The sequence below is a fragment of the Congregibacter sp. genome, assembly GCF_965660375.1.
Classification (GTDB): Bacteria; Pseudomonadota; Gammaproteobacteria; order Pseudomonadales; family Halieaceae; genus Congregibacter.
Window position 1 is genome coordinate 1 of record NZ_CBFHZO010000113.1, and the last position, 43222, is coordinate 43222.

36 protein-coding genes and 1 pseudogene are annotated in these 43222 nt (G+C 59.4%); 17 read left to right on the forward strand and 20 right to left on the reverse strand.

What is annotated here, in order from left to right; all coding sequences use genetic code 11:
* A pseudogene (locus ACTG3T_RS10795) lies at positions 1 to 388 on the forward strand (ammonium transporter); the annotation flags it as partial.
* 93 nt (positions 389 to 481) lie between these two features.
* Here the strand turns inward: ACTG3T_RS10795 and ACTG3T_RS10800 are convergent.
* Positions 482 to 2662, reverse strand: coding sequence for a TonB-dependent receptor family protein (locus ACTG3T_RS10800; RefSeq protein WP_439102282.1), 2181 nt, complete (start codon positions 2660 to 2662; stop codon positions 482 to 484).
* Between the two features lie 253 nt (positions 2663 to 2915).
* Between ACTG3T_RS10800 and ACTG3T_RS10805 the strand changes: the two genes are divergently transcribed.
* Entirely contained in the window at positions 2916 to 3254 is a 339-nt protein-coding gene (locus ACTG3T_RS10805) for a P-II family nitrogen regulator (RefSeq protein ID WP_439102283.1), read from the forward strand.
* A 27-nt stretch (positions 3255 to 3281) separates the two neighbouring features.
* Positions 3282 to 3932: a hypothetical protein gene (locus ACTG3T_RS10810; RefSeq protein ID WP_439102284.1), complete on the forward strand. Its 651-nt coding sequence runs from the start codon at positions 3282 to 3284 to the stop codon at positions 3930 to 3932.
* A gap of 40 nt (positions 3933 to 3972) precedes the next feature.
* Here ACTG3T_RS10810 and ACTG3T_RS10815 read toward each other — a convergent pair whose 3' ends face one another.
* The 7 genes from ACTG3T_RS10815 to argH form a co-directional block, all read right to left on the reverse strand.
* On the reverse strand, positions 3973 to 4713 hold the full coding sequence (locus ACTG3T_RS10815) for an HAD family hydrolase (protein ID WP_439102285.1): 741 nt from the start codon (positions 4711 to 4713) through the stop codon (positions 3973 to 3975).
* Positions 4710 to 5645 carry a tyrosine recombinase XerC gene (gene xerC, locus ACTG3T_RS10820; RefSeq protein ID WP_439102286.1) on the reverse strand — a complete coding sequence of 312 codons (936 nt, stop codon included), beginning with the start codon at positions 5643 to 5645 and terminating at the stop codon, positions 4710 to 4712. Before xerC ends, ACTG3T_RS10815 begins: the two co-directional genes overlap by 4 nt.
* Positions 5646 to 5648: 3 nt before the next feature.
* Entirely contained in the window at positions 5649 to 6305 is a 657-nt protein-coding gene (locus ACTG3T_RS10825; protein WP_439102287.1) for a DUF484 family protein, read from the reverse strand.
* Positions 6306 to 6380: 75 nt separating this feature from the next.
* On the reverse strand, positions 6381 to 7211 hold the full coding sequence (gene dapF / locus ACTG3T_RS10830) for a diaminopimelate epimerase (protein WP_439102288.1): 831 nt from the start codon (positions 7209 to 7211) through the stop codon (positions 6381 to 6383).
* Positions 7212 to 7273: 62 nt separating this feature from the next.
* On the reverse strand, positions 7274 to 8518 hold the full coding sequence (lysA, locus tag ACTG3T_RS10835) for a diaminopimelate decarboxylase (RefSeq protein WP_439102289.1): 1245 nt from the start codon (positions 8516 to 8518) through the stop codon (positions 7274 to 7276).
* Positions 8519 to 8524: 6 nt separating this feature from the next.
* Positions 8525 to 8839 carry an LPS translocon maturation chaperone LptM gene (lptM, locus tag ACTG3T_RS10840; protein WP_439102290.1) on the reverse strand — a complete coding sequence of 105 codons (315 nt, stop codon included), beginning with the start codon at positions 8837 to 8839 and terminating at the stop codon, positions 8525 to 8527.
* A 56-nt stretch (positions 8840 to 8895) separates the two neighbouring features.
* Positions 8896 to 10293 carry an argininosuccinate lyase gene (gene argH, locus ACTG3T_RS10845; RefSeq protein WP_439102291.1) on the reverse strand — a complete coding sequence of 466 codons (1398 nt, stop codon included), beginning with the start codon at positions 10291 to 10293 and terminating at the stop codon, positions 8896 to 8898.
* A 157-nt stretch (positions 10294 to 10450) separates the two neighbouring features.
* Between argH and ACTG3T_RS10850 the strand changes: the two genes are divergently transcribed.
* The 6 genes from ACTG3T_RS10850 to ACTG3T_RS10875 are packed head-to-tail and all read left to right on the forward strand — an operon-like array spanning position 10451 to position 16601.
* Positions 10451 to 11521, forward strand: a complete 1071-nt coding sequence (locus ACTG3T_RS10850; RefSeq protein ID WP_439102292.1) for a sensor histidine kinase — start codon at positions 10451 to 10453, stop codon at positions 11519 to 11521.
* The gene (locus tag ACTG3T_RS10855) at positions 11518 to 12237 is read left to right on the forward strand and encodes a LytR/AlgR family response regulator transcription factor (protein ID WP_439102293.1); all 720 of its coding nucleotides are present in this window, start codon (positions 11518 to 11520) and stop codon (positions 12235 to 12237) included. The genes ACTG3T_RS10850 and ACTG3T_RS10855 overlap by 4 nt, the downstream gene beginning before the upstream one ends.
* A gap of 52 nt (positions 12238 to 12289) precedes the next feature.
* Positions 12290 to 13216, forward strand: coding sequence for a hydroxymethylbilane synthase (hemC, locus tag ACTG3T_RS10860; protein WP_439102294.1), 927 nt, complete (start codon positions 12290 to 12292; stop codon positions 13214 to 13216).
* Complete coding sequence (locus ACTG3T_RS10865) at positions 13206 to 13991, forward strand: uroporphyrinogen-III synthase (protein WP_439102295.1); 786 nt, start codon at positions 13206 to 13208, stop codon at positions 13989 to 13991. The genes hemC and ACTG3T_RS10865 overlap by 11 nt, the downstream gene beginning before the upstream one ends.
* Positions 13988 to 15337, forward strand: coding sequence for a uroporphyrinogen-III C-methyltransferase (locus ACTG3T_RS10870; protein WP_439102296.1), 1350 nt, complete (start codon positions 13988 to 13990; stop codon positions 15335 to 15337). The genes ACTG3T_RS10865 and ACTG3T_RS10870 overlap by 4 nt, the downstream gene beginning before the upstream one ends.
* A 4-nt stretch (positions 15338 to 15341) precedes the next feature.
* A complete protein-coding gene (locus tag ACTG3T_RS10875) occupies positions 15342 to 16601 on the forward strand; it encodes a heme biosynthesis HemY N-terminal domain-containing protein (RefSeq protein WP_439102297.1) in 1260 nt (419 codons plus the stop codon).
* Positions 16602 to 16665: 64 nt separating this feature from the next.
* On the opposite strand, the gene ubiD is transcribed toward ACTG3T_RS10875, so the two are convergent.
* The 3 genes from ubiD to trxA form a co-directional block, all read right to left on the reverse strand.
* Positions 16666 to 18177, reverse strand: a complete 1512-nt coding sequence (gene ubiD, locus ACTG3T_RS10880) for a 4-hydroxy-3-polyprenylbenzoate decarboxylase (protein ID WP_439102298.1) — start codon at positions 18175 to 18177, stop codon at positions 16666 to 16668.
* Between the two features lie 15 nt (positions 18178 to 18192).
* Positions 18193 to 19461: a transcription termination factor Rho gene (rho, locus tag ACTG3T_RS10885; protein ID WP_008293847.1), complete on the reverse strand. Its 1269-nt coding sequence runs from the start codon at positions 19459 to 19461 to the stop codon at positions 18193 to 18195.
* A gap of 574 nt (positions 19462 to 20035) precedes the next feature.
* Complete coding sequence (gene trxA / locus ACTG3T_RS10890) at positions 20036 to 20365, reverse strand: thioredoxin TrxA (RefSeq protein ID WP_008293848.1); 330 nt, start codon at positions 20363 to 20365, stop codon at positions 20036 to 20038.
* Positions 20366 to 20532: 167 nt separating this feature from the next.
* Here trxA and ACTG3T_RS10895 point away from each other — a divergent pair, with 167 nt between their 5' ends.
* Positions 20533 to 22677 (forward strand): FAD-dependent oxidoreductase, encoded by a 2145-nt coding sequence (locus tag ACTG3T_RS10895; RefSeq protein WP_439102299.1) that lies wholly within the window; start codon positions 20533 to 20535, stop codon positions 22675 to 22677.
* 8 nt (positions 22678 to 22685) lie between these two features.
* The gene (locus tag ACTG3T_RS10900) at positions 22686 to 22997 is read left to right on the forward strand and encodes a GIY-YIG nuclease family protein (RefSeq protein ID WP_439102300.1); all 312 of its coding nucleotides are present in this window, start codon (positions 22686 to 22688) and stop codon (positions 22995 to 22997) included.
* On the opposite strand, the gene ACTG3T_RS10905 is transcribed toward ACTG3T_RS10900, so the two are convergent.
* A complete protein-coding gene (locus ACTG3T_RS10905; RefSeq protein WP_439102301.1) occupies positions 22954 to 24867 on the reverse strand; it encodes an ABC-F family ATP-binding cassette domain-containing protein in 1914 nt (637 codons plus the stop codon). The two genes, ACTG3T_RS10900 and ACTG3T_RS10905, sit on opposite strands and share 44 nt — an antisense overlap.
* Positions 24868 to 24887: 20 nt before the next feature.
* Between ACTG3T_RS10905 and ACTG3T_RS10910 the strand changes: the two genes are divergently transcribed.
* The gene (locus tag ACTG3T_RS10910) at positions 24888 to 25412 is read left to right on the forward strand and encodes a TIGR02444 family protein (protein WP_439102302.1); all 525 of its coding nucleotides are present in this window, start codon (positions 24888 to 24890) and stop codon (positions 25410 to 25412) included.
* 6 nt (positions 25413 to 25418) lie between these two features.
* On the opposite strand, the gene ACTG3T_RS10915 is transcribed toward ACTG3T_RS10910, so the two are convergent.
* Positions 25419 to 27251: an ABC transporter ATP-binding protein gene (locus ACTG3T_RS10915; protein ID WP_439102303.1), complete on the reverse strand. Its 1833-nt coding sequence runs from the start codon at positions 27249 to 27251 to the stop codon at positions 25419 to 25421.
* 238 nt (positions 27252 to 27489) lie between these two features.
* On the opposite strand from ACTG3T_RS10915, the gene ACTG3T_RS10920 reads away from it, so the two are divergent.
* A complete protein-coding gene (locus ACTG3T_RS10920; RefSeq protein WP_439102304.1) occupies positions 27490 to 28233 on the forward strand; it encodes an FKBP-type peptidyl-prolyl cis-trans isomerase in 744 nt (247 codons plus the stop codon).
* A 453-nt stretch (positions 28234 to 28686) separates the two neighbouring features.
* Here ACTG3T_RS10920 and ACTG3T_RS10925 read toward each other — a convergent pair whose 3' ends face one another.
* Positions 28687 to 29184 carry a disulfide bond formation protein B gene (locus tag ACTG3T_RS10925; RefSeq protein WP_439102305.1) on the reverse strand — a complete coding sequence of 166 codons (498 nt, stop codon included), beginning with the start codon at positions 29182 to 29184 and terminating at the stop codon, positions 28687 to 28689.
* Entirely contained in the window at positions 29185 to 30780 is a 1596-nt protein-coding gene (gshA, locus tag ACTG3T_RS10930; RefSeq protein WP_439102306.1) for a glutamate--cysteine ligase, read from the reverse strand.
* Positions 30781 to 31035: 255 nt separating this feature from the next.
* On the opposite strand from gshA, the gene ACTG3T_RS10935 reads away from it, so the two are divergent.
* Together ACTG3T_RS10935 and ACTG3T_RS10940 are read left to right on the forward strand one after the other, a co-directional pair.
* Complete coding sequence (locus ACTG3T_RS10935) at positions 31036 to 32073, forward strand: efflux RND transporter periplasmic adaptor subunit (protein ID WP_439102307.1); 1038 nt, start codon at positions 31036 to 31038, stop codon at positions 32071 to 32073.
* Positions 32073 to 35228, forward strand: a complete 3156-nt coding sequence (locus ACTG3T_RS10940; RefSeq protein ID WP_439102308.1) for an efflux RND transporter permease subunit — start codon at positions 32073 to 32075, stop codon at positions 35226 to 35228. The genes ACTG3T_RS10935 and ACTG3T_RS10940 overlap by 1 nt, the downstream gene beginning before the upstream one ends.
* A gap of 35 nt (positions 35229 to 35263) precedes the next feature.
* Here the strand turns inward: ACTG3T_RS10940 and ACTG3T_RS10945 are convergent, their stop codons facing one another.
* Genes ACTG3T_RS10945 through moaA form a run of 5 tightly spaced genes read right to left on the reverse strand, consistent with a single transcriptional unit; the run spans position 35264 to position 41390 of the window.
* Positions 35264 to 35641: a PilZ domain-containing protein gene (locus tag ACTG3T_RS10945; RefSeq protein WP_439102309.1), complete on the reverse strand. Its 378-nt coding sequence runs from the start codon at positions 35639 to 35641 to the stop codon at positions 35264 to 35266.
* Positions 35638 to 37899 carry a DUF1631 family protein gene (locus ACTG3T_RS10950; RefSeq protein WP_439102310.1) on the reverse strand — a complete coding sequence of 754 codons (2262 nt, stop codon included), beginning with the start codon at positions 37897 to 37899 and terminating at the stop codon, positions 35638 to 35640. Before ACTG3T_RS10950 ends, ACTG3T_RS10945 begins: the two co-directional genes overlap by 4 nt.
* A 26-nt stretch (positions 37900 to 37925) precedes the next feature.
* Positions 37926 to 39392, reverse strand: a complete 1467-nt coding sequence (locus ACTG3T_RS10955) for a VWA domain-containing protein (RefSeq protein WP_439102311.1) — start codon at positions 39390 to 39392, stop codon at positions 37926 to 37928.
* Entirely contained in the window at positions 39392 to 40339 is a 948-nt protein-coding gene (locus tag ACTG3T_RS10960; RefSeq protein ID WP_439102312.1) for an AAA family ATPase, read from the reverse strand. Before ACTG3T_RS10960 ends, ACTG3T_RS10955 begins: the two co-directional genes overlap by 1 nt.
* Before the next feature lie 40 nt (positions 40340 to 40379).
* On the reverse strand, positions 40380 to 41390 hold the full coding sequence (gene moaA / locus ACTG3T_RS10965) for a GTP 3',8-cyclase MoaA (RefSeq protein ID WP_439102315.1): 1011 nt from the start codon (positions 41388 to 41390) through the stop codon (positions 40380 to 40382).
* A gap of 169 nt (positions 41391 to 41559) precedes the next feature.
* On the opposite strand from moaA, the gene ACTG3T_RS10970 reads away from it, so the two are divergent.
* A complete protein-coding gene (locus ACTG3T_RS10970; RefSeq protein ID WP_439102313.1) occupies positions 41560 to 42933 on the forward strand; it encodes an SLC13 family permease in 1374 nt (457 codons plus the stop codon).
* Positions 42930 to 43222, forward strand: a 293-nt coding sequence (locus tag ACTG3T_RS10975) for a hypothetical protein (protein ID WP_439102314.1), incomplete at its 3' end; no start/stop codon positions are given. The genes ACTG3T_RS10970 and ACTG3T_RS10975, both read left to right, overlap by 4 nt.

A 43222-nucleotide genomic window follows, 5' to 3' on the forward strand; every position in this document is an offset into this window, starting at 1 on the left:
GCTCGTGGCAATCACCGCTGAGCCATCTACGCCTACGCCATTGATGGCTACGCTTTTTGGCGCCGTCGGCGGCATTCTGGTGGTGTTCTCTATCATCACCCTGGACAAGCTGAAGATTGACGATCCCGTAGGTGCGATCTCTGTACACGGTGTGGTCGGTCTGTTGGGTCTGCTCCTGGTTCCCGTCACCAACGACGGATCCAGCTTCAGCGGCCAGCTCATTGGTGCGGCCACTATCTTTGGCTGGGTGTTTGTCACCAGCTTCATTGCTTTCTTCGCGATCAAGACCGTCATGGGTATCCGGGTCACGGAAGAAGAGGAATACGAGGGCGTGGATCTCTCCGAGTGTGGTCTTGAAGCCTACCCGGAATTCGTTTCAGCCAAGTAAGCAACAATCTTGCGGGCGCATTATTTCAATGCGTTTTTTGGGGGCCCTCTGGGCCCCCTTTTTTTTGCTCGAGCCGATCCCCGCCAGCTATGATCAGAACTGGTACTGCAGTCCTACCGACGCGGTACGCGGCTTGTTGGGTCGTGCTCCTTCCGGTTGCCGCGACACGATGGATCGCTCGTCAAAGACGTTCTCGAACTTCACGAATACCACCGCATCATCAGTGACTGCGTAGCGGCTGATGAGGTCCGTAACGAGCAGGTCCTCTGTGCGGTTAAAGGGATTGCTGTCCGTGTTGCAACCGATGGTCACGCAGGTTTCATCGATGTACTTGATCACGGCGTAGCTGTCCCAGTTCATCGCTGTCTCAAGGCCCAGGCGCAGGCTGAGGGTGTTTTCCGGGACCGCTGCCAGGGTGTCACCGTCGCTGAACCCTTCTTCTACGTTATCGCTGCTGATGGCGGCGTCGGTGTAGGTGTAGGCGAGATCGATGGGGGCGTTCATGTCGCCAAAGTTCAGCACGGTGCTTGCTTGAAGTTCCACGCCCTGAATGACCGCCTGCCCCGTAGTGAAGGCGCCCGCCGTCGCGCCATTACTGCAGGGGTTGGCGTTGGAGCAGTTTTCGGTTTTGTTATCGAAGTCGCTATAAAAAGCGATAGCCTCCAGGAACCAGCTGCCGCGATAGCGGATTCCCGCCTCCCAGTTCACACTGGTTTCCGGTTCTTCGAACTCCTGCGCGCCGCCGCCCAGGGGCGAGAATCCGCGATGGACGCCCGCCAGTGCCTGCCATTGATCAGACAGGTCGTAGGTAAAGGATGCGCCGGGCAACCACTCCTGAGAGTTGTTGGATCTTCGACTGGGGTCCGTCTCGCGATCCGGGTCAGAGAACTGACGACGGCTGCTGTCCACGTCCTCGTAGCGCAGTGCCAGATTCAGATTGAGCGCGCCGCTCAACTGCCAGCTGTCCATAAGCCATGCGGACATGGCCTGCGCATCCTCCAGGCGGTTATCGCCACCCACCGGCTCAACGCGTCCCGAGAGAACCAGCTCGCCGTTGATCTGGTCGTAAACCTCGATGGGTTGGTAGCGGTCCATCTCGTCTTCATGAAGACGCAATCCATAGCTTAAGTTGTGGTCGCCCAGACTGTGATCAAGATTCAACTCAACCCCGCGGGACTCGTAGTCGCGATTGTTGTGCTTGTAGCCAAGTCCGAACACATCCGCCTCGCCATCGAGTATGGCCTGAGCGCCGGCGTCACCGGCGTTCGCTGCACGCACAAAGGAATTACCGCCGGAAAGTTTGAACCAGTCCCGGGAAAAGTTGTTTTGGTAGGCCGTTACCGAGAGTGCCAGGTCATCGCTGAGCTGCAGACCGTAGCGGAGGTTAAAGCCGGCGTGATAATTGTTCATTTCGTCGATGGATGACAGGCCGTAGCGGCGGTCTTCATTGGTGGCGAAGTCAGCATCCGTGAGACCGAGATAGGTTTCGTCTGAGGTTTCATTGGAGTACTGCGCCTTGAACAACAGAGACTGACGCTCGCCGGTCCAGGACAGCTTTACGAGATAGTCCTCGATGTCGTAACCGCTATCGTTGCCCCGGTCGATTTCCTTGAAACCGTCGCTGCGTCGCTGAGCCGTCTCTACGAGGTAACCGAAATCGCCATATTGCCCGCCAAAGTTTGCCAACAGGTCCTGCTCGCCGTTCTGGCCAACGCGAAGATCGAGGTTGCCCGTGACCATGTCTGGAATAGGCGTGGACACCATATTGATGACACCCCCCGTAGTCTGGGGGCCATAGCGAAGCAGCGGCGCACCCTTGAGTACCTCAGCGCTGTGCATACGCATGGCCGTGGGAAAGTAATAGGCCGCGGGGTTGGAGTAGGGGGCCGGCGCGATCATCACGCCATCTTCCATGAGCGTAATTTTGGATGAACGCTCGGAGGTGGCCCCGCGGATGCCGATATTTGGACGAAGCCCGTAGCCGTCTTCCTCACGGATGTAGGTGCCAGGTACGGTTTTCAGCAGCTGATTGATGTCGTTGGCAAATTCAATGCGAAACTGCTCCTCGCTGACCAGGGCCGCAGATCCGGGCAGCGCGCGAACTTCATCGGCGTCAGCAAAGATGAAGACTTCTTCCACTACCGATGACTGCGCATCGATGATGGCGGCGGGGTTCGCAGTCTGAGCGGCCCCAAGAGGGCCGCTGGAAAGCAGCGTTGCCGATAGCGCCAGGGCCAGAGGGGCAACGCGAAAGCGGGTGTTGCTGTGGTTCATCAAACGCTCCAAACATTACGCAGAAAATATAGTAGTAAAGAGTCTTGGATGATAATGATCGAATGCTAACTATACAAGCAATAAGAATCATTCTCGTTACGATTTGTGGTTTTGCCCCCATATCCCTGTAGCCAGGGAGAAAAATGGCCTCGAACATCAGAAGACAGAAAAAGCCCGACTTCAGCGCTGCTTGCAGCAGGATGCCTTGAGTCCCTATCATCGACCATTACGTCGCCAATAGAGCATTGCTGCTATGAAACTTATTACCGCGATCATCAAGCCGTTCAAACTCGATGATGTCCGATCGGCACTCGCCGAGGTCGGAGTGCAGGGCATTACCGTGACCGAAGTGAAAGGCTTTGGCCGCCAAAAGGGCCATACGGAACTGTATCGTGGCGCTGAATACGTGGTGGATTTCCTGCCCAAGGTAAAGGTGGAAGTCGCGGTGGGAGATGAGCAGCTCGATAGCTCCGTGGAGGCCATCGTCTCCGCTGCGGATACGGGAAAGATCGGCGATGGCAAAATTTTTGTTTCCAGCCTCGAGGAAGTGATCCGCATTCGTACTCGGGAAACCGGTGAGGAGGCTATTTAAGTCCCGGCACCGTCCAACTCCTCGCCCGTGAGCGACAGTCCCCATGAGAATCCCCCGGAGCCTGGCAACGCATCCACGCCGCCCGGTGGTTTTGCCAGCATCGAACGTGCTTTTCTCCGGCTTACTTTTTGGCAGACACTGCTGTCTCTCGCAGGCGTATTCACGGGCGGTGTCGCCCTCTATGCCGCCCTGGGTGAGTCCGAGGCGGTGCGTCAGCAAACCGCAGCGACGGTGTGGCCCTATGTGCAGTTGACGATTCGGGATTTTGTCCAGGATGATAAGGCCGCATTTTCTCTGGAGCTGAGCAATTCCGGTGTCGGCCCCGCAAAAATGCGTGAAATGCAGCTGCTCATTGATGGCGAGGTCTATCGCGACTGGCGCGCGGTGCTCACATCATTCCTCGATGAGGAGTTTGCGCAGGGCGTGCGCTATGGTCGCAGCGACGTCACCGGTCGCGTGCTGTCACCGGGAGAAACACTGACCTCCTTTCATACGACTGATCGGGTGGTTGTGGAGGGCATGCAGGCCGGGATTTACTCCGGACGAGTGAGCCTCAGTTACTGCTACTGTTCCATTTTTGATGACTGCTGGAATGCCCAAATCAGCGCCGTGGGAGGACCGGAGCCGTCTCCGGTGGAAGAGTGCCCGGTGTATGGCGAGGATCGCTTCAGCAACTAACGGGTCAGTCCTCAGCTCCAATCTTTAGCCTGTAGTTTTTTTAGCCCTTGGCGTGGGTCCCTAAGCGACTCTCCAATGCGTCCACCGCCGCCGGGAGCTCACCGATGCTGCCAATAATGCCATGGGGCGCATAGTCTTCTTTATTCTGGGTGTGGGGCCAGCGCGCGGCGTCGGCATTCAACCAGATAGCATGCATTCCGACCCGCAGGGCCCCCAGGATGTCGTGCTCGGGGTTATCGCCCACATGGAGAATTTCCTCGGCCTTGACGCCCGTTCTTTCTATCGCCGCATGAAACATGTCCGGCGCGGGTTTGCTGGCACCGATTTCCTCCGCAAGAAAGGCAAAGTCAAAATATTCGCCGGCATCGGTTTTGTAGACATCCGCATTACCGTTGGTGAGGGCGCCCAGGCAAAAGCGTCCCGTCAGGCTTTCCAGGACCTCCAGAGCTTCTGCGTAAAGCTCCACCCGCTGTCGCTCCATTAGGAAAGCCGCAAATGCCTGCTGTGCGCCAATCTTTGCGGACTCGTCGTCAAAGCCAGCGGCGCGTTGGAGCTCTTCCAGAAAACGCTGACGAATCGCGGTGACATTGTGGGTTAGTTCCGGGTGCGCTTTCCAGACCCGCTTTTTGAGTTCCCATAGCTCCTCGTGTCCGATGGTATCGATGGCGCCAGGGCGGTGTTCGAGGAGCCATTGTCGTTGGGCCTTCTCTGCACGCAGCAGCGCAGGTTCCACATCCCATAGGGTGTTATCCAGATCAAAGGTCACCACCTTGATAGTCACTGCTTGTCATCATCCTTTTGTTTCCGCGCCCGGGGGTGGGCGCCGTCGTACACCTTGGCAAGGTGCTGAAAATCCAGGTGCGTATAGATTTGTGTGGTAGAGATATCACTGTGTCCCAGCAGTTCCTGCACGGCGCGCAGATCGCCACTGGACTCCAGCAGATGGCTCGCAAAAGAATGCCTCAGCATATGGGGATGGACGTCGCGACCCAGGCCGTTGCGCTCCGCCAGGAGTTGAACGCGGGACTGAATGGAGCGCTCGCTGATACGCTGGCCGCGACTGCTGAGAAACAGGGCCTGTTCAGCATCGCTGACCGGCGTGGGCCGGTGGTGCAGGTAGGCTTCGATGGCCGCGGTAGCGGCACTGCCCACGGGCACGGTCCGCGTTTTGCTTCCCTTACCCGTAACGGATATCAGACTCTGACTGCGATCAATGTCGTGAAGATTCACAGCGCGCAGTTCCGCAAGGCGTAAGCCGGAGGAGTAGAAAAGCTCCGCCATGGCCAGATCCCGAAGCTGCAGCGGGTCATCGCCATCGGCGCGCAGGTAGATCCCCACCTGATCGGCCTCGAGAGTGCCCGGGAGTTTGCGTCGTTTACGGGGCGCCTGCACCGCCAGAGCCGGGTTGCGTCGCCGCCCGGTATCATTGCTTTCCCACTGGAAATAGGCCCGCAGCGCTGAAAGTTGCCGTTGCAGGCTGTTGGATGCAAGCCCCCGGCGGTGCCCCTGGGCCAGCCACTGCCGCACGTGGCTTTCCTGAACATCACTACAGGTTTTGAGGGCCTGCGCCTCGCAAAAGGACTGAAAGCTGCTGAGGTCCCGCTGGTACGCCGCCACCGTGTGGGGAGAGAGTCGGCGTACACCGCGCAGATAATCGAGAAAGGCAGTTATCCGCTCATCCAGGCTCGCCGATGCAGAGGCGTCGCCTACCATGGTCTAGGAGGGATCGATCCGTTTGAGGAGTCCTGCGATGACTTCCGCGGCAAACTCCAGAAACAGGGTTCCCATCTCGCCGTCGTAGTGACTCGCATCGGAGCTTCCCACCGAAAGAGCGCCCAGCGCTTTACCCTCATTCTCGATGAGCGCAATGGCCGCAGAGCCTACCAGCGTGGCGCCGGGAAATAAAAACTCAAAGTCATCGGCGCGCAGGGCACCGCACCCGGCGTTGCCCCGAACCAGCAGTGCCCCAAGCTTGCCCTTGAGCTGTGACTCCGGAACTCGTCGCACGGAGCCCTTGTGCTCTCCAGCGTCTTCGAACAGTGTCAGGCTTGCATATTCGATATCAAAAATATCGCGAAGCACGCGAATAAGTGCAGCTTCGAGTTCATCGACGGTTGTGGCGGGAAGTAAACCGAGTACCAGCTGTCGCGTATCCGCAAACATCTGGTCGTTGTCCTTAGCCGTGCTTCCAAGGTCCCGGAGGCGATGACGAAGATCCACGTTGCGATCGCGAAGCACGCTGACCTGCCTCTCCACCAGAGACACCGCCGCACCCGTAGCATGGGGAACTTCAATAAGTCCCAAAAGCTCCGGGTTCTTTTGAAAATAGTCCGGGTTCTGAACCAGAAAATCTCGAATATCGTCTTCGTCCACGCGTCTGTCTGCCTCTTGTGGTCAGGTGGCTGGATGGCTTGCCGGCCGCAAGCCCGGTGTAAAAAAGGCCCGGTGCTACAGTCTTATGGTGCCTTCGAAGCTGATCGCGGTGGGGCCGGTCATAAGCACCGATTTGCCGTCGCCCTGCCACTGAACGGTCAGCTTACCCCCGGTCAATTCCACTGTCACTCTGTCATCGAGCCAGTCCATGCGTTGGCCGTACACGACGGCAGCGCAGGCGCCGGAACCGCAGGCTTCCGTTTCGCCAACGCCACGCTCGAACACGCGAAGCCGCACGTTTTGCCGATCCACGATCTCCAGAAAACCGGCGTTGGCGCCTTCCGGAAAGTCCTCATGGCTGCGCATGGCTTCGCCGAGTCGCTCGAGGCTTCCATCGTTGACATCACTGACCCGCAAAACAGCATGAGGATTACCCATGGAAAGCGCGCCCACGCGGAGCTGTTCGCCCGCGGCAGTGAGATCATACTCGGGTGCGGGCTGGTCACGTAAAAAAGGTATCTCTGCGGGGGTAAAAACCGGTGGCCCCATATTCACCTCAACCGCGTGATTATCCATCAGGCTCAAGGTCATCAGGCTACTGCCGGTCTCTACGACCATTTTATTGAGATGCGTCAGTCGCCGGTGACGAACGAAGCGTGCGAAGCATCGCGCCCCGTTACCGCACTGGCCCGCCTCGCTGCCGTCCGCATTAAAAATGCGATAGCGAAAATCCGCCGCAGGTTGTTCCGGCGGCTCTACCAGCAGCACCTGATCACAGCCGACCCCGCGACGGCGATCAGCAATACGCCGGATATCCCGGGGTCTGAGCTTGATCCGCTGACTGATGGTGTCGATCATGACGAAATCGTTGCCTGCGCCATGCATTTTTGTAAACTTAACCGGCATCTTATTGTTGTGACTCCGCTGGTGAATCTCCCGCTTTTGGTCTCTTTTTGGTTTGTGTGGATCTATTGTGGCAGGCGGTGTTCGCCGCGGAGCAGATCCTCGATGCTCTCCCGCTCCCGTACGAGGTGCGAATTCTTGCCGTCTATCATAACTTCTGCGGCGCGGGGACGGGTGTTGTAGTTAGAGCTCATCACAAACCCGTAGGCACCCGCGCCGTGGATGGCGAGGAGGGAGCCCGCCGCCAATGGCAGTTCACGATCTTTGCCTAGAAAGTCGCCGGTCTCACAGACCGGGCCCACAATATTCCAGGTCCGGGTTGGCTCATTGCTGGGGCCCGTTGTTTGAATATCTACCCAGGCCTCATAGAGGGCAGGCCGGATGAAGTCGTTCATGGCGGCATCCACCAGGGCAAAGCTGTGGGCGTCTGTCTCTTTGGTGTAATGCACCCGGGTAAGAAGAACGCCGGCGTTGGCCACTATGGAGCGCCCGGGTTCGAACACCAGGCAGAGCTCCCGGTCACCCAGGGCCTCGCGTACCGCGGCAATGTAGTCGGCGATGGCAGGGGGCTCTTCATCTTTGTAACGCACACCGATGCCGCCGCCGAGATCCAGGTGATGTATGCGGATGCCTTCGGCTTCGAGCGTGTCGACCATCAGTAACAGTTGTCGCAATGATTCCAGCAACGGTGCCATGTCCACCAGTTGGGAGCCGATGTGGCAGTCCAGCCCTATGGCGTCGATGTTGGGCAGTGTTTTGGCACGGCGCAGCATGGCCATGGCGATATCGGTGGCCACGCCAAACTTGTTTTCCCGAAGACCGGTAGAGATGTAGGGGTGAGTGCCGGCATCTACATCGGGATTGACCCGTACGGACACGGGAGCGCGCTTGCCCAGTTCCGCGGCAACGCTTTGTAACACCTCAAGCTCCGCTTCAGACTCGACATTGAAGCACCGAATACCCAGCTCCAGGGCGCGGCGCATTTCGTCCCGCCGCTTTACTACCCCGGAGAACACCACCTTGCCGGGATCGCCCCCCGCAGCCAGTACGCGCTCCAGCTCGCCCATGGACACGATGTCAAAGCCGGCGCCCTGCCGGGCCAGGGTGTCGAGGACCGCAAGATTGGAATTCGCCTTGACGGCGTAGCACACCAAATGCTCGCAGCCTGATAGGGCGTCGTGGTATGCCCCTAATGCGGCTTCCATGGCTGCGCGGGAATAGACGTAGCAAGGTGTGCCGTACTCCTCAGCCAGTGCCTCGCAGTCCAGTTCTTCGGCAAACAACCGTTTCTCGCGGTAGGAAAACCCCATAGCTGCCTAGTCCTCCGATCCGGTGGATGAACGGGCGCTGCCGGGGAGCGTCGGTATCGCCAACTGCGCGCTTTGTGGCTCTTCTGGCTGCGGCTGATAGAGCGGGCCCATCTGCCCGCATCCCCCAAGGAAGGGCAATAGAGCGGTTAGTAGCAGGCCTGATGGCAATAGCGCTGTTTCAGGGGCATGTCTCTTGCGGCAAGGAAATATCAAGGGAGCGTTCCTGTTTCTATTCGGGTTGTCTATAGGGATTTGGCGTATGGCCTGACCAGGTAACGTTGTTCGCCGAGTCGCAGGCGGAAGTCGCGCGGTAAACCGCAAGCACCGCCAAAATGCAAAGGAGCAAAGACCTCAAGTATAAACGCCCGCTGCCTCTGCTAGCGACTCACCAGGCGGGTCGCGGCTTCAGTGGCGGCGACTGTGACCTGCGCGGGTGCGGTACCACCCAGATGATCCCGCGCTGCCACCGAGCCCTCGACTGTAAGCACATCGAACACGTCTTCGCGGATGAGTTCGCTAAAGCTCTGCAGTTTGTCGAGAGACATGTCCGCAAGATCTACTTTCCGGCTGATGCCTTCGGCCACGGCCCTTCCCACCACCTCGTGTGCATCGCGAAAAGGCAGTCCCCTGCGCACGAGATAATCGGCGAGATCCGTGGCGGTTGCGAAGCCTGCCCGGGCCGCCTCCCGGAGACGTTCCTCCCGGGGCTTGATGTGCGGAACCATGTCCGCAAAGGCGCGCAGGCAATCCAGAACGGTATCAATACAGTCAAAAAGAGGCTCTTTGTCCTCCTGATTGTCCTTGTTATACGCCAGTGGCTGAGATTTCATCAGGGTCAGCAGTGCCACCAGATGGCCGTTCACCCGGCCCGTCTTTCCCCGCACCAACTCGGGTACGTCGGGATTTTTCTTCTGGGGCATGATGGAGGAGCCGGTGCAGAAACGGTCCGGTAGCTCCACAAATTGAAATTGCGCCGAGGTCCAGAGCACCAGCTCCTCACTCATGCGGGACAAATGGGTAAGGATCAGCGCCGAAGCGGCGGTGAATTCGATGGCGAAGTCTCTGTCGGAAACCGAGTCGAGGGAGTTTCGTGTGGGCTGATCAAAACCGAGGGCATCGGATGTTCGCGCGCGATCAATGGGGAACGTTGTGCCCGCCAGCGCCGCGGCCCCCAGGGGACACTGGTTCATGCGCGCGCGACAGTCTGCGAGGCGACTGTAGTCTCGCTCCAGCATCTCATTCCAGGCCAGCATATGGTGTCCAAAGGTAACCGGCTGTGCGCCCTGGAGATGGGTAAAGCCGGGCATCACCGTTGCTGCATGACTGTGAGCCAATCCCACCAGCCCCTTTTGCAGTCGTGTGAGTTCTTCGCTGATGGCGTCAATGGCGTCTCGCAGGTACAAACGTATGTCGGTGGCCACCTGATCGTTGCGCGAGCGGCCCGTGTGCAGCTTTTTACCCGCGTCACCAATGAGGGCAGTAAGCCGTGCCTCGATGTTCATGTGCACGTCTTCGCGCTCCACCGACCAGGGGAATTCGCCGCTGTCGATTTCCTTCTGCACGGCGGCAAGGCCTCCTTGTATGGCCTCATGTTCCTCTGCACTCAGAATGCCAGCCCCCGTTAACATTTGTGCGTGCGCCAGGGAGCCGCGGATATCCTGGGCCGCCATGCGCTGGTCGAAGCTCACGGAGGCCGTAAACCGTTGCACGAAGCTGTCCGTCGCCTCGCTGAAACGGCCGCCCCAAAGGCTGGGGTTGTCGCTGTGATCCGACATACTATGGGTGTTCCTTTTGCTGTGGTATTCCGCCGGGCTGCTGCTTGTCCCGGTTGAAAAGGCGTGCAAGTATATCAGCGCACAACGGGATTTTTTCGGCGTTACCAGAGCGTTTGTTCCTGCACGGCACGCGGTCGTCAATGTTTGGAGGTCTAGCATGCAGCACCCGGGGCCCCCGGCGTCCGATGAGGCCGCCCCGCACGAGAACGGGTTTTTTATCCCCGATCTTTGTGCGCCCCCGGCGGTGTTTCTGGCCGTGCTTCTTGCACAGCTGGTGGTGTTGCTCCATGTGCTGGCCCTGGGGCCCCTGGCAGCCTTTGACTGGCGAGCCCTGGGTACAGGATCGTTTTTTGTGCAGTGGAATACTCTCCTTTGTATCGCCTTGATTTGCCGCATGCGCGGGCGCTTGCTGCCCATGACGCCGGCAACGGCAACCGCCGTGTGCCTGGTACTGGTGCTGGTGGTGAGTACGCTGTCCAGCGTGCTGGTATACCGTTTTTATCCTCTGCTTGGGCCCCAAAGCGGCGGGCTTCTTGATTGGGTGCTACGCAACGCACTGTTGGCGTTGATTCTGGCGGCAACGGTGCTGCGCTACGCTTACCTCCAGCAACGGGTGGCTTTTCAACAGCGGAGTGAATTGCAGTTGCGTCTGGATGCGCTCCGGGCGCGCATTCGCCCTCACTTTTTATTCAATACCCTCAACAGCATTGCCAGCCTTATTGCTGTGCAGCCGGATCTCGCTGAACAGGCGATCGAGGACGTTGCGGAGCTTTTTCGCGCGGCTCTGTCATCTGGAGACCGGGACAGCAGCCTGGGCGAGGAGTGCCATCTGTGCGAACTTTATCTGAAGATTGAGCAGTTGCGACTGAGGGATCGCCTCGCCGTGGCGTGGGAGATAGACCCTTCACTCAAGGCGGTGGCGCTCCCTGCCCTGTTACTGCAGCCGCTGGTGGAAAACGCGGTATATCACGGGATTTCCCAGCTCCCCAAGGGGGGGGAAGTGAGTATTCGCGCCTGGCGAGAATCCTCGATGTTGCATGTCGAAGTACAGAATCCCTTACCCCAGCGCGCGGTGAATCGCTCCGGGGGGAACCGCATGGCGCTGGATAACATCCGTCAGCGTCTGGATGCGCAGTACCGTGCGTCGGCGTCGCTCAGGGTTGGAGCCAGAGAGAATGTGTACAGCGCGCGCATCAGTATTCCCCTTGAGCGGGGACTGACATCGTGAAAATTGTGGTTGTTGACGACGAGCCCCTGGCGCGGCAGCGGTTGCTGCGGCTGTTGCAGAGACTGCGACCGGAGGCCCAATGCTTTGAGGCGGATAACGGCTTAGAGGCTCTTGCGCTGGTGCGTGCCGAGCAGCCACAGATAGTGCTGCTGGATATCCGCATGCCGGAGATGGATGGTGTCGAGGTGGCGGGGCATTTACTGGATGAGCCCGCAGCGCCCGCGGTGATCTTTTGTACCGCCTATGATGAATACGCTCTGGCCGCTCTTCAGCATCATGCCATTGCCTATTTACTCAAGCCCGTGCGCGAAAAGGAGCTTGAAGGCGCTCTCAAGGCAGCAGTCCGGGTGAATCGTGCCCAGTTGGATTCCCTGGGTGTTGCTGGTGCCGGTCGGGAGGAGGTGGTCAGCGCGGGACATCGCGGGATCGAAACCCTGCCGGTGGCGGATGTCCGGTGTTTTCTGGCGGAGGACAAATATGTGCGCGCCTGCGCACCGTCCGGGGATATCCTGTTGAGTGAATCTCTCAAGGAGCTGGAGCTTGAGTTCGAGGCGCGGTTTTTGCGGGTCCATCGCAACGCGCTTGTGGCGAGGGCGCATATCGCACGCCTGATGCGCTCTGATGATGGCTGGGTAGTCGAGCTCGACGATGTGAGCCCGCGGCCCCAGGTAAGCCGTCGGCATCTCAGTGAGATTAAGGCTGCATTGACGGGGTGAGTCTCGCTGTCCGAATGCTATGATTGGGTTTTTTTTACCCTGTTGAGTTTTCATGCCTGCTGACGTCGTAATTGCTACCCGAGAAAGCCCGCTTGCCCTCTGGCAGGCCTATTTTGTCCGTGACACGCTGCTGGAGACCCACCCCGGCATCACCGTGGAGCTGCTGGGTATGACCAGCCGCGGTGATCAGATTCTGGATGTTCCCCTCGCCAAGGTGGGGGGCAAGGGCCTCTTTGTAAAAGAGCTGGAAACCGCGCTTCTTGATGGTCGGGCGCACATCGCCGTGCACTCCATGAAAGATGTTCCCATGGAGTTTCCCGAAGGTTTGGAGCTTGCGGTGATCTGCGAGCGCGAAGAGCCTGCGGACGCTTTTGTGAGCAACCGCTATGAAAATCTGGATGCCCTGCCCGCCGGTGCCATCGTTGGTACCTCCAGCCTTCGACGGGAATGTCAGCTGCGCGCCAACCGCCCGGATCTCGAAGTGCGTTTTTTGCGAGGCAATGTAAATACCCGTCTCCGCAAGCTCGACGATGGTGAATACGACGCGATTATTCTGGCCTGCGCCGGACTCATCCGTCTGGAAATGGGGGAGCGTATCCGAGCGCGCATCCCCGTGACGGATTCTCTCCCTGCGGGGGGGCAGGGTGCCGTCGGCATCGAGATTCGCAGTGATGACACCGCGACCCGGAAACTTCTCGAGCCTCTCCACCATGGCCCCACGGCGGAACGGGTGCTGGCGGAGCGGGCTTTGAATCGTCGGCTGCAGGGGGGCTGCGAAGTGCCCATCGCCTCCTATGCCGTCCATGAAGGGGATCAGCTGTGGTTGCGGGGACTCGTGGGACGACCCGACGGTACCCATACACTTCGGGCTGAAGCCCGGGGTGGCAGGGAGAACCCCGAGGCTCTGGGTATCTCCGTTGCCGACTCACTCCTGGAGGCCGGTGCGGCAGAGATTCTCGCTGAGGTTTATGACCGCTGAGCAGCGGGTACTGGTTACCCGCCCCGCGGGACAGGCTGATAGCTTGATAGCCGCTCTCTCTGACGCGGGCTTTATGCCGATACACCTGCCCATGCTGCAGATAGAACCCCTGGATCCCCTGCCCGGCGCCCAGCGTCAACGTTTGATGGATCTTGATCGTTATGCCCACGTGATTTTTGTCAGTGCCAATGCGGCGCGTATGGGCGTGGAGCGCATCCGGGATTACTGGCCACAACTCCCCCAGGGCCAGGTTTACTGGGCGGTGGGTCAGAGCACCGCGCTGTGTCTGGAGGCGGAGGGGCTGGATGTGCGACGACCGGAGCGGGATATGAGCAGTGAAGGCTTGTTGGCAATGCCGGGGCTCGCTGAGCTGCATTCCCAGCGTGTGCTCATCGTCAAAGGTGAAGGGGGGCGCAAGTTTCTTGAGCAGGAGCTGCGGGAGCGTGGCGCCGAGGTAGACTCTCTGGTCTGTTACCGACGGGACTACGCTGCCCACGACCGGCAGGAGTGCCGGGCACTTTTGGGGGGACGCGATCTGGCGTTGATTCTTGTGAGCAGTGGTGAGGGACTGGAGCGTCTTACAGGTTTGCTTCAACCTGAGGAACACACTAACTTAGCGATGACTACCTTATTGGTACCGTCGCAGCGCGTCGCGGATCAGGCACGTGGCCTGGGTTGGACGCAGGTCGAGTGCGCGGAGAATGCGTCCGACGCTGCCATGCTGGCGGCCGCGACAGCATGGCGCACAGCGCATCTGGGGGAGACACAGCATTGAGCGATGAGAAAAATCAGGGCGAGAGCCAGAGCGAAAATTCGGGTCAAAAGCCGGCCGAAAAGCACAGCGAAACCGAGTCTGATGCGACGGAACTGAAAGGCACAGAACAGGCAGACACGGCGTCTAGGTCGCCCGCTGGAACTTCCGTTCCTTCCCCCGATCCCACGGTCATTGCGGCAGCAGCGGTTCCTCCCGAAGGGGGCGCGCAGCGCTCGGGCTCCACGCCCATTGCCTGGCTGGCCCTGCTGTTGGTGCTGTTCATGGCGGTAGGGGTCTTTTACATGTTTACCGACCTGCAGCGTCGTGAAGCGGTTTTGCTTCAGCGCGTGCAGGGGCTGGAGTCGGTCTCCGGTCAGGATGTCACCACCTTTGATCAGATGCGCGATAACCTGCAGCGCAAAATTGAGCTTGAAATGGAGGGGGTGCAGGCCAGCCAGAAGCGCGCGGAGGAGGACCTTCGGCGGGCGTTGGAGGCCCAGCAACGGACCCTGGAGACGCAGGAGCGTCAGGTAAGCCGTCTCGAGTCAACGGCGAACGAGGCTGCGGGCAGCGTTAAACGCGTGGTGGAGGAGCAGCTGGGCAACCTTCAGCGCTCTTTGCGCGAGCAGCAGCAGCTTATCAGTGATCTCACCGTTGAGGACCGGGAGAGCTGGCAGATTGCTGAAGTGCAGTATCTCCTTCGCCTCGCCAATCAGCGTTTGATTATGACCGGCGATACCGCGTCGGCGGAAGCTCTGCTCCGCAGCGCGGACAATATTTTGCGAGGCCTCGATGACCCTGGCCTGGTCAAGTTGCGCTCGGCGGTGGCCGGTGACATCGCGGCGCTCCAGGCGGTGCCCAAGCTGGATATTCAGGGCTTGTACCTGCGTCTTGACGCCCTCATACGCCAGACCGACGCCCTGGTGCTCTTTGAGCTACCCGATCAGCGGGTCGAGATTGAACCGGTCACCGCGGAGGACTGGCAGACGCGGTTGTCCCAGGGCTATGAGATGGCCATCGAAAAGCTGTCCGAGTACATCGTGGTAAGTCGCCGCGATGTGCCCGTGGAAGCGCTTATGGACCCCCAATATGAGGGTCTGGTGCGACAGAATATGCGCATGCTCCTGGAGCAGGCGCAGGTGGCCATGCTGTCGGGGAACGAACTCCTGTTTCGTCAGAGCCTCGAGCGGGCCGAGGGCTGGGTCACGCAGTTCTTCAAAGCGGACGAGCAGGCTGCGGTAGCGATGGCTGAAGACCTGCGGCGTATTCGCGATGAGCGAGTCTCCGTTGAGCTTCCCAACCTTAACGAGTCCCTCACGGCGCTGGATACCGTGGTGCGGGCGCGTCTCGCTCGCAACGGAAACTAGCACCATGGGCGGCCTGTTTTTAATCGCATTGCTGGCCCTGGTTGCCGGTGTCGGCATTGTCGCGCTCATCGAGACCGAGCCCGGCTATCTTCTTATCGCTTACGGTGGTTACACCGTAGAGACCAGCTTCTGGGTGGGGATTCTTCTCATCGCGACGCTGGTCCTGCTGCTCTACGCGTCCCTGCGTTTTCTTCATCGCCTCATAACCAGTCCCGCCAACGTGTTGAACTGGGCCGGAGAGAGACGCTTACGCCAGTCCGCACGTCTCACCGGTCGCGGTACCATCAACTTTATCGAAGGCAACTGGGCGAAGTCCCGAAAGCAGCTGCTCCGCGGCGCGAAATACAGTGAGTCTCCCCTCCTCAACTACCTGATGGCGGCCCGGGCGAGTTATCGTCTCCAGGAGCCGGAAGCTATGAGCCGCCAGCTCATGCAGGCCGCCGAGAGCGACCTGGAGGCGGTGATAGCCGTGGATCTCACCCAGGCCGAACTGCAACTCAATGATCGGCAGTACGAGAAAGCCCTGAGAACCCTCGAGACGGCCAAGAAAAATCCCGGCAAGCATCCGCAGGTGCTTCATCTGCTGTGCCGCGCCTACGATGGACTCGGCGACATCGAAGCGATGCTCACCCTGCTGCCCTTGTTGCGTAAACATCGCATCGGCGGCGCCCTGGAACTCGATGATCTGGAGGCAAGGATTCATTACGATCTGCTGGAGCAAGCGGCGGTGACCGGTGATACTGAGCTGCTGAAATCGCGGTGGAAAAAATACCCGGGACGCCTGGTGGACGAAGAATCAGTGCAGCTGCACTATCTGTCAGCCTTGCTGAGATGCGACGAGGTCGCCACTGTGGAGCGGGAAATCGAGCGGCGCTTGAAGAAAAACTGGAGGCCGGCGCTTGTCAGCCTCTACGGCCGCATTAATCGTGAGACCGCCCAGAAGCAGCTGGCGACCGCGGAGGCCTGGTTGCGCAAGCACGACAAAGACCCCGATCTGCTGCTCTGTCTCGGCCGCCTCGCCATGGTGGAGCGTCAGTGGGCCAAAGCGCGCGACTATCTGGAGCGCAGTTACGCGACCAGGGCCAGTGAAGAGGCCTGCCTTGAGCTGGGTCGCCTCCTGACGGCAGTGGGCGACCATGCAAGCGCGGCAGAGGTCTTCCGTGTGGGAACAGGACTACGCAATAATCCTCTGCCTGAGTTGCCTCAGCCCGATGATGTCGTCTCGGACAGCCTGCCTGAGAGTCGCCGTCTGGGCAGTGAATGAAGCGAGGCGTGAATAACCCGGGGTAGTGAGACCCCAGTGCGGTGCTTAAGCAGCGCTCTGGGTACTAGCGTCGCCGGGGAGCGGGATCGATTCCGATACCCAGATCTTCCCACATAGCTTCAACGCGCTCGCTCACCGGGTCATCCATGCGGATGGGCTCTCCCCACTCCCGGTCCGTTTCGCCTTCCCACTTGTTGGTGGCGTCAAAACCGACCTTGGATCCGAGGCCCGCCACCGGCGAGGCAAAGTCCAGGTAATCGATGGGCGTGTTATCCACAAAAACGCTGTCGCGCCGCGGATCCATGCGCGTGGTCATGGCCCAGATCACATCCTGCCAGTTGCGCACATCGACATCATCATCGGTCACGATAATGAACTTGGTGTACATAAACTGGCGCAGAAAACTCCAGATGCCCAGCATCACCCGTTTGGCATGACCTGGGTATTCCTTGCGCATGCTGACCACCGCCATGCGGTAGGAGCAGCCCTCGGGGGGCAGATAAAAATCAACAATCTCGGGAAACTGCTTGATCAGCAGCGGTACGAACACCTCATTGAGCGCCACGCCCAGGATGGCTGGCTCATCCGGTGGTCGCCCGGTGTAGGTGCTGTGGTAGATCGGCGCTTCGCGACTGGTGATCGCCGTCACGGTAAATACCGGGAAGCTCTCGACCTCGTTGTAATAGCCAGTGTGATCTCCGAAGGGGCCTTCATCAGCTTCTTCTGTGGGCTCCAGATAGCCCTCGAGAATAAACTCCGCCGTCGCCGGCACCTGTAGGTCATTGGCCTTGCAGAGGGGCGTGATGCACTCGGAAAGTTCGGTTTTTGCTCCGCGAAGAAGGCCCGCAAAGGCATATTCTGACAACGCGTCGGGCACCGGTGTCACGGCGCCGAGCGTCGTGGCCGGATCTGCACCCAGCGCCAGGGCAACGGGGTAGCGCTCCCCGGGGCGCTTGATTTGCCAGTCGCGGTAATCCAGTGCGCCGCCACGATGAGAAAGCCAGCGCATGATCAGCTTGTTGCGACCGATGAGTTGCATGCGATAAATGCCCAGATTCTGGCGGGCCTTGTTGGGGCCCCGGGTAATCACCAGCGGCCAGGTGACCAACGGCCCCGCATCACCCGGCCAGCAGGTTTGAATGGGCAGGTCGTAGAGATTAACGTCGTCACCCTCGCGTACATGGGTGCGGCAGGGCGCGTTGCGAATCACCTTGGGCCCCATGTCCAGAACCTTGCGTAACAGCGGCGCCTTTTCCCAAAGCTCTTTCATACCCTTGGGAGGATCCGGTTGCTTCAGATAGGCCAGGAGCTCGCCAATTTCCCGCAGTGCCGCAACGTTGTCTGCGCCCATCCCCAGAGCCACACGCTCCTCGGTACCAAACAGGTTCGCAAGGACAGGAACGCTATGGCCTTTGGGATTTTCGAAGAGGAGGGCGGGACCGCGGGCGCGCAGGGTGCGATCCGCAATCTCGGTCATTTCCAGGTTTGGGTCGACTTCCCGCGTGATGCGTACGAGTTCGCCCCGGGACTCAAGCTCCGCGATAAAATCGCGAAGATCACTGTAGCGTGCGGCCATGAGGTTGTTTCAGCGCTACTTGCGCTTCATGGACATAAAGAACTCTTCGTTGGTCTTGGTATCTTTGAGTCGATCGAGGAGGAATTCCACCGCAGGCAGATCTTCCATGCCGTGAAGCAGCTTGCGCAGAATCCACATGCGCTGCAATTCTTCTTCACCGGTGAGCTTTTCTTCGCGACGGGTGCCGGACCTGCGGATATTAATCGCGGGATAGATGCGCTTTTCGGCGATCTTCCGGTCAAGGTGCAGTTCCATGTTGCCCGTGCCCTTGAACTCCTCGTAGATCACCTCGTCCATCTTGGAGCCGGTATCTACCAACGCGGTGGCGATAATGGACAGGCTGCCCCCTTCCTCGATGTTTCGCGCCGCACCGAAGAAACGCTTGGGACGCTCCAGCGCGTGGGCATCAACACCACCGGTGAGCACCTTGCCGGAGCTGGGGATCACGGTGTTGTAGGCCCGGGCGAGGCGCGTGATGGAGTCCAGAAGAATCACCACGTCCCGCTTGTGCTCTACCAGGCGTTTGGCCTTCTCGATGACCATATCCGCGACCTGCACGTGCCGTGAGGGGGGTTCATCAAAGGTAGAGGCCACGACCTCCGCGCCGCGGATACCCACGGAGCGCTGCATTTCTGTCACTTCTTCCGGGCGCTCGTCGATGAGCAGCACGATCATGTAGGTCTCGGGGTTGTTGCTCAGAATCGCCTGGGCGATGTTCTGCATCATGATGGTCTTACCCGCTTTTGGCGGTGCGACCAGCAGTCCCCGTTGGCCCTTTCCGATGGGCGCGACCAGATCGATGATTCGGCCGGTGAGATCCTCGGTGCTGCCATTGCCCTTTTCAAGGGTCAGGCGTTCTTCGGGAAACAGCGGTGTCAGGTTTTCAAAGAGAATCTTGCTCTTGGAGTTTTCCGGTCGGCTGAAGTTGACTTCGCCGATTTTGAGCAAAGCAAAATAGCGCTCGCTGTCCTTTGGTGGTCGAATCTTGCCGGTGATGGTGTCACCGGTGCGCAGGTTAAAACGGCGAATCTGGCTGGGCGACACATAGATATCGTCGGGGCCTGCCAGGTAGGAGCTGTCAGCGGAGCGCAAAAAGCCAAAACCATCCTGAAGAATTTCCAGAACGCCATCGCCGTAAATATCTTCGCCGCCCTTGGCATGGCGCTTGAGGATCGAGAAGATAATGTCCTGCTTGCGCGATCGCGCGAGGTTGTCCAAGCCAATGCTGGACGCAATATCAATGAGCTCCTGGGTAGACTTGGTTTTCAAGTCCGTCAGGTTCATGGGCTCTGCGGAACGGTACCCCTCTGGCAGGGGCTGCTGCTTGTTGTTATTGCGCTTCCCGCGACCCTGGGAGCGATTGCGAGACGGCTTACTCTGCCCATCTCCCTGGCCAGACTCGCGCCCCTGAGAGTTCCTGGCTGGCGCGTCGCCGGCGGACTCCCGGGCATCGTCCGCATCAGCTTTTGCTGCTGCTGCGGGTGTTTCCGCCTGCGCTTCGTTATTGGCATTGCTGTTGGCATTGCCCTGCCCGTCACCTTGCGTATCACCGGGTGCGGGGGCGTCAGTCGAGTTTTGAGATTCGGTTTCTATTTGGGATGTGCTAGACAAGGTAGATGAGCCAGAGAGATAAGGTTAGTGGGTTCGCCCGTACCTGGACTCTTGGGGTTAATAACGCTTCTTTGGGTTGCCTGAAGCGCTGTTAAGCGGAAGAGACAGAGGGGTGGCGGAGTTATTATGGTCGCGCGGGGCCGCGCAGACAGAAAGAAAGTAGCACGCTCCAGAATGGAGGTCTAGCGCTTTTTCTCTTGAAGCTGAGGAAAAATAAGGCCCCGCCTGACGCAATGGGGCCTGGCCGTCAGGCGATGCTTTCGTTTACGAATTCAACGAGTTGCGATTTTGACAGGGCACCGACCTTGGTGGCTTCGGCGTTGCCGTCCTTGAACAGAATCAAGGTCGGAATGCCGCGGATCCCGAATTTACCGGGAACTTCCGGGTTGGCATCGACGTCTACTTTGCAGACTTTCAGCTTGCCTGCGAATTCGCCGGCGAGTTCATCCAGCACCGGAGCGATCATTTTGCAGGGGCCGCACCACTCTGCCCAAAAATCGACCAGGACAGGTACGTCGCTGCTAAGCACATCTTGCTCGAAGCTTGCGTCGCTGACGTGCACAATGGCGTCACTCATATTGTTTCTCCATACAGTTGTTTGAGCATATACGTGTGATTCTATCGTGGAGATTGGGGTGATAGGCAAATATTCAAGCTTTGCCAGGTGACTCTTTATGTCGGCTTGTGTCGGCATCGTGAATTCGGGTCGTGTCCCGACAGCTAATTTGAAAGGAAGTAATCGCGATGGCGGCCAATAAATCAGTCAAGATAGTGATCATAGCTTTAGTGCTTGGGGGCTTTTTTGCCTTCTGGTATTTCGATCTGCAAGCACTGCTGAGTTTCGAGGAGCTGCGTCGGCGCAGCGAAGATCTCGTGGCGTTACGCGATGCCAATCCTCTGGCCATCGCCATGATCTTTTTCGCTCTCTATGTGGCAGTCACCGGGCTGTCTCTCCCTGGTGCAGCCATTATGACCCTCGCCGGTGGGGCGATTTTCGGGTTCTGGACTGCCTTGCTACTGGTGTCCTTTGCCAGCTCCCTCGGCGCTACCCTGGCGTTCCTGGTGTCGCGTCTGCTTCTGCGCGACTGGGTGCAGACGAGGTTCCGCCGGCAGTTGAAGGCCCTCAACAAGGGCTTTGCCCGAGATGGCGCCTTTTATCTGTTTTCTCTTCGTCTCGTGCCTGTGTTTCCGTTTTTCGTGATCAACCTGATATCGGGTTTGCTGCCCATCAGCACGCCCAGGTTTTACTGGGTTTCCCAGCTGGGCATGCTCCCGGCGACCGCGGTCTACATCAACGCCGGTACCCAGCTTGGTCAGCTTGAGAGTCTTTCGGGCATCTTGTCGCCCGGGCTCCTGGGATCCTTTGTACTGCTTGCAGTTTTCCCCTTTATTGCCCGGGCGCTGTTGAACCGGATCAAGGCACGACGACAGCTGGCCCGATTCACCAAACCAAAGAAGTTCGATACCAATTTGGTGGTGATTGGCGCGGGGTCAGCAGGCCTGGTGTCGTCGCTCATTGCTGCCACGCTCAAAGCAAAGGTCACGCTCATCGAACGCCACAAAATGGGGGGCGACTGCCTCAACACCGGCTGCGTGCCCAGCAAGGCGATTCTGCGCAGCGCTCACGTTGCCGAAGAAATGCGCCGGGCGCCGGAATTTGGTCTTGCGCCGGTGGAAGTTTCGGTAAATTTTCCCGCAGTGATGGAGCGGGTGCAGGCCAAAATTGCCGCCATTGAGCCTCATGATTCCGTGGAGCGTTTTACTTCCCTGGGCGTGGATTGCGTGGCGGGCGACGCCAAGATTGTCTCCCCCTGGGAGGTCGAGGTGAACGGAAAGCGCATCTCCTCCCGGCACATCGTGATTGCCAGCGGCGCCCGGGCCCGGGTACCGGATATCGCCGGCCTTGATGATCTTGACTACCTCACCTCGGATACCTTGTGGGAGATTCGCGAACTTCCCAGACGGTTGATGGTGCTTGGCGCCGGTCCTATCGGTTGTGAGTTGGCGCAGGCCATGGCCAGTCTCGGATCAGAGGTTACGTTGGTCACTCATGCGTCGCGGATCATGCCCCGGGAAGATGACGATGCCTCAAGCCTGGTGCATGCGCGTCTGGAGAAGAAAGGAGTGCGGATTCTCAGGAACTGCGAGCCCCAATCCTTTGCCTGCACAGAGACGGGGCAGAGGGCCCACTGTCAGCATAATGATGAGCCGTTGACCCTGGAGTTTGATCGATTGCTCCTGGCCGTGGGTCGTACGCCAAACATCGAGGGTATGGGGCTGGAGGAGCTGGGTATACGTACAACGGATCGGGGCACCATCGAGGTCGATGATTATCTGCAAACCGTGATACCCACAATATACGCCTGCGGTGACATCGTAGGTCCCTATCAGTTTACCCATACCGCCAGTCATCAGGCCTGGTTTGCCACGGTGAATGCGCTCCTCGGTCACCTGAAGCGCTTCCGCGTCGATTACTCGGTAATTCCCTGGGCTACCTTCACCAGTCCCGAAGTGGCTCGCGTGGGTCTGAGCGAAGACGAGGCGAAAGCCCAGGACATCGACTACGAGGTGACGCGCTACGGTATCGATGACCTGGATCGGGCCATCGCGGACAGTGAGGACGAGGGCTTTGTCAAAGTACTTACTGAACCCGGGCGCGACCGAATTCTGGGTGCGACAATCGTGAGCGCTCATGCGGGGGATTTGATCCCCGAGTTTGTACTGGCCATGAAGCATGGCCTCGGTCTCAACAAAATCCTCAGCACCATTCACATCTACCCGACCATGGGTGAGGCGAATCGGTTTCTGGCCGGGGAATGGAAGAAAGCCCGCAAGCCCGAGAAGGTGCTGGCCTGGCTCGAGCGGTATCAGACCTGGCTGCGGGGATAGACTCGGCATTGGACAGAGAGGAGTCCTCGGACAGCACCACATCGGAATCCAGTTGGTGGGTGTATATGCTGCGCTGTGCGGATGGTTCACTCTACACCGGTGTCACCCGGGACCTTGCCCGCCGCATCCGCCAGCACAACGGTGAACTGGTGGGAGGCGCAAACTATACGCGGGCGCGAAGGCCGGTGACCGCCGTCTGGAAGGAGGAATGGGAGAATCGTTCCGCCGCGCAGGTGCGAGAAGCCGAGGTAAAGCGCCTGTCACGCCGCAAGAAACTCAGCCTTGTGCGGTCATCGCCTCTAAAGATTCCTGGTTCGTGAGCCATTCGCCCTCTAGGTCTTCAAGTTCGGCGCGGTGGCTGCCCTGTTCCCGAAGAAGCTCCGTGAGCTTTTCCTTGTTTTCCTGCTCATAGATCGAGGGCTCGGCGAGAGCGGCTTCAACGGCTGACAGCTTGTCCTGCAGGGATTCCATACGCTTTTCCAGCTTTTTGATGGCCTGCTCCAGCGGACGTCTCCGGGCACGGATTTCCGCCGCGGCCCGTCGCTGATCGCGGCGGTCCACTGTGTTCTTTTGCTTGTCGGCTCCCTCCGCTTTGGACGGGCCGCTGTCTTGGGATTCATCACTACCGCGAAGGATCAGTGCCTCATAGGCATCCAGGTCACCATTAAACAGACCGAGACGGCCCTCGGCGATACGATAAAGACTGTCCGCTGTGCTGCGCAGCAGATGACGGTCGTGGCTCACCACAATGACCGCCCCGGAGAATTCCAGCAGTGCGATTTCCAGCGCCCGACGCATATCAAGATCCAGGTGGTTGGTGGGCTCGTCCAACACCAGCACATTAGGTCGCTGCCAGGCGAGGATTGCCAGCGCGAGGCGAGCTTTTTCTCCCCCGGAGAAGGGGCGCAGCTCTGCATCCGCGCGCTTGCCCTTGAAATCGAAGCCCCCAAGAAAATCCCGGAGTGTCTGCTCCCGGGCATCGGGTGTCAGACGCTGGAGGTGCAGTAACGCTGAGCTATCCAGATCCAGCGTGTCTACCTGCTGCTGATCAAAGTAGGCGATGCGACAACCTTCACTGCTGTGGCGCTCCCCGGCGAGGAGCGGGAGCTCCCCGCAGAGGCTTCTTAAAAAGGTCGTTTTACCTGAGCCATTGCGTCCAAGGAGCGCCATGCGGTCACCGTTACGCAAACTGAAGTCCGCGCCGGTAATGAGGGGCGTGTCGCCGTAGCCCACTTTGGCGCCGCGAAGTTCGATGAGGGGATCCCGGCCCCGGGGCGGTTCGGGAAAGCGGAACTCGAAGGGGCTGTCTTCATGGGCCAGCGCCATCTCACCCATGCGCGCCAGTTCCTTGAGCCGGCTTTGGGCCTGCTTGGCTTTCGTGGCCTTGGCGCGAAAACGGCGCACAAAATCTTCAATCTCGGCGCGGCGTCGCGCGTGCTTTTCCGCGCTCGCCCGCTGTTCCGCCAGGCGCAGAGCCCGCTGTCTCTCAAAGTCGCTGTAGCCGCCTTTATAGCTGTTCAGCCGCTGCTGCTCGATGTGCAATACCGCCGAGCAGCTGGCGTCGATAAAATCACGGTCGTGGGAGATCAACAGGAGCGTTCCGCGGTAGGCCTTGAGAAAGCTCTGGAGCCACAGGGTAGTATCGAGATCGAGGTGGTTGGTGGGTTCATCCAGCAACAGCAAATCCGAAGGCATCATCAAAGCTCTGGCCAGCGCCAGGCGCACCCGCCAGCCTCCGGAAAACTCCCCAACGCTGCGCCCCGCATCGGTGTCTTCAAAACCCAGGCCCAACATAAGTTGTAAAGCGCGACGCTCGGCGGCGTATCCGTCACAGGCCTCAAGCTGGGTGTGGAGGGATGCGGCGGTGCTGTAGTCGCCGCGCGCCTCGGCATCGTGAAGCTTTTTAAGAAGACCGGCGACCGTTGCGTCCCCTTCAAGGACAAAGTCCCCCGCCGTCAGCTCGCTGGCAGCGATATCCTGTGCCATATGGGCGATTCGCTGACCCTGGAGGCCTTCGATGTCACCTTTGTCGGCCTGCAGCTCACCCAGCAACATGGCAAAGAGACTGGATTTACCACAACCATTGGCGCCCGTCAGAGCAATCTTCTGCCCCGGGAGCAGGCTGGCGTTGGCATCCTCAAAAAGAAGACGGTCTGCACGGCGTAGGCTAAGGTCGCGTAAGATAATCACGGGCGGGGAGTTTACTGGGCGTGGACGCAGGGGAACAGACAAAGAGTCAGGAAGAAGCAACCGCAAGGGCAGGCTTGTGGCGTTTCGCGGTGACTGTTTATGGGCTGCCGGGGGTTGCGGACGCCTGCTTGCGCGCGCAGCGCCAATGGGACGTTGACGTCAATCTGATGCTTTTTGTTAGCTGGTGCGCCGGTCAGGGGGTGTGTTTGACCCCGGATGATTTGCAGCGGGCCGAAGCGCGTTGCCTGGCCTGGCGCGAGAGAGTTGTGCTTCCCGTCCGCGAGCAGCGGGAGCAGTGGCGCAACGCCCCGGGGCTCGGCGCGGAGTATGCTGCAATCAAAGATCTGGAGTTACAGGCGGAGCGTCGGCAGCTGGAGCTTTTGGCGGACTTCTTCGAGCAAGACCACGCCAGTGCGGTAGCTACGGAGTCCAAAGCATCGGTGGAGTCAGAAATCCTGAAGCAGCAGTTGAGGGTTCTCGCAACCCACTATGATCTCGCGAATGATGCCTTTGCTGAGTACCTGGAGGCTTTGCGAAAAGGCTAGCGACTCTTAGTCCAATGCGAGGAATCCACCGGACTGGTAATCCCACAGGCGTTTGTAGATGCCATCTTTGGCGATGAGCTCCGCGTGGCTGCCGGTCTCCACGATCTTGCCGCCATCCAACACGATAAGCCGGTCCAATGCTGCGATAGTCGACAGACGGTGGGCAATGGCGACGACGGTTTTGCCTTCCATCAGTTCGTAAAGGCTCTCCTGAATGGCGACTTCGACCTCGGAGTCCAGTGCCGAGGTTGCCTCATCGAGCACCAGTATGGGCGCGTCCTTAAGCATTACCCGGGCGATGGCAATGCGCTGACGCTGGCCGCCACTGAGTTTTACGCCGCGTTCGCCGACCTGAGCGTCCAGGCCCCGGGCGCCGCTATGGTCCTCGAGACTGGCAATGAACTCATCGGCGCGGGCGCGGTGAATTGCTGTGCGCAGCTCCTCCTCGCTAGCGGTCTCCCGGCCATAGAGAATGTTCTCGCGCACGGTGCGATGGAGCAGCGATGTATCCTGCGTCACCATGCCAATGTTGGCGCGGAGGGATTCCTGGGTGACCCGGCGGATGTCCTGCCCGTCGATGGTGATGCTTCCACTCTGGAGATCAGAAAACCGCAACAGCAGATTCACCAGGGTGGATTTACCGGCACCGGAGCGACCGATGAGGCCAATTTTTTCACCGGGGGCGATATCAAGGCGGAGATTCTCAAAAACCGGTTTTTGCGGCGTGTAGGCAAACAGGATGTTATTGAAGCTCACTTGCCCGGCTGTCACAGCCAGCGGCTTGGCCTCTGGATGGTCCTCCACATCAATGTCTCGGGACAGGGTGCTGATGCCATCACGCACGGTACCGACGTTTTCAAAGAGCGCCGACACCTCCCACATTATCCATTCGCTGATGCCATTGATACGCAGGCAAAGGGCCAGCGCCGCGGCGATGGATCCGGGTGAAATGGCGGCCTCGAACCACAGATACAGCGCGGTTCCACTGACGGTCAGCAGCATGAGGGTGTTGTTGGCGGTGACCGACGTCTCCATCCAGGTCACCAGTCGCATCTGAGGATGGACCGTGTCCAGAAACTCTTCCATGCCCTCCCGCGCGTAGTTGGACTCCCGCAATGCGTGGGAGAAGAGCTTCACCGTGCCAATGTTGGTGTAACTGTCGGCAATACGCCCGGTCATCATGGAGCGTGCATCTGCCTGGGTTTCCGACACCTTCTGCATCCGCGGCAGGATGGTTCTGAGAATGAGTATATAGATCACCAGCCAGACAAAAAGAGGCGCAGCCAGGCGCAGATCGATGCTGCCGAGGAGGAAGAGCACCGATAGAAAGTACACCGCGACGTAGACCAGAATATCCAGGGTGATAAGCACCACGGAACGCACCGCCAATGCAGTTTGCATCACTCGGGTGGCGACCCGGCCGGAAAATTCGTCCTGGAAGAACCCGAGACTCTGACGAAGGAGATAGCGGTGAGCCATCCAGCGCACGATCATGGGGAAGTTGCCCATGAGTGTCTGATGAAGAATGAGCGACTGCAGCGCCACCATAAAAGGAAAAGCCGAGAGCAGTCCCAGCATGAGCCACAGAAGGGAGCGGCCCCCGGCGGCAAAGATGGTTTCCGGGGTGGTCGTCGACAGCAGGTCAACGCCCTGACCGAGCACTTCAAACAGGGCCACCTCGATGATAGCAATACCCATGCTCAGCAACGACATGGCGATCAGCCAGGGCTCCAGCCCCCGGGAGTGATGACGACAAAACTGAAGCACGGAAGCCGGGGCCCGACGGGGCTGCTTGTCGGGGAAAGGATGTACCAGTTGTTCAAAAAACCGAAAGGCCATGCTTTGTTTCCACTGACATTGGGGGAAAAAGGCGGTCTGCCGGCCCCCACGGAGAGTGCATCCAGTGTAGCGTGTCCCCCTGCGGCGCACAGCCCGAGGGTGGCAGAGGGGCCATACAGCGTTTACACTTGCGCCCTCGAAAAGCGTGGACCACTGTTTGCGAAGTGCCTCACTGAGGTGAGGTCGCTATCACAAGGTTCAGTTTCCATCGAACTCTATCAATTCACAGGAAGTATCCATGAACACATTTATGAAGCCCGCGGTAGCGTTGTGCGCCGTGATTGCGCTGAGTGCATGTCAGCAACAAGACTCAGGAGAGACTGCCGTGGCTGAACTACAGCTAGAAACCCCCAACCAGCGATTGAGCTACGGCGTAGCACTGGGCCTGGGTCGTAATATGGCGAATGACGGCATGACCGTTGACGTTGATGCCTTCGCTGCAGGTCTCCGGGATGCGATGACCGATGCCCCCCAGCGTCTGAGTGATGAAGAAATTCAGGCTGAAATGGTCGCCTTTCAGGAGCGCATCAATGCGGAGCGTGAGTCCATGGCCTCCGAATTAGCCGAAGCCAATGCCGCAGCCGCAACAGCTTTCCTGCTGGAAAACGGAACTCGCGAAGGCGTTGTGACCACAGAGTCCGGTTTGCAGTACGAAGTGATCGAAGCGGGTGACGGCGCAACGCCCACCGCGGAAGACAGCGTCCAGGTTCACTATCGCGGCACCCTTATCGACGGCACCGAGTTTGATTCCTCCTACGCCCGTGGCGAGCCCGTAACTTTCGGTGTGGGCCAGGTCATCAGCGGTTGGACCGAAGCGCTGCAGCTCATGCAGGTTGGTGCCAAGTACAAGCTCTTCATTCCCTCCGAACTTGCCTACGGTGCAGGTGGTGCAGGGGAGCGCATTGGCCCCAACGCCGCGCTGATCTTCGAAGTCGAACTGCTGGATATTCCTACGCAGGGTGACGCGGAAGCAGAGGGCTAAATACCCCACGTCTGTCGAGGCCGCTCAGTCGGGCTCGTCATGATGTAAACAGAGGGTCTCAACTTTAGTTGGGGCCCTTTTTTTTGGCTCTCGATTTTCTTTAGAGAAGAGGACTGCCCGCCCTGATCACTGCATCCAGTTTTCGTGATCATTGGGTTCTGATTAGAATGAGGACTGCGCGCGTCGATCACTGCACTCGCTAAGTTGGGGGACGCTCGCTCCGTAATCAACGCACGCAGTCCTCGCAGCCATCGAATGGCGACTGCGCACCAATCAGATCAGCTTGCCCGCATCGATCCTTCGGTGTGCCACTATGCCGAGGCAAGTGGGCGCGATTCGCGAAGTAAGCGTTTCCCCAGTTAGCGCATGTAGCGGATCGGGCCCGCTTGCCGGATAACCTTGCGCGACTAATCACACTCGCTTATTCGGTGCCCACGCTGAAGGTGTTTGCTGCTATGCCTTCCGAAGGAGCTGAAACACCGACACGCCTGCCAGTACCACAAACAGCGCCAGGGTTTGCTCGGGAATACTGAGTCCCATGAAGGTCCAGACGGTTTCGGCGCAGTTACCATCGCCCATCATGACCACGGAAAAGGTTTCCGAGAAGGGGAGGGTTTCGAGCATGTACTCCAGGCTGGGACCGCAGGCGGGAGCGAGCTCTTCGGGGAGGTTCTGGAGCCAGATGTGGCGCATGGCAACCGCGCCGCCCAAAGCCGCGCCGACAAGGCACAGGGTGGCGTAAGCGCGGCGGCCCCAACCCTGGGGGTTCTGCAGGGCCGCAAGGAGCGCGAAGACACCCACGAGCACCACAAACAGGCGCTGGGTAATGCACAGCGGGCAGGGTGGCAGTCCCAGTACCCTTTCCAGATAGAAAAGCGCAAAAGCCATGGAAACAACAGTCAATAAAAACAACCCGAAAAAAACAGGCCGGATCTGTAGCAGAGCGTTCATTTATTCTCCGTGGTTCAGTGCTTTGTACTGATCAAAATAGGCGGCGAGGTATTCCTCGAAACTGACGCTGTCTGCAGCTTCGATGTCAGCCTGGCGCGTTAGCGATGTGGTGCTTTCGTCCACAAGCGCCTGTTCCGCATCAGGGTTGATATCCCTTTCCTTGAAGTGTTCTGCCCAGCGGTTGCTGTAGCCCATGGCAAAGCGGTAATAGGGCATGCCTTTCTCACGCATTTCCCGAAGTACCCGTGCCGAGGGTAACTCCACGTCGCCGCGGACCTTGGCCTGCTGCTCGGTGAGCGCCGCACTGTAGTCCGAGGTTTTGTGGACGGTGTCGAGAAGCTCGGCGCTCTCAGCGATCTCACCCAGGAGCTCCGCTGCCCACTCGGTGAGCGATCGGGAGCCCGCGGGCGCTTGCAGCATCAGGCCGGGTTCCCGGCCGCGATCGACCACTGCGGTCAGATTTGCAGCCTGATGGCCCTGCTGGGCCTCGTCACAGGCCGGGCTGGGCTGCGTAAGGCAGTGCAAAAGAAAGCTATCGAGCAGTCGGATCTGCGTACTGTCAATACCCAGAGGGTGGAAGGGATTAACGTCAATACAGCGGATCTCGACATACTCAATGCCCCGACTGTGGAGTGCTGTCAGTGGTGTTTCGCTACTGCTGCCGGGACGTTTTGGCCGGATGGTGCTGTAAAACTCATTCTCTATTTGCAGCAGACTGTCGTTGAGCTGCATGTACTCATCGTTCTCTTTGCCTTTGTATGCCGCGTAATCGGGATGGGGCGTGAGAATCGCCTGAGTCAGCGTGGCGATGTAATTATCCAGCGAGTTGTAGCAGGCGCGGAGGGACCTTTGCGCCGAGCTGTTGTAGCCCAGATCGCCCATGCGCAGTGCTGTGGCGTAGGGAAGATGCAGGGAGTTACCCTCATCATCGAAAGGTTCCAGATGATGCTCCCCGCGACCTCGCATGAAGCTTGCACAAACGGCGGGGGAGGCGCCAAAAAGATAGATGAGCAGCCAGGACCAGCGATGGAAGTTGCGGATCAGTCCCAGATAACGGGAAGTGATGTAGTCCTGCAGGGGGCCGTCATCGCCGTCGGCTTTTTGCGCCTCGGGCCAGTAAGTCTCGGGCATGGAAAAATTGTAGTGCACGCCGGCAATGGCCTGCATGAGCCTGCCGTAGCGATTGCCCAGGCCGTAGCGGTAGACCGTTTTCATTCGACCCACGTTGGAACTGCCGTAGCGCGCCACCGGGATGCCCGCATCGCCGGCAACGATGCATGGCATGCTGGCACTCCACAGACGCTCACTGTCTATGTGCTTGTAAACAAAACTGTGCACATCCTCCAGCGTCTGGAGGGTATCTTCGATGCCCGTTGATACCGGTGTGATGAACTCCATTAATGATTCGGAGTAATCCGTGGTGATGCTGCCGTGAGTGAGCGCGGACCCAAGAACCGCGGGATGGGGTGTTTGCGCCAGAACGCCGTCCCCGGTAACCCGCAGGCTTTCTTTTTCTATGCCACGACAAATACTGCGAAGCATTTCTGGCTGGGATCTGGAAAGTTCCACCAGTTGTTGTTGCCAATGGGAATTCAAAATTGTCTCCTCGTCGCGGTTTGTTGCGACGACGCCTGGGGCTCAGCCCTTTCAAAGAGTTTGACGCAACAAAGTGACGCCCGCGTGGGCTGCGATGATACACCGTCCTGCGGAGCATCTGATAGCGCAGGGGCCGGCAATCCGAGTCCCTGCTGGTCACGTATGCTCCCCGTCGAATGCACAGCCGCGCAGGTGCCAGGTGGTATCATGGCGGTCTTTCTATTTCCCCTTTTCCGCAGGAGTTAAGAGGTAACCATGAAACCCTTGGTCATTGTTATTGGTCTGGCAGTTGCCGGCTTTTTTGCCTGGCAGCAATTTGGCGGGTCATCTGACGATGCTATGAGGCGCGAGCGTCCTGCGGCGCCGGTAACCGTGGTCGAGGTTGAATCCCGGAGCTTTCGTGACCGCATCCCTGCCCTGGGTACCCTGCAGGCCTGGGAGTCCGTCGATATCACGGCCCCGGTGGCCCAGCGTATTACCAGTCTGAACTTTGAAGACGGGGATGTGGTGGAGAAGGGACAGGTGCTGGCAACGCTCCGCCAGGAGGCTGAGCAGGCATCTATGCGCGAGCTCAGTGCGCGCCTGGCGGATGCCCGCCGAGAGGTAAAGCGGCTTACGGACCTCGCCCGGAAGAACCAGGTGGCCCAGACGGAGCTGGATTCGGCTAGTACCGAGGTCGAGGTTTTGCAGCATCAGATCAGTGAGCTGGAAGCGCGCATTGCAGACCTCACGATCGTTGCACCATTTTCAGGGGTGCTGGGGCTTCGGGAGGTCAGCGAAGGCGCACTGGTGTCTTTTGGCCAGCGCTTAACCACCCTCGATGATGTGAGTCGCATGCGACTGCAGTTCACCGTGCCCGCGCGCTATCTTGGTGTGCTTCAGCCCGGCATGCCGATCATCGCCAAAAGCGCGGCGTTCAAGGACGATTTTCAGGGCACCCTTTCTGCCGTAGGCAGCCGGGTGGACCCCGTGGCGCGGGCCATCACTGCGCGGGCAGTGGTGCCTAACGAAGACGGCCTGCTTCGGGCAGGACTGCTAATGGAGATAGAAGTAACCGGAGAATCGAGCGAAGTACTGATGGTTCCCGAGGAAAGCATACAGAGCCGGGCGGCCCGACACTTTGTCTGGAAGGTCGACGGGGAGCAGGCACTGCGCAGTGAAGTGGAAATCGGGGCTCGTATCCCCGGCTGGGTGGTGATCTTAAACGGAGTGAGCGAAGGCGAACGCATTGTTCTGGATGGCGTCATTCGTCTCTCGGGAAATGCGATGCCCGTACGTGTGGTGCAAAGCTGATGTTAATTTCTGATGTTGCCGTGAGACGGCCTGTGATGGCACTGGTGGGCAGCGCCTTGATTGTTGCTTTCGGTCTGCTGGCCTTTGACCGCCTGCCGCTGCGGGAGTATCCGGATATTGATTCACCTATTGTCACGGTGCAAACCTCCTATCCCGGCGCCTCTGCTGCGGTGGTGGAGAACAAGATTACCGAGCTCATCGAAAACCGCTTGTCGGGTATCGAGGGTATCAAAACTCTGAGCTCCGCGAGCTACGACGGTGAGTCCACCGTGACCATTGAGTTTAATCTGGATCGGGACATCGACTCCGCGGCCAATGATGTGCGCGATCGCGTGTCCGGCGTACTGGACAACCTCCCCGAGGAAGCGCTTCCCCCGGAGACCCGCAAGAGCAACAGCGACGAGCAGGTTATCTTCTGGTCCCACCTGGTGGGCGAGAACATGTCGGCCCTGGAACTCACAGATTACGCCCGGCGCTATCTTGAGGACCGCTTCGCGGTGCTCGACGGGGTGGCGCGGGTACGCATTGGCGGTGGCCAGATCTACTCCATGCGGATCTGGCTTGATCGCAACGCGTTGGTTGCGCGCGGTCTTACCGTGACCGATGTTGAGGCTGCACTGCGTAGTCAGAACGTCGAGTTACCCGCCGGCACCATCAAGTCCTCAGCGCGGGATTTTGTGGTGCGTATCGATCGTAGCTATCAGGTCGCAGAGGATTTCCGGGAGCTGGTTCTGGCGCGGGGGGGGGACGGCTACCTGGTGCGTCTCGCCGATGTCGCCAGGGTGGAACTTTCCAGTGCCGAGTCCCGGAGCTTGTTCCGAGGCAATACCGAATCCATGGTGGGCGTCGGTATCGTCAAGCAGAGCAAGGCCAACGCGCTAAGTGTGGGTCGCGCGGTGCAGGAGGAAATTAAGCGCGTCAATCAGCAGCTCCCCGATGGTATGCAGCTGGTGGTGGGTTTTGACCGCTCCGTCTTTGTGGACGCGGCCATCGATGAAGTGTTCTCCACATTATTTATTGCCGGCGTACTGGTGGTGATCGTGATCTTCCTGTTTTTGGGCGATCCCCGGAGCGTGCTGGTGCCCGCCCTCACGGTACCGATCTCGCTCATCGGTAGCTTCAGTATGCTGTGGGCGTTGGGTTACAGCATCAACCTGCTGACGCTACTCGCCCTGGTACTGGCCATCGGTCTGGTGGTTGACGACAGTATTGTGGTGCTCGAAAACATTCACCGTCGCCTGGTGCGCGGTGAGTCCGCGCTGGTGGCCTCCTATCGCGGTGCCCGGCAGGTCGCCTTTGCGGTCATTGCAACGACCCTGGTGCTGGTTGCGGTATTCGTGCCCATTACCTTTTTGGAGGGCAACGTCGGCCGGCTCTTTGCGGAGTTTGCGGTGGCCATGGCCATTGCGGTGATTTTCTCCAGCTTTGTGGCCCTGACGCTGGGACCGGTGATTTGCTCCAAGCTGCTGAACAAGGACAAGGTGTCCAATCGCCTCGCGGATAAAGTAGAGGCACTCAGCGAGGCCATGGAACTCCGCTACCGAAAAGTGCTGCGGCCCTTTGTGGAGCGCTCTTGGCTCTTTATCCCCGTTTTGCTGCTCTGCGTATTTGCCGCCTGGCAGCTGAGTAAAAGTGTGCCCCAGGAGTTCTCTCCCACGGAAGACCGCGGTGTGCTGTACATGATTGCCGCGACGCCCGAGGGCTCTTCCTTTGAGTACACGGTGGATCAGGTGCTCCAGGTTGAAGAGCTACTCATGCCCCTGGTGGAGAGTGGTGAAGTGCGACGTCTGCTGATTCGTGCTCCCGGCTGGGGGGGGGGTGAGTCCTTTAACCAGGCGTTCACAATCATGGCGCTCGCCCCCTGGGAGGAGCGTGATCGTACGTCTCAGGAAATTGCTGCGGATGCCCAGAACCGGGTAAAAGATATTGCTGGTGCCCGAGTCTTTGTGCGTGCGCCGCGCTCCTTTGGCGGCGGCAATGCGGATCCCGTGCAATTCGTTGTGGGTGGCGATAGCTATGAAAACCTCGCCGAGTGGCAGGACATCATGTTGGCAAAGGTCGCCGAGAACCCCGGTTTGCTCCGCGTAGATACCGATCTCAAACCCACTAAGCCTCAGCTACGTGTGTCCGTGGATCGTAACCGCGCCGGCGACCTGGGAATCAGCCTGGCGGACATTGGACGCACGCTGGAGACCCTTCTGGGCTCCCGCAGGGTCACCACCTTTATTATGGGGGGGCGCGAATACGATGTGATCATTGAAGGCGATCGGGAAGAATCCCGCACGCTGTCAGATCTCGACAACATTTATGTGCGCTCCAACACCACGGATCGACTGATACCGCTGTCCAATATCGTGACGCTTCGCGAGGAAGCGGGTGCCGGCAGTCTCAATCGCTATAACCGTGTGCGTTCCTTTACGCTGTCCGCGTCCCTTGCCGATGACTACAAACTTGGCGAGGCTCTGGATTACCTGCAGGAAGTGGTGCGAACAGAACTGCCTGAAACTGCGAGCTTTGACTTCAAGGGTGAGTCTCTGGAGTACTACCGTGCGAGTGGCAGCGTCTACATCACGTTCCTTTTGGCGCTGCTCATTGTTTATCTGGTAATGGCGGCTCAGTTTGAGTCCTTTGTGCACCCGGCGATTATCCTGTTCACCGTGCCCGTGGCGCTGCTCGGCGGACTGTGGGGGCTGCAGCTGGTGGGTGCCACGCTCAACATCTACAGCCAGGTGGGGCTGATAATGCTCGTGGGACTGGCGGCAAAGAACGGCATTCTCATCGTGGAGTTCATCAATCAGATGCGCGATGCGGGCTTTGAGTACGAGCAGTCGGTTATTGAAGGCGCTAGCAAGCGGCTTCGCCCCATCGTCATGACCGCCTTTACCACGGTGATGGGCGCATTGCCTCTGGTGCTGTCCTCCGGCCCTGGCCACGAGGTGCGCAGCGTGATCGGTGTCGTGGTCATGGGTGGTGTTGCCCTGGCCACGCTGGTCACGCTGCTCCTGGTGCCCATGGCCTACAGCCTGCTAGCACGGGGTACGGGATCACCGGAGCTGGTGAGCCGACAGCTCGATGCTGAGATCAAAGACTTCGAAGCCAGCAAAAAAGAAAAGGGAGCGGGCACTCCGGCCATGGCGGGTCAGGACGGAAGCTGATCCTTACTCTTTGCTCCCTCCGTGCGACGGGCGCGCTAGGGTGAGGGCGTCCGCTCGTCCATTTCCATCAGGGCCGCCTCCCAGTGCTCGATATCGGAGCCCAGGGCATTGAGTATTTCGAACCCGGCTATCCAGCTGCCGGGGTACTCTTTGTCCCGCATCCGCCAGCGCACCTGGCCCACCAGGTAGAACGGCTCGCTTTCCCCGGGCAGTTCAACCCCGATTTGCAGAATAGCGCCGACGGTTACCGATTCGGCGAGGCGCACTCGAAGCCCGCTGTGGGAGACATCCAGGGTGTCGCAGCGGGCGACCTTGCCGGGACCGATGCTCCCTGGCGGGGGCGATTCGATCTCGATAAACACCCGCGAGGCGACCGGGAGCCGGAAAAAACGTCGCTTATCTTTGTCCGTCATTGTCCCTCCTCCCGGGCCCGTTCCACTTCATCACGGAAATAGGAACGGGTTTCCAGAATATCCACGAGCCCCTGATCAATGAGCGTCCGCAGCTCTGAGCGGCTGAGTTCCCGCAAAGCAATGCCCTTGCGGTTTACAAAGATGTAGTTGTCCCGCCGGGGATCAAAAACAGCAAGTTTTGCCATGATGGGCGTTTCACCATCGTGGAACCCCAGCCAGGCTCCCATGGGCACATCCACTTCCCGCTCCGGACTTCCACCAGGGCCGGTTGGCGCAGGGCTTGCCACCGGAGTCAGGGGAGGCGGCGCCGGGGCTGCCGGTGGAGCCGTGGGCTGCTGCACGGGCGCCTGGGGTGGCTCCTGCGTCGCGGGCGGGGGTGTGTAGGTCGGTGCCGGGGTTGGTGGCGGTGTCGATGAGGGCGGTGGTGTCGCTGCAGGCGGTGGTGAACTTGCAGGGGGCACCGTGGGTTGTGGCGCCACGGTCGGCGGCTCATACGCTGGCTGTGGCTGTGGCTGTGGCTGTGGACTGGATGCTGCTGCATCAGCGGCAGCGATTTTGGGACTGTCTGGTTTGGGTTCCGGTGCCGGCGCAGCGTCTGGCGTCTCGGGCTCATCCAGGTCCAGGCTTAGATCAAGCTCTGCGCCCTCGGGGGGCTCCAGAACCGGATCCCAGTTGTCACTGTCGCTGAGGTCCGGCAGTGCTTCGGACCAGTTTTCCGCTTCGGCACTGTCCACGCGATGGCTAGTATCGCTCGTGGGCTCCGGCTCCCGGTTGGCATGGCTTCGCCGGTCCTCTGCGTGAGTCCGTCGATCCTCGTCGTGAGCTCTTCTATCGGGATGGATGCGCCTGTCTTCGTCAGAATCCCTCTCGACTTCAGGGGTAGGCGCCTCGGCCGGCGCGGCATCCTCCTCCGGGGGGCGGTAGCTTGGGTCAATGAGCTGGCGCAAGCGATCGTTACTGTCGATGCCCGCCGCCGCGGCGAGACTCAGGCTGAAGCTGTCGCGGTGGGGCAGTCGCTGGGCAAACCCATCGCTCACCCGCTGGCTGAAGGCACGGCTGGAAATATCCAGCGCTTTGAGCCCCACAAAATTGGCGAACAGGAGATGCTGCCCCTGCTCCAGCTGCAATACTAGTTGGGCCCGCAGCTCCCCTTCATCATCCTCAAACTCATACCAGTCGCCCGTAATTAACTGGTCGTCGTTGCTCTCCTCGTGGTGAGGTACCTCCTTCTCAACGGGGATGTTTGGAATTCTCACGAGCTGTAGTTTCTGGCCGTGCTGTATGCGCAGGTGGGCGTACTCCACCAGGCCGATGGCGCTGTCTGTGGCGTCGCTGTCATGCTCTAGACTCAGAAGCCAGCGTCTGAGCTCTCCAGGCAAGTGCCGCAGGATTTGCTCCTGCCGGTCTCGACCGGCATCGCCGCTGTCATCCGGTGCCTGCACGGACTCCATAAGATGCAGGGTGGCCCGGCGCATCTCCTCCCACTCCCGGGAAGCATCGCCGTGTTTGACCAGCACCAGCTGGGCGCTGTCGTACCAGGGTCCTTTGAGAAATTCGCCGATAGCGCCGGGAAGATCATATTTCTCCAAGCCTGCGTTGATGTCTCTGGCGGCGTCCCGGCGGGCCAGGAGCGTTTTGAGGCGTGCCTCCTCCGTCTCCGCGAGGCGCTGCACCATACGCTGGGCCCGGGCGGCGTCCCGCTCATTGGCAGCGACCAGTTCCTGGGTGATCGCAGCAATATCCAGACGATCGTTGTTGAACCAATCGAGGGCTTTCTCCACAGCACGCTCGACCCGTTGCTCGAGCATCTGACCCGCACGATCGAGGCGCATCTGCCAGCCCACGGCACCGCTTTGCAGGGCGTCGAGCAATCGGTGGAGCTTGTGGGAACCCGGTGTGTAAAAAGCGTCGTCCTTGAGGGCCATGGCAGCGGCCAGGGGCAGGAGTCGCCGCAGATGATCTTTCAGCGGCTGCTCAAGGGGGTAATGATCCTCCCACTCATCAAAGGCATCGCAGACCCATACCAGGGTGGCCTGATCTTCCGGCCGGAGATCGGGTTTCAGGTTTTGTTTGGCGGCGTGGCGCTTGATGGTCGCCAGCGGTGTGCTGTTGGTGTCCTTGCTCTTGGCGAGGAACTCGATGAGCTCTTCCCGCGACAATGCATCGGTGGTGAGGGCCCCGTCCCGAGGTGAAAACTGCTCCATGACCTTGGTCTTAAGGGAGCAGGGAAGGGGTATTTGTTCGTGGGAGAGGGACATGTTGCGCCGCTGAGCCGGCTACAACCCTAGCGCAAGCTCTTGAGCAGCTGGTCGACGACACGCTCAAGCTGTTGCAGGTTGCTGCAGGGGGCGCAGTAATGACAGGCGGTTTGGTAGCGCAACATCTCTGAATCGCCCGTGCCCCAGGCGCGCCGCGACTCCGGGTTCAGCCAGATAAGCTGTTTGCTCCGCTCGTAAATGCTTTGCATGATCTCCAATTCCGGGTCGCCCCGGTTATTTCGCGCGTCGCCGAGAATGATAACCGATGTGTTGCGGTTGATGTCGTCTAAAGCCAGTCGGGAAAAATCGCGAAGGCTGCTCCCGTAGTCCGTGGCGCCACCGTAACGCCAGTTTGCCAATTCGATGGCGCGCTCGAGCGGTTCATCCCGGAAGAGATCGCTGATTTCTCCCAGGTGGCTGGAAAAAGCGAAGCTCCGCGTGCGGGGCAACACATCCTGAAGACTGTAAAGAAACATCAACAGGAAGCTTGCATAGGCCGCTACGGACCCGCTCACATCGCATACCGCCAGCAGCTGCGCTTTGTCCCGTTTGCGCGAACGCCAGTGGGTTTTAAACAGTATGCCATCGTGGGCCATGCCCCCGCGGAGCGTCTTACCCATATTAAGCTGCCCGCGCTTCACCGGTCGCCGGCGGGCGCTGTGGCGACTCGCCAGGCGGCGGGCCATGCGCCGAACCTGGGCCTGTACCCGGTCCCGGTGACGCCGGTCGATGTTCGACAGTCGTGTCTTGCTCAGCACATCTTCCATGAACGCGCTGTTATGTCCTTCGGCGTTCATGAGGTACTGCTGCTCTACATAGTCTCTGACCTGCTCTCGGAGTACATCGCGATAGCGGCGGAGTGTATCGATGGCGAGAGATTCGGCCCGTTCCAGTTCAATCACCGCATCGCGGATGAGATTCTCGCCCAGAGAGTCGAGAATCTTGCGCGTGTATTGGCCCTTTTGGGTAAACAGTCGGATGTTGCTGATACCGGCGTCCTGACCTGCTCGGCGCATGGCTGTACTCAGGGTGCCGCGCTGGTTTTCAAGAAGTGCGGGGAGAAGTTCTCCGTCCAATAATTCTTGTAAAGCGGGTGAGTTACCTGCGGCGGCTGCAAGCTCCGCGGCGTCCGTGGCAGAGCCGCCCCCGCCGGCAGCCTGTCCGGCACCGCTGCCGGCCATCTCCGGGCTGTTTTCTGCAGCGCTGTCGGTACCACCGTGGTCGCTGTCCGTTGCTTCATACGCACCCTCGCTGTTTCTGTCGGTGCTGAAATCCGCGGCCTGCTGATCAAAAAACTGGTCGAAACAGTAAAAGAAGGTGTGTTCTTCCCGGTCACTTTTGGCCAGCGTCATGGCGAGTGCATTGCGCAGGGAGTCCCGGTCGTCATAGCCCACGACTTCCATCGCTGCGGCCGCATCCAGCGTTTCCGCGGGGGAAACGGGCAGCGCATGGCTGCGCAGTATTTCAACGAAGCGGAGCAGGCTCGACTGCATCAGGCCTTTTCCGGTACCTGTTCCAGGGCGCGGAGAATACTGCCGAGCTCCGCCTCCGTGGCTTCGATGTCTTGTTCAAACTTCAGGAGTACATTGAGGGTGCTCTGAAGCAGTTCCGGCTCCAATTCAGTGGCATGGAGCAGCAGTAAGCTGCGGGCCCAATCGATAGTCTCTGACACCGCAGGCTGTTTTTTCAGATCCAGCTCCCGCACCGCATGGACAAATGCCACCAGCTGTTGGCGCAAACTTTCCTGCACCTCGGGGACGCGGCTTTCCAGGATACGCTCCTCAAGATCAATGCTTGGGAAGGGTATGTGCAGATGCAGGCAACGGCGTTTCAGCGCGTCGGAAATGTCCCGGGTATTGTTACTGGTAAGAAAGACCAGGGGTGTGGACTTGGCCTTGATGGTGCCAATTTCCGGAATGGACACCTGGTAATCGGACAGGATCTCAAGCAGCAGCGACTCGAACTCGTGATCGGACTTGTCGACCTCGTCAATGAGCAGCACCGCGCCTTCGGGATGTTCCATAGCCTGAAGCAGCGGCCGGGGCTCGAGGAACTCTTCGGAATAGAATACGTCGCCAAACTGATGCAGCCGCTCAACAGATTCCGCGAGGCCCTCTGCACCGTCCAGGAGATCGCCCAGTTTCTCCTTGAGCACCTGGGTGTAGAGCAGCTGTTTGCCGTATTTCCACTCGTATAGCGCCTTTGCCTCATCCAGGCCTTCATAGCACTGGAGACGCACGAGGGGCAGTCCCAAAAGCGTTGCCGCAGTTTTTGCCAGCTCGGTTTTGCCGACGCCGGGGGGGCCCTCCACAAGGACTGGTTTGCGCAGCTGCGCCGCGAGGAAAACTGCGGTGGCGATGCGCGGGCTGCAGATGTAGCCGAGCTTTGCGAATCCGGTTTCAATCGCCTCCATGGAGGCAAGTTCTGTTCTTTTTTCCACGGCCCTGGGGCTCTCCTTTAACTGCTGCGATGACGCCCCTCTAGCCGCCCGTCGCGTTCATGAAGCGCAGAATCTGTGGCTCTTCGCTGTTGTCGAAGTAATGACGCTCCGGCTTGATTTCCATGGCGCCCAGCAATGCCTGCTCAAGGTCCTCGGTGGTGCTCCCAGGGCTACGCAGCAGTTCCCGAAGATCTACAGAGTGTTCGTTACCCAGACACAGGAGCAGCTGGCCTTCCACGGTCACCCTCACACGATTGCAAAGGTGGCAAAAGTTGTTGCTGTGAGGTGATATGAAGCCAATGCGACTGTTGCTTCCCTCAAGGGCATACATTCTTGCAGGACCCGCGCTGCCGCTGGGGTCGCCCAGTGCCGACAGGCTATACTGTTGTTCTATTTGGGTGCGGAGCCAGTCGCTGTCCGCCAGGGTAAGTGCTCTATCGTGATCATCGATGCGACCCAGGGGCATTTCCTCGATAAAGGCGAGATCAATCCCCCGGTCCTGTGCAAAGTTCACCAGATCCAGGATCTCGTCATCGTTGTCGCCGCGCATAATCACGGCATTGATCCGAATTCCTTCAAACCCTGCGGCGCAGGCCGCGTCGATACCGGCGATCACCTGTTCCAGATGCCCTACCCGGGTGATCTGTCGAAAACGTCGTGGCTGTAAGCTATCGAGGCTGATGTTGAGGCGTTTGACTCCGGCATTACGAAGGGGCTGTGCCAGGCGCTGCAGCTGGGATCCGTTGGTCGTCATCACCAGCTCCTCCAGACCCTCCATGGAGCCTAACTGTTCCACCAGCTGCATGATGTTGTGGCGCACCAGGGGCTCGCCGCCAGTGAGCCGGATCTTGCGCACCCCCAGGTTGATAAAAGCCTGGGAAACCTGCGCGAGCTCCTCCAGAGTCAGCACTTCGCTTTTGGGAACGAACTGCATGTCTTCGGCCATGCAATACACGCAGCGAAAATCGCAGCGATCCGTCACGGACAAGCGCAGATAGTCGACACGCCGGCCAAAACGATCGACAAGCGTTTGTGGGGTGTTTTCCTGCATGGCGCGCAGTGTACTGCTCCGGGGCGTCGCGACCAAGCGTCCAGCGCGCTTTACAGCTTCCATTCTCTGGGACACGATGGGCCTCTATGAGTGTCTTTTTTCTCTCCGACGGTTTTTTAGCGGTCCGCGATCTACCTCCTTTGCTGTGGCAAGAGCGGGTGTCGGGCTAATGCGTTCTATCGCCTTCTATGCCGGCCCGATCCTGGCGCTTGCTACTGCCCTCCTTGCCATGGACGCGGGGCAAAGCCAGCCCGTGGCCGTGGTGCTGGGTGTAGCGGTTATCTGCATTGTGTGGTGGATTTTCGAGCCCATCGCGATTCCGGTCACTTCTCTGATTCCCCTTGCTGTTTTGCCCCTTGCCGGTGTCCTGACGCCGGCGGAAGTGGGACAGGCCTACGGCTCCCCGCTGATCCTGCTTCTCCTTGGCGGATTCCTGCTGTCCCAGGCGATGGAGAGTAGCGGTGCGCACCGACGTATTGCCCTGGGAATGATCCATCTTTTTGGTGCGAAAAGCCCCCAGCGTCTGGTGCTGGGCTTTATGGCCGCGGCGGCGGTGCTGAGCATGTGGATTTCCAATACCGCGACCACCCTGATGATGTTGCCGGTCGCTCTGGCGATGCTCGAGGGGTCCGAAGACAGGGAGCGCCTGGCTGTGCCTCTGCTTCTGGGACTTGCCTATGCAGCCAGCGTGGGTGGTGTGGGTACGCCTATTGGTACGCCACCCAACCTGATTTTCATGCAGGTGTATCAGGAATACACCGGTGAAGAAATGTCTTTTACCCGGTGGATGAGTTGGGGGGTGCCGGTTGTGCTGCTCCTGGTCCCCGCCATGGCCTGGTCGCTTACCCGGGGCATTGAGCGCAGCGCCAGTCTCGAACTGCCGGTAGTGGGACCCTGGCGTCCGGAAGAACGGCGGGTGCTGGTGGTGTTTGGTCTTACAGCGGTCGCGTGGATAACCCGCAGTGAGCCCTTTGGTGGTTGGCGTGCCTTGCTTGATTTACCCCAGGCTAACGATGCATCGGTAGCGCTGCTGGCTGTGGTGCTGATGTGCGTGGTGCCTAATGGCAGGGGCGGGCGACTGCTGGACTGGGAGCAGGCGAGCCGCATCCCCTGGGGCGTGCTTTTGTTGTTTGCCGGCGGTATCTGCCTCGCCAAGGGTTTTGTCGCCTCGGGCCTGAGTGACGTGCTGGGCCAGGCGCTGGCATCTCTTACCAATATGCCGACGATCCTGCTCATTCTGGTGGTGTGCCTGGTCGTCACCTTTATGACGGAAGCAACCAGCAATACCGCCAGCACCACGCTGCTGATGCCGGTGCTTGCCGCGGCGGCATTGGCCGCGTCCCTGCCGCCGGAGCTGATAATGGTGCCTGCGGCGATGAGCGCGAGCTGTGCCTTTATGCTGCCGGTGGCCACAGCGCCGAATAGCGTGGTTTTTGGTTCTGGTCTGATTACTACTACGCGCATGGCCCGGGAGGGGCTGATGCTTAACTTTATCGCTGCAGCGGTGGTTACCCTGGTGTGTTACGGAGTAATGGTCCTATGACAACGGGTACACGGGTCCTGGGCCTCGCCCTGATTATCTGCTCCCTGGGGCTTCTCTATCCCGGTATTACCCAGCCGGTTTTGACGCTGAGTGGTGAATTGGAAAAAGCCGAGCTCGCCGATTTTGGTATCGATCTTATCGCAGGCGAGAACGGCAACAGCCAAACCCGGGACATGCTCAATGCCATGGCGCGCATGATGGGACTGGATCAGATCGAAGGTCGCGTGGAGGCTTACCGGAGTACACGCTCTATCCTGGGTATGTCCCGGGAGCTTGCCGATAACGGTAA

Bases quoted from the DNA above. Each gene is read 5' to 3' on its own strand.
- ACTG3T_RS10800 (WP_439102282.1), bottom strand. From the start codon at position 2,662: ATGAACCACAGCAACACCCGCTTTCGCGTTGCCCCTCTGGCCCTGGCG.
- ACTG3T_RS10805 (WP_439102283.1), top strand. From the start codon at position 2,916: ATGAAACTTATTACCGCGATCATCAAGCCGTTCAAACTCGATGATGTC.
- xerC (WP_439102286.1), bottom strand. From the start codon at position 5,645: ATGGTAGGCGACGCCTCTGCATCGGCGAGCCTGGATGAGCGGATAACT.
- dapF (WP_439102288.1), bottom strand. From the start codon at position 7,211: ATGCCGGTTAAGTTTACAAAAATGCATGGCGCAGGCAACGATTTCGTC.
- lysA (WP_439102289.1), bottom strand. From the start codon at position 8,518: ATGGGGTTTTCCTACCGCGAGAAACGGTTGTTTGCCGAAGAACTGGAC.
- argH (WP_439102291.1), bottom strand. From the start codon at position 10,293: ATGTCGGATCACAGCGACAACCCCAGCCTTTGGGGCGGCCGTTTCAGC.
- ACTG3T_RS10850 (WP_439102292.1), top strand. From the start codon at position 10,451: ATGCAGCACCCGGGGCCCCCGGCGTCCGATGAGGCCGCCCCGCACGAG.
- hemC (WP_439102294.1), top strand. From the start codon at position 12,290: ATGCCTGCTGACGTCGTAATTGCTACCCGAGAAAGCCCGCTTGCCCTC.
- ACTG3T_RS10865 (WP_439102295.1), top strand. From the start codon at position 13,206: ATGACCGCTGAGCAGCGGGTACTGGTTACCCGCCCCGCGGGACAGGCT.
- ACTG3T_RS10875 (WP_439102297.1), top strand. From the start codon at position 15,342: ATGGGCGGCCTGTTTTTAATCGCATTGCTGGCCCTGGTTGCCGGTGTC.
- ubiD (WP_439102298.1), bottom strand. From the start codon at position 18,177: ATGGCCGCACGCTACAGTGATCTTCGCGATTTTATCGCGGAGCTTGAG.
- rho (WP_008293847.1), bottom strand. From the start codon at position 19,461: ATGAACCTGACGGACTTGAAAACCAAGTCTACCCAGGAGCTCATTGAT.
- trxA (WP_008293848.1), bottom strand. From the start codon at position 20,365: ATGAGTGACGCCATTGTGCACGTCAGCGACGCAAGCTTCGAGCAAGAT.
- ACTG3T_RS10895 (WP_439102299.1), top strand. From the start codon at position 20,533: ATGGCGGCCAATAAATCAGTCAAGATAGTGATCATAGCTTTAGTGCTT.
- ACTG3T_RS10915 (WP_439102303.1), bottom strand. From the start codon at position 27,251: ATGGCCTTTCGGTTTTTTGAACAACTGGTACATCCTTTCCCCGACAAG.
- ACTG3T_RS10920 (WP_439102304.1), top strand. From the start codon at position 27,490: ATGAACACATTTATGAAGCCCGCGGTAGCGTTGTGCGCCGTGATTGCG.
- ACTG3T_RS10925 (WP_439102305.1), bottom strand. From the start codon at position 29,184: ATGAACGCTCTGCTACAGATCCGGCCTGTTTTTTTCGGGTTGTTTTTA.
- ACTG3T_RS10935 (WP_439102307.1), top strand. From the start codon at position 31,036: ATGAAACCCTTGGTCATTGTTATTGGTCTGGCAGTTGCCGGCTTTTTT.
- ACTG3T_RS10940 (WP_439102308.1), top strand. From the start codon at position 32,073: ATGTTAATTTCTGATGTTGCCGTGAGACGGCCTGTGATGGCACTGGTG.
- ACTG3T_RS10945 (WP_439102309.1), bottom strand. From the start codon at position 35,641: ATGACGGACAAAGATAAGCGACGTTTTTTCCGGCTCCCGGTCGCCTCG.
- ACTG3T_RS10950 (WP_439102310.1), bottom strand. From the start codon at position 37,899: ATGTCCCTCTCCCACGAACAAATACCCCTTCCCTGCTCCCTTAAGACC.
- ACTG3T_RS10955 (WP_439102311.1), bottom strand. From the start codon at position 39,392: ATGCAGTCGAGCCTGCTCCGCTTCGTTGAAATACTGCGCAGCCATGCG.
- moaA (WP_439102315.1), bottom strand. From the start codon at position 41,390: ATGCAGGAAAACACCCCACAAACGCTTGTCGATCGTTTTGGCCGGCGT.
- ACTG3T_RS10970 (WP_439102313.1), top strand. From the start codon at position 41,560: ATGCGTTCTATCGCCTTCTATGCCGGCCCGATCCTGGCGCTTGCTACT.